The following is a 57671-nucleotide window of genomic DNA, read 5'->3' on the forward strand; positions in this document are numbered from 1 at the left end:
GTGATGTCGGTCGCGCCGCCTGGGGGGAAGGGCACGATGATGCGCAGAGGCTTGCCCTCTTGCGCCAGTGACATTCCAGGAACGAAAGATACAGAGGCCAGCGCAGAGAGCATGTGACGGCGTTGCATGGGTTTTTCTCCTATGGGGTGCTTTAAGGTTAAGTGAGGCACAGACAATTTCCAAGCAACGGATACGCCTGATAACATTCCAAAAAGGAATGATCCAACCCTGCAACCATGTCCTCTCTTCGTCGGCTTTCGCCCCCTTTGCACCTGTTGCGCGCGTTTTCCATGGTCACGCGGTTTGGCAGCGTCTCCCGCGCGGCCGAGGCCTTGCACCTGACGCAAAGCGCAGTGAGCAAACAGGTCAAGGAGCTGGAGGGGTGGGTGGGCGTGGCGCTGTTTGAGCGCAGCCGCAAGCGCCTGGCGCTGACACCGGCGGGCGAACGCTACGAAAAGGCCGTGCGCGCGGTACTGGCGCAGCTGGAGGCGGCGACCCTGGAGCTGATCACCAGCGACGACGGTGGTGGCGCACTGCACCTGTCCAGCCTGCCCACGTTTGCAGCCAAGTGGCTGATCCCGCGCCTGCCGCAGTTCCAGCAGCAGCACCCGCAGGTCACATTGCACTTTGTGCCCTACGTGCACAGCTACGACTTCGAGCGGCCCGAGCTGGACTGCTCCATCCTGTTCGGCGAAGGCCACTGGCCCGGCGCGCACGCGCACTACATCACCGGCAACGAGGTGGCGTTGATCGCCCCGCGCACCCGCGTGGCCGACTGGGCCGTCCACACGCCGGGCGACGTGGCGCACCACACGCTGATGCGCCACGTGACAGTGCCCGAGGCCTGGCTGCGCTGGAGCGAGACACACGGGGTGCCCGGCCTTATCGATCCCCTGGCGGGCCCGCAATTCGACCAGTTCCAGACCATGATCCGCGCGGTCATGGCTGGAATGGGCCTGGCACTGGTGCCGCGCTGCCTGGTGCAGGACGAGATCACCGCCGGGCTGGTGCGCGAGCCCCTGGCCGACGCGCCGCTGCGCGGTGGCTACCGGAGCGACATGGGCTACTGGTTTTGTTATCCCGAAGGCCGCACCCAACTGCATGCGTTGCAGTGTTTTCAACAATGGCTGTTGGCCTGCGCTTCGCCCGCCGGCGAAACACCACAACCCCTGCCCGCATCGGACATGGGAGCGAATACGTTCGCCACCGTCTGACTTCGGCTCAAAAACCCCCTCGTCAATGTTTGTTGACGGTCGACCATTCGTCAACTACAGTTGACGAATGCAGCCCCCAACCGCACTCCCCCCGCCCGACAACCCCGAGGCCGCGCTGGCTGCCGTAGTCGCCCTGCGCCTGATGGCCGACCGGCTGGAAACCGCTGCCGTGGCCGCGGCGCTGGAGCAGGGCTGGTCGTGGACGCAGATCGCCCAGGCCCTGGGCGTGAGCAAGCAGGCAGCGCACAAGCGCCTGTCACCCCACATGCCCCAGGCCCCACAGACGTTCCGTTCTTGAGAAGGAGTTCTCGCCATGTTTCGCCAATTGCAACACCGCTTCCAGAGCATGCGCACGCTGAGCTGCCTGTGCACCAGCGCCGAGGCCCATGCCCGCGCAAGCGGCCAGGCCGCACCGGGGGCCGAGCATTTTCTGCTGGCCGCCATCGATCTTCCCGAGGGGTCGGCCCGGCGTGCGCTGGAGAGCGTGGGGGCCGACCCCGCCGCCGTGCGGGATGCGATCGAGCAGCAGTACCGCGATGCGCTCCAGGACATGGGACTGAATGCGACCCTGCCGCAGGCGCCGGCCCTCGCGCCACCGGTTCCAGGCCTCTACCGGGCCCAGCCCTCGGGCCAGGAGGTCATGCAGACGCTCGCGCGCTCCCGCAAGGACCAGGGCGGCCCCCTTCTGGGGGCCCACGTAGTGGCAGTGGTGGCCACCATGCCGCAAGGCGTGGCGGCGCGCACACTGCGTGCCATGGGCATCGACGCAGGCCAGCTGGCGGCTGCAGCACAGTCCCAGGTGCCATTGGCAACGGGCGCAGCCGCCTGACCCGGGTTCAGCGCATCAACGTACCGGCCCCATCGCCGCCCGCATAGGCCTCCAGTCCAATGGCCACCACGGTGGCCACGTCGTGGCCTACTTCGGTCCGGAACTCGGCTTCTGCCTGTGCCACGGCATCCCGGAACGCCTGCAGCCACGCCAGGCCCGTGGTCGTGAAACACACGCGGCGCGCGCGCGCGTCGAGCGGGTCGGCCTCGCGCGTGACCAGACCCCAGGCCTCGCACTGGTCCACCAGGTTGGCCATGGCCTGCTTGGTCATGCCCGCACGCTGGGCCAGGTCAGTCAGCCGGTCGCCCGGCAGCGCCAGGTGGCGCGTGATGTGCACATGGGCTGCACTCACCTGGTCGCGCGCGGCCAGGTTGGACAGCGCCAGCGGCACTTCCACGTTGTGCGCCATGAGCTGCAGCACGCGCGCGTCGAAACGGCGCATGGCGTGGCCGAACAGGCGGCCCAGGTGGGTCTGGCGCCAGCCGTCTTCGGCAGGGGATGGAAGGGACAAATCAGGCATCACCGAATTGTCAGGCAAACTGACTAAATTATCCTTGAATGCCTTCCAATAGCTCGCATAAACTACTGTTCAAGCATCCAGCCTGTGATTAATTGCAGAGCAATGCAAACATCCAACCTGTTGTTTTTCAAGGAGTTTTCTCATGGACGTCGCAGTCAAAGGCACCAACCCCGCATTGCCCGTGAACACCGAAAAGGCCAAGGCCCTGGCCGCCGCGCTCGCCCAGATCGAGAAACAATTCGGCAAGGGCACGATCATGCGCCTGGGTGAAGGCGAGGTGATCGAGGACATTCAGGTGGTCTCCACCGGCTCGCTGGGCCTGGACATTGCCCTGGGCGTAGGTGGCCTGCCGCGCGGCCGGGTGGTCGAAATCTACGGCCCGGAATCCTCGGGCAAGACCACGCTCACGCTGCAGGTGATTGCCGAGATGCAAAAACAGGGCGGCACCTGCGCGTTCGTGGATGCGGAACATGCCCTGGATGTGCAATACGCCCAGAAGCTCGGGGTGCAGCTGTCCGACCTGCTGATCAGCCAGCCCGATACCGGCGAGCAGGCGCTGGAGATCGTGGACAGCCTGGTGCGCTCGGGTGCTGTGGACCTGATCGTCATCGACTCGGTCGCAGCCCTCACGCCCAAGGCCGAAATCGAAGGCGAAATGGGCGACGCCCTGCCCGGCCTGCAGGCCCGCCTGATGAGCCAGGCGCTGCGCAAGCTGACCGCCACCATCAAGAAGACCAACTGCATGGTCATCTTCATCAACCAGATCCGCATGAAGATCGGCGTGATGTTCGGCTCGCCCGAAACCACCACCGGCGGTAACGCGCTCAAGTTCTATGCCTCCGTGCGCCTGGATATCCGCCGCACCGGCACCATCAAGAAGGGCGACGAAGCCATCGGCAACGAAACCAAGGTCAAGGTGGTCAAGAACAAGGTGAGCCCACCCTTCAAGACGGCCGAGTTCGACATCCTGTTCGGCGAGGGCATCAGCCGCGAGGGTGAAATCATCGACATGGGCGTGACCGCCAAGATCGTGGAAAAGAGCGGTGCCTGGTACGCCTACAACGGCGAAAAAATCGGCCAGGGCCGCGACAACGCGCGTGAGTTCCTGCGCGAGAACCCCGACCTCGCCCGCGAGATCGAGAACAAGGTGCGCGAAGGCCTGGGCATTGCGCTGCTGCCTGGCGCACTGCAGGCCCCTGCCGCCGCCGCGAACGAGTGAACTCCGAAACTTCAAACAAAATAGGCCTCCAGCGCTTGATTGACAAGCGCTGACAGCTATCAAATTTGAAGCGCAGAGATTCATGGGATTCACCACGCTCTCGCTCAAGGGCCGGGCCCTGCGCCTTTTGAGCCAGCGGGAACATTCCCGCAGCGAGCTGGCCACCAAGCTGGCGCCCCACGCGGAGAGTCCCGAGGAGCTGGCCGCCCTGCTGGACCTGCTGGTGGAGCAGGACTGGCTGAGCGACCAGCGCGCGGCCCAATCCCTGGTGCATCGCCGGGGCCCCCGCCTGGGTGCCGCCCGCCTGGTCCGGGAACTGCGCACCCGGGGCGTGGCCGATGAGCTGGCGCGCGAAGCCACGGCTCCGCTGCTGGCCACCGAGGTGCAGCGCGCGCGCGAGGTATGGCAGCGCAAGTTTGGCCAGGTGCCTCTGGACATGAAAGAACGCTCGCGCCAAGTCCGCTTCCTGATGGCACGCGGCTTCACCCTGTATGCCATCCAGAAAGCCATTGGGGGCGACACGGAGGACGAAGACCCTGGCGCTGCCTGACCCAGGCCGGCAGCCAACGTGTCCTCTGACCAGGCCCGGTCAGCGCTGCATTGGCAACTCTGCGGCGGTGCCACTGGCTGATGGTGCCGCAAGCACCTCGGGCGGCAAGGGTGCCCACCGGGCATCCAGGCCATTGGGGTCCACCACATACACGATGGCCTGGCCCGAGCCCCGGTCGCTCAGGATGCCCGTGATCCACGGGGCGTGTGCGGACACGCTGCCCGGCACAGGGTGCACGCTGTCCTGCGACACCACCCCCACCAAGCGCTCCACCAACAGCACCACTGGGCGGCCCTGGCTCGTCACCACCACCGCCACGGCCCGCCGCGGGTCGGCCAACGCAGACAGGCCCGCAATGCGGCAGGCGTCATAGGCTGGTGCCATGCGGGTCCCGCCTTCGTGGGCAATCTCGAGCATGCCAGCCAACTGCGCCGGGCCAGGCACCTGCACCAGGCGCGCGGCCGACATGGCCTGCTGCACATGCACGCTGTCGATGGCCAACAACAAGGCGCCACAGGCCACCACGCCATAGCGGCGCACGTTGCCACCGGCCCCGTTCACGGATGACTGCGGCAGGGCCAGCGCACTGCTGCTGGCCACGGCGGGCTGCACGGGCATCAGCAATACGGAGTACACGGGTTCCCGGTACCCGTCGTCGCGCTTGAATTCCCGGTATCCGGTGCTGGCCGCAACACCCGCCAGATAGTCCTGCCCTTGCCAGCGCACGCGCTGCGCGGTGGCGGGCATGGCGGACGCCGTGGCCACAGAGGGAGTTTTTCCGGCGGGCCCGGGCTGCCGCCCTGCAGCACCTGTCGGCACCGCAGCCCGCGCGATATCGGCTACAAAAGGCAGCACAGGTGGCGCGCCGCCCTGGGCGGCATCCAGGCCATCCTCGTCGGCGCTGGCCAGCACGCGCCCCTGCGCATCAGTGAAGAAGCCGCGCATGGCCTGTCCCTGCGGCAACGCATCGCGCAGCATGGCTTTCAGCTCGGTGGCGCAGTTGAAGGCCAGCGCAATGCCACCCACCACCGGGCCACCCGGCGCGGTGCGCAGCGCAGCGCAGTACACATAGGCGGGCAAGCCGTCGGCCAGCGCCTGGGGCAGCATGGGCGACACGGCATAAGCCTGCGCACCCTGCAAGGCCAGGGTGCGCCGCACCAGGTCGGCATCCAGCTGCAGGTCGGCGGGCAGCGTGTTGGCATCGCAAGACACGGCCACCACACGCCCCTGGCGGTCAAACAGCGCCACGCGCCGGTACACCGTATAGAGGCTGTTGAGGTGCGCGAGGATCTGCGCCGCGCGCTGTGCTGCAGCTGCCGATTGCTCCGGCGCGCCCCGGGCCTGTATGTCTGTCAGCGCATGGGCCAGCTCTTCAGACAGGGCCCACCAGCGGCAGTCGTTGGCGCGTTCGTAGAGATTGCGGTCCATGATGCGGACCGCCAGGCCGGCATGGGCCTTCATCTCGGCGCGTCGCCCTGCCAGCAACAGCCCGCGCAGTTCCTGGATGGCACCGTCGAAGACGGCAATGGTGTCCTTGCCCGTGCGCCCGATCTGGTCAAACACGGCATGGATCGACGAACCTGCGCTCACCGCCGATTCGGCCACCTTGCCATTCCAGATCACGCGGGTCAGCCCCTCCTCGATGGCGCGGGCGCGTTCCACAATGGCGCGCAGCATGGGATCGTCCACTTCCATGCCTGCAGTCTCCACCGGTGCCTGCGCGCCACCGGCCCCAGCGCCAATGTGCTGGGCAGCACCCGCTGCAGAGTCCGGCGTAGCTTGCTCGCCCTTGAACGCCGCATCCAGGCGCACCAGCGCCACCGCCCGCCAAGGCAGGCCTTGGTAGCCCTGGTAGCCCCGGGTGGTGCGGGCCTGCGCCAGATAGTCATGGCCACGGTGCGTGCAGGGGCGGGCATCGAGTGACTGCAGAGAGCCGGTGGCCAGGAACTCGCCCACCGAAAATTCAGCCGGCTTGCTGGACGCAATGACACGGTCACTGCCATCCACCAGCAACAACGCCACGCGGTCCTCGGGGTCGCGCAGGTCGGCAAAGATCGACTCCAGCTCGGAATGGAGCCCGAAGCGCAGCACCACGGCACCACAGGCGCGCCCCTGGGCCGACGCGACCCGGTGCACGTAAAGCAACAGATCGCCTTCGCCGGGATACCAGGCCGAGGCACCATAGTGCTCGCCATAGCCGGGGCGGTCCATCGCGCCGCGCCACCAGGCGGGCTCCTGCGCAATCAGGGCCTCGCTCACCTGCCGGTCTTCCAGGCCTAGCAACGGATGGGCGTAGGCATCCAGCAGCAGGATGTCGTCGTAGACGGTGTATTTGGCGCGGTACTCTTGCAGCCGGCGGCGCAGCAGCGTGGCGGTATCAGGGTCACCGTTGTCTCCCGCCGCCTCCACAAAGGCCACCAGCGGTCCATCGGTAGCGATGAAGCCCACATCGGCCGTGCGCTCGAAAAGATTGCGCACCAGGATGTCGATGGCCACCTGGGCCCGCGAGGCCAGGTCGCCCAGGCGATTGCCCAGGTGGGTGGTGGCAATGTGCTCCACCATTTCCTGCGCGAGCGTGGCAAACGCCGTGCGCGTCTGGTCCAGGGTGTGCAGGAAGCCCGCAGCCTCGCCAGGGCACACGATGCGCGCAGTGGTGTCGATGACCTCCCAGCGAAGGTCCAGGCGCTGCAACGCAGCTTCGAGCTTTTGCAGCGACCGCATCTGCGGCGCCACGATGTCGTAAGACAGTGGAAAACCCATCAGCCCTCCCAAAAAACTTACGGCGTACGCCAGCGGGCCTGGCACGGTCAGCAGTCTGGAATCAGCTTAAACGATTCCGATGGAGGCGCCCAAAGAAAAAGCGCGCCAGATCTGGCGCGCTTGAGAATCTACCGGGAAAGCAGGAGGATCGGAAACCCGCTGCGTTTCAAAGGCCCAGCATGAGCTGCAGGTTCTGCACGGCGGCTCCGCTGGCTCCTTTGCCCAGGTTGTCCAGGCGCGCAATCAGCACGGCGTGGCGGTGTTCTTCGTTGGCAAACACGCGCAGCTCCAGCTTGTTGGTGTCGTTGAGCGCCGTGGCATCGAGCTTGCCGTCGGCCGTGGCGGGCAGCACGCTGACCCATTGCTCGGGAGTGTTGCTCTTGGCATAGTGCGAGGCCAGTGCATCATGCAGGTCAGCCGCCTTGGGGGCGCCAGGCAGCAGATCCAGATGCAGGGGCAACTGCACCAGCATACCCTGCCGGAAGTTGCCCACCGAAGGCACGAAAATCGGGCGCCGCGTGATGCCGGTGTAGCGCATGATTTCGGGCAGGTGCTTGTGCTGCAGGGTCAGAGCGTAGGCCTCAAACAGTGGCGCAGTGCCAGCTTCGTAGGCTTCGATCATGGTGCGGCCTCCACCGGAGTAGCCGCTGACCGAAGGCAGTGCCAGAGGGAAGTCCTTGGGCACCAAGCCTGCATCCACCAAGGGGCGCAGCAGCGCAATGGCGCCTGTGGCGTAACAGCCGGGGTTGGCCACACGGTCCGCCTGGGCCACGGCTTCGCGCTGGCCCGGGGCCAGTTCGGGAAAACCAAACACCCAGCCCGGTACCGTGCGGTGGGCCGTGCTGGCATCAATCACCTTGACCTTGCGGCCCGTGCTCTGGGCAATCTCATCCACCATGGCCACGGTGTCGCGCGCGGCGTCGTCGTGCAGGCACAGGATCACCAGATCGACCCCGGCGATCAGATCGCGTTTGGCTGCGGGGTCCTTGCGCAACTCGGGCGCGATACTGACCAACTCGATCTGCGGCATGGCCTGCAGACGCTCGCGGATCTGCAGGCCCGTGGTACCGGCTTCGCCATCGATAAAGACTTTGGACATGGGGGTGCTCCTGCAAAAAAAGGCGGCAGCGTCTGCCAAAACGAACCACAAAAGAGACAAAAACCAGCCACCCGGCGGGGACAGGGGGCCGTCAGCTACGCACAAGAATGGTGCATTGCAACATGATACAGTTGCTGGTTGCCATGTTCCCAGCCCGCGGCCAGACATTTTGTTGTTCATGGTAAACGGGTAACCACCATCCTTCCCTGAGAGAGACCTCATGAAGATTCACGAATACCAAGGCAAGGAAATCTTGCGCAATTTTGGTGTGCCCGTTCCGCGCGGCATTCCCGCATTCACGGTGCAAGAAGCCGTCGAAGCAGCCCAGAAGCTCGGCGGCCCTGTGTGGGTCGTGAAGGCCCAGATCCACGCCGGTGGCCGTGGCAAGGGCGGCGGCGTGAAGGTTGCCAAGACCATTGAAGACGTCAAGCGCATCTCGGGCGAAATCCTGGGCATGCAGCTCAAGACGCACCAGACCGGCCCCGAAGGCCAGAAGGTCCGCCGCCTGTACATCGAAGACGGCGCCGACATCAAGAACGAACTGTATGTATCCCTGGTCACCGACCGCGGCACGCAGAAGGTCGCCCTGATCGCGTCGAGCGAAGGCGGCATGGACATCGAGGAAGTGGCCCACTCCACCCCCGAGAAGATCATCACCGAGATGATCGACCCCATCGTCGGCATCACCACCGAGCAAAGCAAGAAGGTCGCAGCCGCCATCGGCCTGACCGGTGCTTCCGTCGACCAGGCCGTAGACATCTTCGCCAAGATCTACAAGTGCTACATGGAAACCGATGCGTCGCTGGTGGAAATCAACCCACTGAACTGCGACTCCAAGGGCAATCTGATGGCTCTGGACGCGAAGTTCAACTTCGACGCCAACGCGCTGTTCCGCCACCCCGAAATCGTGGCCTTTCGCGATCTGGACGAAGAAGATCCGGCCGAAGTGGAAGCCTCCAAGTTCGACCTGGCCTACATCAGCCTGGATGGCAACATCGGCTGCCTGGTGAACGGCGCTGGCCTGGCCATGGCCACCATGGACACCATCAAGCTGTTCGGCGGCGAGCCGGCCAACTTCCTGGACGTGGGCGGCGGCGCCACCCCCGAGAAGGTCACCGAAGCCTTCAAGATCATGCTCAAGAACCCCAAGGTCGAAGGCATTCTGGTCAACATCTTCGGCGGCATCATGAAGTGCGACACCATCGCCACCGGCGTGATCACCGCCTGCAAGGCCGTGAACCTGAACGTGCCGCTGGTCGTGCGCATGAAGGGCACGAACGAAGAGCTGGGCAAGAAGATGCTGGCCGAGTCCGGCCTGCCCATCATCGCTGCAGACACCATGGCCGAAGCTGCGACCAAGATCGTTGCTGCCGTCAAGTAAGCCCGGAGAACACACATGTCGATCTACATCAACAAAGACACCAAGGTCATCACCCAGGGCATCACGGGCAAGACCGGCCAGTTCCACACTGAAAAGTGCCAGGAATACGCGAACGGCAAGAACGCCTTCGTGGCAGGCGTGAACCCCAAGAAGGCCGGCGAGTCGATCTTCAACATCCCGATCTACGCCTCCGTCAAGGAAGCTGCATCGCAGACCGGCGCCACCGTGTCGGTGATCTACGTGCCGCCCGCAGGCGCTGCCGCCGCCATCTGGGAAGCCGTCGAGGCCGACCTGGATCTGGCGATCTGCATCACCGAAGGCATCCCGGTGCGCGACATGCTGGAAGTGCGCAACAAGATGAAGGCCAAAGAAGCCGCCGGCGGCAAGCGCACGCTGCTGCTGGGCCCCAACTGCCCCGGCCTGATCACGCCTGACGAAATCAAGATCGGCATCATGCCCGGCCACATCCACCGCAAGGGCCGTATCGGCGTGGTGAGCCGTTCCGGCACGCTGACGTACGAAGCCGTGGCCATGCTGACCGAAGTGGGCCTGGGCCAGTCGAGCGCCGTGGGCATTGGTGGCGACCCTATCAACGGCCTCAAGCACATCGATGTGATGAAGGCTTTCAACGACGACCCGGACACCGATGCCGTCATCATGATCGGCGAAATCGGCGGACCTGACGAAGCCGAAGCCGCCCAGTGGTGCAAGGCCAACATGAAGAAGCCTATCGTCGGCTTCATCGCTGGCGTCACAGCCCCTCCCGGCAAGCGCATGGGCCACGCCGGCGCGCTGATCTCCGGTGGTGCCGACACTGCCGATGCCAAGCTCGCCATCATGGAAGAGTCGGGTTTCATCATCACCCGCAATCCGTCGGAACTGGGCAAGCTGCTCAAGGCCCAGCTGAAGTAAATCTCGCCGCGACCGTTCGCGCAACAACGGACGCCTCGGGCCGCGCGGCTTGAGAGGCGAGTCGAGGCGAATCTCCAAAAAAGCGCCCGGTACCAAGGTTCCGGGCGCTTTTTTCGTTTTCAGAAAGCGTGCTGCCGAAGTGGCTCCCGGGACATCACGTCCAACACGCCCCTGGGTGTGACAAAAATGGCATTGCGATTGGCACAACCGGCCTTACGCGACAGGATCGGTCATCGAATTCACCGGGAAACACAGGTTTCACGCAGTAGGACGCCTGACGAGGCACACCTCTAGCCCCGGCTTAGATATTGCTTTCAGTACCATCCAATACAGAGAGTGGAACAATAGCAAGTGGGACGAACAACCTCGGGACGGTGGCTTGGCATGTGGCGTACCGATGGTTTGCGGGGCGCACTGGCTGCGGCGGTGGTCGTGGCGTTGTGCGCGGCCACCGGCGGCTTTCAATGGCTGGAGTACCGCATATATGACGCCGCAACGAGCGTCACCATCCCACCTCCTTTGTCTGAAATTGCCATCATTGGCATTGACGATGCCAGCCTGGCAGCTCTGGGAAACTGGCCCTGGTCTCGCGATGTGTATGCCAAGCTGATTGATCAGCTTTCGGCGGCAGGCGCCAAGGCCATCGTCTTGACCCCCTCTTTTGCCGAGCCGCAGTCCGATCGCGGCTTAACCTACATCCGCAGAATGCGGGACACCATTGCGCGCGCGGGGGACACGTCCTTGCTGGCATCAGAGCTGAACCGTGCCGCCGACGAGGCGGAGAAGGTGCTGGATACCGACGCGCGCCTGGCCGCCAGCATCCAGCGCGCCGGGAATGTATTCCTGGCCTCACGCTACGCACTGGCAGGAGGGGCCCACACACCGCTGCCTGCCTATGTACACCGCAGCGTTTTTCCGGCCCCTGGGAGCTTTGCAATCCCTGCGACGTCGGCGCAGCACCCAATCCCGGGGCTGGGTTCAGTGGCTGCGGGCGTCGGCCACTTGTCTGTGGTCCTGGATGAAGACGGCCGCTTGCGCCGCATTCCACTTCTATTGGGATACGACAACGTCGGCGTGCCCTCGTTGGCACTGTTAGCGGCCAGGCACAGCCTGCATCTGGGCCAGGGCGAGCTCCGAATCCAGACAGAGCCCCATGGTTTCCGGATGGGCGGGCTGCAGGTAGCCACCGATGCCTCCTCGGTGATGTTCCCGCGTTTTCACGCAGCACCGGACGGTGCCTCCGCATTCCCTGTGGTGTCCTTTGCCCAGGTATACGGCGGCAAATTTCTGCCCCAGGCCTTCAAGGACAAAGTCGTGCTGGTGGGAGAAACCAGCAACGCACTGGTTGCCCCATGGGTCCAGTCCAGTACGCGGGCCATATACCCCGTCGAGGTGCTCGCACACACCCTCTCCGCGATCAGGCAAAGTCTCGGTGTGCACCGGCCGGCGTGGGCAACGGCCGCGACTTGGGGTGCTGCATTGGTTGCACTGCTTTTTATCGCACTGGCCCTTCCCCGGCTTTCCCGCCCAGCCGGATGGGCTCTGAGCACTTCGCTGTTGCTCACACTCGCTGCGACCGAGTGGAGCTTGCTGCGTTATGCAGGGCTGTGGATTCCTATGGGACCTGGTGTGCTGGCCTTGTTGTGGGGTCTCGCTGCATTTACCGCACTGCGCGCGTTTGGCAAAAGAGGTCAGCCCCCCTCTGCGGAGACCGCAGAAACCGATCGCATGATGGGCCTCGCCCTGCAAGGACAGGGCCAGTTGGACATGGCATTTGAGCGCCTGCGCAAGGTGCCGCCCAGCGATGCCCTGATGGACAACCTGTACCACCTGGCGCAGGACTTTGAACGCAAGCGCAACTTTGCCAAGGCCAAATCGGTTTACAAACACCTCCTGCAGCACAACAAGGGGTACAAGGATGCACACGCGCGGTACAAGCGCGTGCGGGCTCATCTGCAAAAGGAAACAGGCGCCCCCTCCAGCACGCCCGCATCGATCCCCCCGACCGCCGCCCCACACCTGCCAGGTGATGCGGCGACCGGCATACCCATGCTGGGGCGCTATCAGATAGACAAGGAAATTGGCAAAGGCGCGATGGGTGTCGTCTATTTGGGAAAAGACCCAAAGATTGGACGTGTGGTTGCCATCAAGACCCTGGCGCTCGGAGAAGAATTTGAGGGCGACGCGCTGATCGATGCGAGAGCCCGCTTCTTCCGCGAGGCAGAGACAGCAGGGCGCCTCCAGCATCCCTGCATCGTGACGATCTTCGATGCTGGCGAAGAACATGATCTGGCCTACATCGCCATGGAGTTCCTCAAGGGCGCGGATCTGGCACAGGCCTGCCGGGCCGGGCAGCTCCTGCCGGTGGCCACGGTGATTTCCATCGCCGCGCGCGTTGCCGAGGCACTGGACTACGCCCACGCGCACAACGTGGTGCACCGCGACATCAAGCCTGCCAACATCATGTTCGACAGTGCAACAGACGCTGTGAAAGTGACGGATTTTGGGATCGCGCGCATCACGGACTCCAGCAAGACACGCACCGGATTGGTTCTGGGGACCCCCAGCTTCATGTCACCGGAGCAACTCGCGGGCAAGAAGGTGGATGGCCGATCAGACCTGTACTCACTAGGCGTCACTTTGTTCCAGTTGCTCACCGGACACTTGCCATTGCGAGGCGAGTCGATGACCGAGCTCATGCACAAGATTGCCAGCGTGGACGCGCCCGACATTCGCCAGCTTCGTCCCGATCTCTCCCCCACCGTGGCGAGCGTGGTAGCCCTGGCACTAAAGAAACGCCCCGAGGCCCGGTACCAGACCGGCCGCCAATTCGCCTCCCACCTGCGGCAGGCGGGCTTGACAGCCGGACAGGCGGGATCGCCGGCGCCGGGAGCAGTCGTCTATGATGCGGTCCGCGATGCAACAGGGCATGAAATGGCGGATTTTGAGAAAACCGTGATGGAGCCACCCGCTGGGCGGGGTGCAGCATCTCCGCCGATTTCAGGCGCCCGATGACGCTCGCCCCAACATCCATGACCTATGAATTTTTCGCGCGAACCGACAAAGGCCGCGTGCGCACCAACAACGAAGATGCGGTGGCAGTCGACCGGGATGCGCAGGTCGCCATCCTCGCCGATGGCATGGGCGGGTACAACGCCGGTGAAGTGGCAAGCGGCATGGCCACCACATTCATCCGCACCGAGATGGCCCGCTGGCTGGGGCAGACCGGTACCACACCCCAATCCACTGACGTGCGCCGAGCTCTGGAGATCTGCGTCGAAAACGCCAATCACGCCATTCTGGGAGCCTCACTGTCCAATCCACAATATGCGGGAATGGGCACCACCCTGGTGGTCGGGGTCTTCCATGGCAGCCGCCTCATCCTGGGACATATCGGCGACTCCCGCTGCTATCGACTGAGAGATGGGACTATGCAGCAGATCACGCGCGACCACTCCTGGCTGCAGGAACAGGTTGACGCAGGCCTGCTCACCGCCCAACAAGCCGCGCTTTCGTCCAACCGCAACCTCGTCACCCGTGCGCTGGGAGTGGAGCCCAATGTCATGATGGAAGTCAATGAATTTCAGGTGGCCCCGAATGACTTGTTCCTGATGTGTTCAGACGGCCTCACAGACATGGTCGCGGACGCAGACCTGGCGGAGTTGGTGCGAGCACCGCTGCCATTGGAGGAAAAAGCCACATTGCTCATCGACACCGCCAATGCGAACGGTGGTCGTGATAACGTCAGCGTACTGCTGGTGCAAGCGGCTGCGGGAGGCAAGAAGCGCGGCCTTATGTCCCGATTGCTAGGGGCTGCGTAAGTGGCTCCGACTACAACAATTACTCATCACATCAGGAGTGGATCATGCCCAGAATGATCGTTTCAATCGACGGGGTTGTCATCAAGGAAGTGCAACTGACCAAAGAGCGCACTACGCTTGGCCGCCGCCCCTACAACGACATCGTGATCGATAACCTCGCCGTGAGCGGCGAGCATGCCGTGATCCATATGGCAGGCCAGGATGTGGAGATTGAGGACCTGGGAAGCACCAACGGGACCTACGTCAACGCCAAGGCGGTCAAGCGGCAGGAGTTGCGCAATGGAGATACCGTCGAAGTCGGCAAGTACAAGATCCGCTTCCTTCACGAGGCGGAGGGGCAGAACTTCGAGAAGACCATGATTTTCAAGCCGGGCATGGTGCCTCCTTTGGGCACGGCATCCCGCCCCAGCCCGTTGGGTGCAGGTTCTGCCGCCCCCGTGATTTCTGCGGTGATCCGTGTAGTGTCTGGCGCCGCTGCCGGGCGGGAAGTGTCGCTGCAAAAGGTGGTGACGACCATTGGCAAGCCCGGCGTGGCCGTTGCCTCCATCACCAAGCGACACCAGGGCTTTGTGCTGGCCCATGTCGAGGGCCCCGATATGCCGCTGCTCAATGGCGCATCTATCGGTGCATCGCCCGTGCCTCTCAAAAACGGTGACCGCCTGGAACTGGCCGGCACGGAAATGCAGTTCGAACAGAGCTGACAGCCGCGACCGGGCCGCGGCCCAACCAGGCAATTCATCCGTCTCCATTGCCGCCGGAACCTATGCGACAGCGACTCTTGCATCTGTTCCGGCGCCACGTCAGGCGCACAGCGGTCACATTGATTCCGCTGGCGTTTGCGTTGTTGCACATTTCTGGCGTTCTCCATCTCCAGGTCCTGGAGCGGCTCGAAAACATCATCTATGACACCCGGCTGCGTGCGACCATGCCGCGCACGCTGGACGAGCGCATTGTCATCATCGACATTGACGAAAAGAGCCTGGACAGGGTGGGACACTGGCCTTGGGGACGGGACAAGCTCGCCGCCTTCACGCGAGAGCTGTTTGAACGTCAGCAAGCCTCCGTGGTGGGATTTGACGTCCTTTTCGCGGAAACGGATGGAAGCTCCGGCCTCGCAAGCCTGGAGCGCTTGGCACAAGGGGCTTTACGGGCCCAACCGGGATTCAAGGAACAGCTAGCACGCCTGACTCCCACACTCGACTATGACGCGCGCTTTGCCCGCGCTCTCCAAGGCCGACCAGCAGTTCTGGGCTACTACTTCACCAGTGACCGGGACGGAAGAACGAAAGGTGTTTTGCCCGCGCCCGCGTTGCCCACTGAAAGACTCCGTGGCCTGCCATTGCGAGCAACCTCCTGGGGAGGATACGGCAGCAATATTGCGGAACTGGCACAGTCCGTGCCCGCTGCAGGCTTCTTCAACTCAGTGACCGATGACGATGGTGTCGTCAGATCCCTTCCCTTGCTCGCGGAGTACCAAGGGATTTACTATGAATCCTTGGCTCTGGCGATGTTTCGCACCTTGCTCGATTTGCCCGAGATTTACCCCAGCTTTGTCAGCACCACACCTCAAGGCACCCACGACACATTGCACAGCATCGTGCTGCGCCAGGACGGCCGTGAGCTTGCCCTGCCTGTGGACAACAAGCTAGCGACACTGATCCCTTTCCGCGGCGCTGGAGATGTCAATGGCGGCTCATTTCGCTACATTTCCGCGTCGGATGTTCTGGACGGCAAGCTGCCACCCCACAGTCTTCAGGGCCTATTGGTGCTGGTGGGCTCGACAACCCCCGGTCTGCTCGACCTGCGCGTGACCCCTGTCGGCCGGACCTACCCCGGCGTGGAAACCCATGCCAATATGCTGTCCGCCTTTCTCGATGGGAAGAGCATCGTGCGACCAGACTATGCCGTGGGCTTTGACGCCGCCCAGCTGCTCTGCGCAGGTGTCTTGCTGGCCCTGGCCCTGCCCGCACTTTCCGCCACTTCGGCGGTGCTGCTCAGTCTGGGCGTTGTTACAGCGCTTGCAGGGATGAATCTGTGGCTCTACCTCACCCAGGGCTTGGCGATGCCCCTGGCCACGGTGATCGTGATGGCAGTGCTCGCATTCGCGCTCAACATGGTCTATGGCTACTTTGTAGAAAGTCGATCCAAGCGGGAGTTGGCCGCGCTGTTCGGTACCTACGTGCCACCAGAGCTCGTGGACGAGATGGTCAAGCAGCCTGAGAACTACAGCATGCAGGCAGCGAACCGCGAACTGACCGTGATGTTCTGCGACATGCGGGGCTTCACTGCCATGTCAGAGCAGATGGAGCCCTTGCAATTGCAAGCCCTTCTCAACGATGTGTTCAGCCAGCTGACCCACATCATCCGAAGCCACCGGGGTACCATCGACAAGTACATGGGGGACTGCGTGATGGCGTTCTGGGGCGCGCCAGTTCCGACAGAAGAACACGCGCAACTCGCCGTGCAGGCTGCGCTTGACATGGAACGGGCGGTAGAGCAAATCAACCGCTCACACCAGGAGCGCAAGCTGCCGGAGATTGGTATCGGCATAGGACTCAACACCGGCACCATGTGTGTGGGCGACATGGGCTCGGACATTCGGCGCAGTTACACCGTGATTGGTGATGCCGTGAACCTCGGATCGCGTCTGGAAGGCTTGTCCAAGCACTACGGCGTGCGCACCGTGGTGAGTGAAACCACCCAGGCTCAGGCGCCGCAGTTCACTTGGCAGGAGCTGGACCGCGTGCGCGTCAAAGGCAAGGCACAGGCGGTGGCTATCTATTCGCCGCTGGCAGAACTGAACGCCACCGCGCCGCAAAAAGCCGAAGAAATATCCATCTGGCAACACTTCTTGGAAACCTATCGTGCCCAGGACTGGGCACAATGCAGCAAACTGCTGATGAACTTGAAGCAAACCGCCGCCCCCTCTGCCCTCTACGATCTGTATGCCACCCGCGTGCAAGCCCTGCAGGGGCAGGCCTCTGACCCCGAATGGGACGGCGCCACCAATTTCGACACCAAATAGATAGGTTGGCCCATGAAGGTTCGCGTGCTGGGTTGCTCCGGAGCCATCGCCAAAGATTGCCGAACCACCTCGTTCCTTATCGACGACAACATTCTGGTCGATGCGGGTACGGGGGTCGGCGACCTGACGCTGGACGAAATGCGCCGGATCGACCATGTTTTTCTCACGCACTCGCACCTTGACCATATTGCCGCGTTGCCGCTGATGCTGGATGCCGTTTCATCGTTGCGCAATGCCCCCTTGAAAATCTATGCCTTACAGCCGACGATTGCGGCACTGCAAACTCATGTGTTCAATGGAACGATCTGGCCAGATTTCAGCGCGATCCCGACTGCCGAGCAGCCGCTTCTTCAATACACCCATGTTTCGGTGAGCCAGCAGATAACCATCGGGACTCGCCTCTTGGAAGTTTTACCCGCAGTACATACGGTGCCAGCAGTGGGATATGGGATCCGCGGAGACGCTGGATGGTGGGCATTCAGCGGCGATACAGCAAAAAACCCGGCCTTTTGGGCATGGGTCAACGCTATGCCGGTGTCTCAGTTGGTTGTCGAAACCGCATTTAGCAACCGCGAAAGCGGACTAGCAGCAAAGAGCCTGCACCTCTCCCCCAACAGTCTCGCCCAAGAACTCTCGCAACTTCGCCTAGACCGAGCTTTTCCCATCTACATCACGCATACCAAGCCGTCGGAGACAGCACTCATCATGGACGAGATTAGGCAGTTCGATACAGTGCCGTCACTTGATGGGTGCGGAACGCACGACATACGATGGTTGGAGGCAGGACAGGTCTTTGAATTGTAACAAATTGCTCACAGTGACAATGATGGCAGAACAAAAATGTCGCAAGAAGTGTCTTTGGCGCATTCAGTGCTGCAAGATCAGAAAACAATCTGCGCCCGGGCTAGAGAAGAAAACATTCAAAAAAGTTGGCACGCAAAGTGCTTGTGAATTGCTAACCTGAAGAGTTGTTCGACAGGTGTTCACATGCAAACTGCTCCTAGGAGAATTTTTATGAAGCGTACCCTGCAAAAAGGCTTTACCCTGATCGAATTGATGATCGTGGTGGCGATTATTGGTATTTTGGCTGCTGTGGCTCTGCCTGCTTACCAAGATTACACGGTTCGTGCACGTGTGACGGAAGGTCTCGTTGCCGCTTCTGCGGCCAAAATTAACGTTGCCGACGTTTTGGCTTCTGGCAATCCCAATGCATCTGCGCAGGGCTACAATCTGGGCTTCACTTCGCCCACGGCTTCGCGCAATTTGACCAGTGTTACAATTGCTCCTGCAACTGGATTGATTACCGTTACTACTACTGCTAATGCAGGTAACGGCACATTGACGCTTATGCCTTACACGGGCGCTGCTTTGCCGGGTACCGCCCTGCCCGTTGGTACTGCAACCTTTACACCACCTGCGGACTCCGCAAAGTGGCGTTGCGCAGCGGTGGGTGCTACTCCCCTGGCAATTGCCCAAACTGCTGGTACGCTCCCCGCACGTTTTGCTCCTGCAGAGTGCAAGTAAACTGCTCCAATTTGTAAAAGGGCGCCTCGGCGCCCTTTTTTATATGTTTTCTAGAATCCGACTTAAAACTGCACTCAAAGCCGCCGCGGCTCATCTAATACTAAGCATTGCGATTGCAGTATTTTGTGCGGCTTTGGTTTTTGGTTTTTGGTATCCATCTCCCTTCGATCAACTCGCTAGAGGGCGGGAAATTTTTCTCCTTGTAATGGTCATTGATGCTGTATGCGGGCCACTTTTGACCTTCATAGTGTTTGACCGCAAAAAGCCAAGATCGGAGCTATGGAGGGATTTGGCAATAATCGGCTTAATTCAAATATCTGCACTAGGCTATGGAATATCAAGCCTGATGAATGCCAGACCAGTATGGATAGCCTTTGAGGGTGACAGATTTCGTGTCGTAAGCGTTCCTGACATCAATTTAAATCAACTGCATTTAGCCCCCGAGTCACTACAACATTTGAGCCTCACTGGCCCCAAGTTACTGGGCGTCAGGTTGGCAACGAATTCAGATGCAGAATTCAAAGAAAGCATCTTCCTCGCACTGGATGGGGTGCCACCAGCATTTCGACCTGCGCGTTGGATTCAATATGAAATGCAGGTTCAAGAAATTATTAAAACTGCCCGGCCATTGCGAAATCTATTACAAAAATATCCTATGCAGAAAAGTACATTGGACAAAATTGCAATCCAAAACAATTTGCATCTTGATAGACTAGGCTACATGCCGCTTCTGGCCGAAGGAACGCTTGAATGGACAGTGATCATTGGATTGGAGGATGGCAAACCCAAAGCGTATCTTGCGTTGGATGCCTGGGATTAAGTGCAATGCGGATTTTCTTCAAAATCACCTGATTTTCCACCTCGCTTTTGGATTACCCGCACTCCATGCATTGACATCCCCCGGTCGACAGCCTTGCACATGTCATATATCGTCAACAAGGCAATCTGCACGGCCATCAGCGCTTCCATCTCCACGCCAGTGGGCCCCACGGTCTCTACTGTGGCCGAACACACCAGTCCTGTTGCCTCAGGATATTGCAAGCTGGCCCGCTCGAAGTCTACGGCCACGCGGGTTAATGCAAGGGGGTGGCACAGGGGAATCAGTTCACTGGTCTTCTTGGCGGCCTGAATACCTGCAATCCGAGCAACACCCAGCACATCTCCTTTTTTCGCGGTCCCGGCCTCGATCAGTGCGAGGGTGGCAGGCAGCATCTCAATCCGACCGCAAGCGACTGCAATCCGAAGGGTAGCGGGCTTCGCGCCAACGTCCACCATGTGGGCCTGGCCTTGGGCATCGAAGTGAGTGAGGGGTGAAGTGGGCGTGGACATGGAAAATGAGGCGAAACATTTCAGAGGCGAGGGCATCATACGGCGTTAGTAGTACAGGGCGACGCATGTGCACAGCTCTGAGGGTGGACAAAGGACCTTCGTGCGAGAACTTCATCAAAAATGGCTTCCAGCGCTTATCCAAAAATCAGCAATTGCTATATTTTTTGCAGCATATGGAGCTTTGTACGTGCCGGTGGCGATTGCCCAGACCGCCCTGCCCACCCTCGGCGACCCCAGCGACCTCACCACCAGCGCCGAGCGCCGCCTGGGCGACCGCATCATCCGTGAACTCTACAGAGACCCTGACTATATCGATGATCCCGTCATCGCAGACTATGTGCAAGGCATCTGGCGTCCGCTGTTGGCGGCTGCCAAGGCACGCGGAGAACTCTCCCCGGAGTTGGATGAGCGCTTTGCCTGGGAAATACTGCTGGGGCGCGATCGGACGGTGAACGCGTTTGCGCTGCCCGGCGGTTACCTCGGGGTGCATCTGGGGCTGATCGGAGTTGTCACCACCCGTGACGAACTCGCCTCGGTGCTGGCCCATGAACTCAGCCACGTCACGCAGCGCCACATCTCGCGCCTAATCACGCAGCAGAGCAAGCAAACACCCTTACTGCTGGGGGCGATGATTCTGGGTGCCCTGGCGGCCAGCAAGAACCCCGGTGCCACGCAGGCGCTGGTGGTGGGGGGGCAGGCTCTGGCCATGCAGAATCAGCTCAATTTCTCGCGCGACATGGAACGCGAGGCGGACCGCATTGGCTATGGCCTGATGGCCCCCGCCGGGTTCGCTCCGCAGGGCTTTGTGAGCATGTTCGACAAGCTCCAGCAGGCCAACCGGCTCAACGACAACGGCTCGTGGCCGTACCTGCGCAGCCATCCGTTGACCACCGAGCGCATGGCAGACATGCATTCGCGCATTCCTCCCGGGGAGCTACCCGCTGCAGCAATGCCATCGACGTTAGAACATGCCATGGTCGCAGCACGTGCCAGGGTATTGGCCAATCCTGGGGTGGACACCCTGCGCCAGTGGATTGCCGAGCCGCAAAGCTCCGGCTTTGCGGCCCAACCCGCCCCCAGGCGTGCGGCGGTGCTGTACGCGGCGGCCCTGGGCAGCAATCAGCTGCGGGATGCTGCGGGCGCGCGCACCGCCGCGAAGAAACTGGAGGAGCTGGTTCGCAATGATGCCCCAGCCCAACGGTTGGCAAAGTTGCTGGCAACGGAGATTGAACTGGCCGCAGGCGACGCCGCTGCCGCTGTGAGCATCCTGGCGACGGATACGGGCAGCAGCACCCATCGACGCCCTGAACTGGTTTTACGCTCACAGGCCCTGCTGCGCGCTGGACGTGCTGCTGAGGGCACCGGTGCCTTGCAGACCTGGGTCGCCACACACCCTCGAGACGCCACGGCGTGGCAGCTTTTGGCGTCCACCTGGCAGGCTCAAGGTCAGGCACTGCGCGCAGTGCGCGCCGAGGCAGAGGCCCACGCCGCACGCTATGACTATGCAGCCGCTGTAGACCGCTTCAAGGCAGGCCAGGATCTGGCGCGGCGAGGAGGCCCCCAGGTGGACCACATCGAGGCATCCATCATCGATACCCGGCTGCGCGCAGTGGAGTCACTTCTTCGCGAACAGGCCGCCGAGCGCTGATTCAATCAGCACACCCAGCAGCGAATAGATCAGAGATCCGAGCAGCGCCGCACCAAAGCCATTGACGTGGAACCCCTCCAGCACGCTGGCGGCAGCCCAGAACATCAGCGCGTTGATGACGAAGAGGAAAAGACCGACGGTGACGATGGTGACCGGCAGCGTCAGCACCACCAGCACGGGTCGCAACACCACGTTGAACAGGCCAATGACAAAGGCAGCGATCAGCGCGGAGGTAAAGCTTTGTACTTCCACACCGCTGTAGACATAGGCCACGAACAGCAGCGATGCGGCGCTGAGCAACCATTTCAGGATGAGTTTCATGGGCTGAGAATAGCACTGGCTCGGTGGAGCAAGGAAATTCGCGAGGCTGGTTTTGAATCTCCAGAATCCGACCCCAGCCGAGGGTGACCTATTCGAGAGCCAGCACCCACAGCGCACCAAAACCGGTGAGCAGGCTGCCCAGCAGCGTTCCGGGCGGGGGCGACCACCGCTTGTCCGGACGTGTCGACTCCTCTGCCGCATCCATCTTCGGCCGCCGCGCATCTACCACTTGGGCTGCGGAGGTTCCCGCCGCTTGCAACTGGTCCGTCAGTTCCGCCAGCGGCCCCTTGGCCAGCACGGTGGTCACTCTGTCCGTCGGCACCCGCAGCCCGGGAAGCATCTGGGCAAACAGCTTGTCCGCCCACTTGGCGCGCCAGTTCTCACGCGCGCTGTGGCTCACCCATTTGCTGATGCGGTGGGTCATCCGGGGCGCGCAGGCGACCAGCACCCATTGTGTTCCAGCAGCTGCGCCGCGCGCGAACAAAGGGGCGAGCACCTGCTGCGCATAAGCCGCGTCGTCTACATACACGATGACTCTATCCATACTGCCTCCCGTTGAAGACCAAGGAAAAAAGGGGGCTGAAGGCCCCCTTTTCCCAGTCGATTCAGATTGCCCGCCCTTTAGCCTTGCTGCTCGGCAGGCGCTGCCGCCGCACGCCGCGCAACAATGAACTTGCCAGCCAGCAGAACCAGCAGGGCGCCCGCCACGCTGGCGCCGTACTTGACCACATCGGTCTGTGGCAGCTTGAGCATCCACTGCCACTTGTCGGGGTTGGAGAAAGCGGGGTCCGTCACCAGCATGCCGCCAGCAATCCAGCCCAGCAGCATGCCGCCGAGCGTGATGATCATCGGGAAACGTTCCATGAGCTTGATGACCAGCTGGCTGCCCCAGACGATGATCGGGATGGAGATCAGCAGGCCCAGCACGACCAGCAGGAAGGAATGTTCGCCCGCATTCTGCGCAGCGCCTGCAATGGCAATCACGTTGTCCACGCTCATCACCAGGTCGGCCACGATGATGGTCTTGATGGCCGCCAGCAGCTTGTCGCTGCCCTGCACGTCGCCATGGCCGTCTTCGTCGGGAGCCAGCAACTTGACGCCAATCCACACCAGCAGCAGCGCCCCCACGAACTTGAGGAACGGCAGCGCCAGCAGGGTCATGGCAAAGGCGATGAGGATCACACGCAGAACGATGGCCCCTGCGGTGCCCCAGATAATGCCCTTGGTCCGCTGGGCGGGGGGCAGCTTGCGGCAGGCCAGCGCGATGACCACCGCGTTGTCGCCGCCCAGCAAGATGTCAATGATGATGATCTGGCCGAGTGCGAGCCAAAATTCGGGCGAAGCCAAAAATTCCATAAATTCCTCAGTATCAATACGCGCGAAGGGGGAGCTCGCCGCCACTGTAGCGCCGACTCCGCCCAAGGGATAGAGGACCTGCGGCCGGATGATCAAGGACTGCCCTGGCGGGCATGAATGCGAAAGGACAGCCTTGATCAGCCCCAGCGGGCCCATCAAAGGTCTTGCTCAGCCCGGCGCCCCTTGCGGTATGCGCTGAACCCGGACCGCCGGAAGCGATGCTTCGCTTCGTATTGACGACGGTTCCGATGCCTCGCGCCCCCGCGCGCCAGAGCCTGGCAATGCCGGAATGCAAGTCGGGAGCTACTCCCCTTCGAAGCGTTGATTGGAACATCGCCAGCACGGTCGCGCAAGTGCGGTGCGATTGTGGTTATTGCTTACACAAGGGCACTGGCGGGTACAAAGGACGGCAGCGCTGCTATCTCGCATAACACCTTTGCCAGGGTGCCCTTGCCCGCGCGGCTATGATCCAGCCCCCTGAGAACCGGTTCAAGATCCTCCCCGGGTCGCGCAAGTACCTTGCCCAAAGAGTTTGAGAGATTTTGAACAGGTTCTCCACGCAATCGCCCATGGCCGCCATCCACATCACCGACATCGAAGCCGCCATCAACCACTGGCGCAGCCGGGCGCCTTCGCCCGACGGAATTTCCCTGGCGCCAGAGATCCGTGCGCTGGGAGAGGTCTATGCGCACATGGTGTACCGGCGTGAAGACGAGGTGGACGAGGACCGCCTGCCCCCCGAGGCCATGGCCGCTTGGCAGGGCTGGTATGGCACCACGCCCGACACGCCCTGTATCGCCATCTGCTCCACCAGCCAGGGTGACGACCTGTGCAAGGGGTGTGGGCGCACGTTTGGCGAAGTCCAGTTCTGGCCCGCGATGAGCCCGGTCGAGAAGCGCACGGTGTGGCGGCGCATCACCCTGGAGCACTCCGCGTGGCGGTTCAATCGGTATGCGGAAAGGGCGGCCGAAGGGGTCTCGAAGGCGGCGCCGGTGCCAGCCGACGCGGCATAGCCGGTTTCTTTCGCTCACCTCCTGTACCACACACCCACCTGCGAGCGCGCAAGGGCTGTACGCCGGGCGTTCAAACCGCTATGGTGGGCCCATGCTGCGCCTCACCCAAGCCCCGAACATCGCCATCGCCACGCTGTGGGCGGACCTGTTGTGCGAAGCGGGCATGGCGGCCTCCGTGCAGCGCCAGTATCTGGGCGCTGCAGCGGGGCACCTGCCGCCTGACCAGTGCCTGCCCGAAATCTGGTTGGACTATGACGAACACGCTGCCCGTGCGCGTACTTTGCTGCAGGAGCTCCAGGATTTGCCGCAGCGCCGCTGGGCATGCCAGTGTGGGGAGACGGTCGAAGGCGGATTCGAGCAGTGCTGGCAATGTGGCACGCTCATGCCACGGGATTGAATCAGCGACTACTAAATTAATAGCTGCTAGCGCTTACCTATCAAGCGCCAGAGGCTATTTTTACAAGTATTTCAGTCACTTCCAGCGCACGGGCTCCACATGCACGCTGCCCTGCGTGCTGCTCAGGGTGATCGCCCCCTCCTGCACCGTGGCCTGCAGCTGCATGCTGCGCTCGGCCAACTGTGCCAGCGCCTGGGATGCTTCGGTGGGGATGCGCCACACCTGCAGCTTTTCCAGCCGCGAGAGTTTGGTCTCGATGCCCTTCCACCAGATTTCGGCTGCGTGGTTGAAGCAGTAGACGATCACGGAATCGGCCTTGCTGCAGGCCTTGGTGAGGGGCTTGTCTTCTGGCTGGCCCACCTCGATCCAGACGCGCTTGCGGCCCGTGAAGTCGGTCAGCGAGGCATCGGGGTCATCGGGGTCCGACAAGCCCGCGCCAAACGCCAGCGTGGCGTCGCCATTGCACAGGTCGTTGAGCTGGTGCGCGGCAATGGCCAAGGCGGCCAGCCGGACCATCATGCGCTCGTCGGTCTCGCTGGGGTGGCGCGCAAGCGTGAGCGCATGGTCGGCGTAGTAGCCGTGGTCGATGTCGGCGATCTGGAGGTTCGCCTTGAAAATGGTGGATTTGATGGCCATGCAGCCTCACTACTAAATAGATAGCTGCCTGCGCTTGATAGACAAGCGCAGGAGGCCAAAAAGGCTGGAAAATCTGCGGTCAGACCCGGCGCGCCAGCTCGGCCGCCTTGCCGACGTAGCTGCCCGGCGTCATCGCCAGCAGCCGGTCCTTTTCGGCCTGGGGGATTTCCAGCGAGTAGATCAGGCCGTGCAGGGCCTCGGCCGTCACGGTCTTGCCGCGCGTCACTTCCTTGAGCTTTTCGTAAGCACCCTGCACACCGAAGCGGCGCATCACCGTCTGGATGGGCTCGGCCAGCACTTCCCACGAAGCGTCCAGGTCTTCGGCCAGCGCTTCTTCATTCAACTCCAGCTTGTTCAGGCCGGTCAACAGCGAGGCATAGGCCAGCGCCGCGTACCCCAGCGCCACGCCCATGTTGCGCAGCACGGTGCTGTCGGTCAGGTCACGCTGCCAGCGGCTGATCGGCAGCTTTTCAGACAGGTGCTTGAGCAGCGCGTTGGCCAGCCCCAGGTTGCCTTCGGCGTTTTCAAAGTCGATCGGGTTGACCTTGTGCGGCATGGTGCTGGAACCAATCTCGCCGGCCTTCAGGCGCTGCTTGAAGTAACCCAGGCTCACATAACCCCAGATGTCGCGCGACAGGTCGATGAGGATGGTGTTGGCGCGGGCCACGGCATCGAACAGCTCGGCCATGTAGTCGTGTGGCTCGATCTGGATGGAATACGGCTGAAAGGTCAGGCCCAGGCCCAGCGGCTCGGGGGTTTCGATGACCTTCTTGCTGAAGGCTTCCCAGTCGAAATCGGGCCAGGCGGACAGGTGGGCGTTGTAATTGCCCACAGCGCCATTCATCTTGCCCATGATCTTGACGGCGGCCACGCGCTCGCAGGCCGTCTGCAGGCGCATGACGACGTTGGCCATTTCCTTGCCCACGGTGGTCGGGCTGGCGGTCTGGCCGTGGGTGCGGCTCAACATGGGCACATCGGCATAGGCGTGCGCCATTTCGCGCAGCTTGAGCACGATGCGGTCCAGGCCCGGCAGCACGACCTGGTCGCGGCCCGAGCGCAGCTGCAGCGCGTGGCTGGTGTTGTTGATGTCTTCGCTGGTGCAGGCAAAGTGCACAAATTCGGAGGCTTTTTCCAGCTCGGGGCGCGCTTCGAACTTGCTCTTGATCCAGTACTCCACGGCCTTCACGTCGTGGTTTGTTGTTTTTTCGATCTCTTTGATGGCGGCGGCGTCAGCCTCGGAGAAGTTCTTGATGAGGCCCAGCAGGTAGGCGCGCGCACCGGTGGTCAGGGGCTTGAATTCGGCAAAACCAGCGTCGGACAGCGCGATGAACCAGGCCACTTCCACCTGGACACGGCGGTGCATGTAGCCATGTTCGCTCATGATCGGGCGCAGGGCGGCAAGTTTGCTGGCGTAACGGCCGTCAAGCGGCGACAGGGCGGTAATGGTGGACAGGCTCATGGCGCGCAATTGTAGGCGCCGCGCATCCGTCAGCTTCGTGCGGGCAGCTGCCGATAGAATCAAACTCGAATCGCTCAGCCTATCCCGCGCACTGGAAGACACACCATGAAATTGATCGGAGCCACCGCCAGCCCCTACGTCCGCAAGGTACGTATCGTGATGGCCGAGAAAAAGCTCGACTACCAGTTCGTGCAAGAAAACGTCTGGGCAGACGATACCCACATTGCCACCTCCAACCCATTGGGCAAAGTGCCCTGCCTGGTGATGGAAGGCGGCGAAGCCGTCTTCGACTCCCGCGTGATCGTGGAGTACCTGGACACCCTCTCCCCTGTTGGCAAGCTGATCCCGTCCCAAGGCCGCGAGCGCGCCGAGGTCAAGACCTGGGAGGCCCTGGCCGATGGCGTGATGGACGCCGCCATCCTCGCGCGGCTGGAAGCCACCTGGGCGCACCGTAAGGACAGCGAACGCAGCCAGGCCTGGATCGACCGCCAGTTGCTCAAGGTGAATGACGGCCTCAAGTCGATGAGCCAAGGCCTGGGTGACAAGCCGTTTTGCAGCGGCATCCACCTGAGCCTGTCCGACATCGCCGTGGGCTGCGCTTTGGGCTGGCTGGAATTCCGCTTTCCGGATATTGCCTGGCGCAGCGAATACCCCAACCTGGGCAAGCTGCTCGACAAGCTGATGCTGCGCCCGAGCTTCGCGGACACCAAGCCGTCCTGAACCCCGCAGCGGTGCCAGGGCGGCACCTACAGCCCCTTTCATTGCCGGGGCGGGTTCTCGTGTGCCGTATGCTACGGAGCTTATGAACGAAATGGTTCAAAAACCCTCGAAGGCTGGCGAAGCACGGGCCACCCGGCAGCGCGCTGCGCGCGAGGCGGCGACCACGCCCGGGGCAGACCGGGTCCGCGTGAACGATCCCGACCGCACCATGGCCAACATCCTGCAGGTGGCCACGGCGGAATTTGCCGACAAGGGCCTGGCGGGCGCACGCATCGACGAAATCGCGGCCCTGACCAGCACCAGCAAACGCATGATCTACTACTATTTCGGTAGCAAGGAAGGTCTGTACGTGGCGGTGCTGGAGGAGGCCTACCGGCGCATTCGACGCATCGAGTCGGAGCTGCACCTCGAAGACCTGGCCCCCGAACAGGCGCTGCGCACGCTGGTGGGCTTCACCGTGGACTACCAGCTCGCCAACCCCGATTTCATTCGCCTGGTCATGAATGAAAACATGCACCGGGGCGAGTTCATCAGCCGCTCCACGACCATCCAGGAGCTGAACATTCCTGTCATTCACGCGGTGCACAACGTGTACCAGCGCGGCGTGGCTGCCGGCGTCTTCCGCCCCGACGTGGACCCGGTGGACCTGCACATGTCGATCTCGGCGCTGTGCTTCTTCAATGTGGCCAACCGCCACACCTTTGGCGCCATCTTCAAGCGTTCGCTCGACACGCCTGCCGCCACGGCGCAACGCCGTGAATCGATCATCGAAATGATCGTGCGCTTCCTGCGGCCCTGACCCAACGGCCCTGGCGCGTGCCGCCAGATGGTCGCAAACCCCCCCCCGCTGCTCCGCATCCACGGCAGCACTGCGACCGCCCGCGCCTCCAGCCGCTACCCCCAAACGAAGAGCAGGGTTTGCACCTAGATCAAATACTAACCAGTTCGTACAAAATTATTCCAGGCTTTCAACCACAACGACTGGAGACACCATGTTCGCACTGGCCGACCGCGTACTGCGGGGATACACCCGCGTGCTGGATGCACTGGCAGGCCTGTGCCTGGCGATCATGGTGGTGCTCGTTTTTGGCAATGTGGTGCTGCGCTACACGTTCAATTCCGGCATCACCATCTCCGAGGAACTGTCGCGCTGGCTGTTCGTGTGGCTGACCTTCATGGGCGCCGTGGTGGCCTTGCGCGAACACGGCCATCTGGGGGTGGATGCCCTGGTCTCCCGCCTGCCCACGTTGGGCAAGAAGATTTGCCTCGTGGTGGCACAGGTCGCCATGCTCTACGTGTCCTGGCTGCTGCTCTCGGGCAGCTGGTCGCAGACGGTCATCAACTGGGAGACCGAAGCCCCCGTGACCGGCGCTTCGGTCGGCATCTTCTATGCCAGCGGCGTGCTCATGGGCGCCTCCGCCATCGCCATCCTGCTGCGCGACCTGCTGCGCACGCTATTCGTCCCGCTGGCCGACCACGAACTGATCATGGTGCAGGAGAGCGAAGAAGCTGCCGCGCTGGAGCAGATCCAGCGGGACGCGCAAGCGGCATCCGACACCCCGGGCACGAACAAGCCCTGACGACAACCAGCCCGGAACCACTCCCATGACCGTCGCGATCTTCCTCGGCTCTCTGCTGCTGGCCATGGCCATCGGCATTCCCATCGCCTACGCGCTGCTGCTCAGCGGCGTGGCGCTGATGTGGCACCTTGATTTGTTCGATGCCCAGATCCTGGCCCAGAACGTGATCAACGGTGCCGACAGCTTTCCGTTGCTGGCGGTGCCGTTCTTCATGCTCGCGGGCGAGATCATGAACGTAGGCGGCCTGTCCCGCCGCATCGTGAAGCTCGCCCTGGCACTGGTGGGTCACATTCCCGGTGGCCTGGGCTATGTGGTCATCATGGCGGCGGTGATCCTGTCGGCGGTGTCGGGCTCTGCGGTGGCGGACGCGGCCGCGCTGACCTCACTGCTGCTGCCCATGATGATCGTCGCGGGCCATAGCAAGGAGCGCTCGGCGGGCCTCATCGCCTCGGCAGGCGTCATCGGCCCCATCATCCCGCCTTCCATCGGCTTCGTGATCTTTGGCGTGGCGGCCAATGTGTCCATCAGCAAGCTGTTCCTCGCAGGGATCTTCCCGGGACTGCTGCTGGCAGTCTCGCTGGCAGTCACCTGGTGGTGGCTCGGCCGCCGAGAGAACGTCACCCCCCCACCACGCGCCACCCGCGCCGAGCTGAAGCTGGCCCTGCGCGAAGCCGCCTGGGCGCTGGGACTGCCTATCATCATCCTCGTGGGACTTCGCATGGGGGTCTTCACACCCACCGAAGCTGCCGTGGTGGCCGCGATGTACGCGCTGATCGTCTCCATGGCGGTGTACCGCGAACTCTCCTGGCGCCAGCTGGTCGGTATCTTCCAGGCGGCCGCGCGCACCAGCGCTGTGATCATGTTCCTGGTGGCTGCCGCCATGGTGTCGGCCTGGCTCATCACCGTGGCCGATCTGCCGTCCAAGGTCATCGGCATGCTGGAGCCCTTCATGGGCAACCCCACGCTGCTGCTGGTCGCCATCATGCTGCTGGTCATGGTGGTCGGCACGGCCATGGACATGACGCCCACCATTCTCATCATGACGCCCGTGCTGATGCCGGTGGTCAAGGCCGCCGGCATCGACCCGGTGTACTTCGGCGTGCTGTTCATCATCAACAACTCCATCGGCCTCATCACGCCGCCCGTGGGCACCGTACTGAATGTCGTGGCAGGCGTGGGGCGGATCTCGATGGGGCAGGTCACACGCGGCGTGATGCCCTTCATGCTGGCGCAGTTCGTGGTGATGTTCCTGCTGGTCGTGTTCCCCTCGCTCGTCACCGTGCCCCTGCGCTGGCTGGGCGGCTGACACGGCCCCGTGCACCCGCCCTCGCTTCCCGCTTTTCTGCCCCGCCTAAAACCCAAGGAGACATTTCCATGAAACTGCTCAAAACCCTGCTCGCCACCGCCTTGATCGCAGCGTCGCTGATACCCACGGCGCATGCCCAGGAGCGGACCATCAAGTTCGCCTTCCAGAACCAGAAGGACCACCCGCAGGCCCAGGGCGCGCAGAAGTTCGCCGACCTCGTGGCCGCCAAGACCAATGGCCGCATCGCGGTCAAGCTCTTCCCGGGCGGCACGCTGGGGGGTGACCTGCAGACCGTGTCTGCCCTGCAAGGCGGCACGGTGGAAATGACGGTGCTCAACGCCGGCATCCTGTCCGCCCAGGCCAAGGAATTCGGCATCTACGACTTCCCGTTCCTGTTCGCCTCGCCGCAGGAGGCCGATGCCGTGACCGACGGCCCCTTCGGCAAAAAGCTTCTCGACAAGCTGCAGGCAAAGAACCTGGTGGGCCTGGGCTATTGGGAACTGGGCTTTCGCAATCTCACCAACAGCAAGCGGCCTATTACCAAGGCCGAAGACATCGCGGGCCTGAAGATCCGCGTGATCCAGTCGCCCATCTACATCGACATGTTCAACGCACTGGGCGCCAACGCGGTGCCCATGCCTTTCCCCGAGTTGTACACGGCGCTGGAGCAAAAGGCTGTGGACGGCCAGGAAAACCCGTTTTCGACCATCCTCTCGTCCAAGTTCGCCGAAGTGCAAAAGTACCTGACGGTCACACGCCACATGTACAACCCGCAGGCCGTGATCGTGAGCAAGAAGTTCTGGGACAGCCTGAACCCCGCCGACCAGAAGGCCGTGACCGATGCGATGGCCGAGGCCACCACCTTCCAGCGCGCCGTATCGCGTGTGCAAGCCAACGTGGCCATGGACGACCTCAAGAAGGCCGGGATGCAGATCAACGAGTTCTCGCCGGCCGAAGTGGACAAGCTGCGCGCCAAGGTCAAGCCCGTGGTCGAAAAGCACAGCGACAAGGTGGGCGCCGAGACCGTGCAAGAGGTCTACGCCACGCTGGCCAAGCTGCGCGGCGGCAAATAACCCGAACGCAGCAACCCTCGCGCTGCTGCGCTGTGACCCACACCCCGGCAGCGCGCCCACCCGCATTCCTCCCATGAGCACATCGCTCCTTGATCCTCCGGTGTTATCCACCGCATCCACCATGTCTTCCACAAGCCCCCGCAAGGTGCTCATCGGGCTGATCGGTGCCGGCATCCAGAAGTCGCTGTCGCCGGCCCTGCACGAAGAAGAGGCGCGCCACCACGGCATGCGCCTGCACTACCAGCTGATTGACCTGGACCGCTCGGCTTCCTCAGCGGAGCACCTGCCCACGCTGCTGTCGGCAGCGCGCATCATGGGCTACGCGGGCTGCAACGTGACCTACCCCTGCAAGCAGGCCGTGATCCCCTACCTTGACAGCCTGTCGGAAGAGGCGCGCGCCATGGGCGCCGTGAACACGGTCGTCATCCGCGATGGCCAGCTGGTGGGGCACAACACGGACGGATCGGGCTGGGCCTGGGGCTTTACCCGTGCACTGCCTGGCGCCGACCTCAGCCGCGTGGTGCTGCTGGGCGCGGGCGGTGCGGGCGCCGCCATTGCGCATGCCGTGCTGCGGCGGGGGGCACAGCACCTGACCATCGTCGATGCCCAACCCGAACGCGCCGCACAACTGGCCGCCGACGTGAATGCGCTCTATGGCGCGCGCGCCGAGGCTGGCGAGATCCGATCGGCCATGGCCCACGCCACCGGGCTGATCCACGCTACACCCACGGGCATGGACAAACTGCCCGGGCTCCCCCTCGACGCGGCGCTGCTGCGGCAAGCGATGTGGGTGTCCGAGGTGGTGTATTTCCCACTCGAAACTGCCCTGGTCCAGACCGCACGGGCATTGGGCTGCAAGGTATCGGACGGCGGTGGCATGGCCGTAGGCCAGGCTGTGGGCGCTTTCGAGCTGTTCACCGGCGAAGCCCCTGATGCAGCCCGCATGGACGCGCATTTCCGCCGCCTGGTCAGCGCCCGCTGAACCCTACCGCCTGCAGCAAATCACAAGGAGTCGAATCCATGAGCACCCCGATGATGGCCGCCCGCGAAGCGCTGGGCGAACTGCCCAACCCCCTGGGCCTGCAAGGGGTGGAGTTCATTGAATACGCCACCAGCCGCCCCCAGGCGCTGGGCCAGGCGCTGGAGCGCATGGGCTTTCAGCCCGTGGCGCGGCACCGCTCGCGCGAGGTGCTGCTGTACCGCCAGGGCGACATGAACATCATCGTCAACGCCCACCAGGACAACGAACGCACCGGCGTGCATGCCCCCCCCGCACTCACGGAAACGCCGGTGCTGGCCGCTATCGCCTTCCGCGTGAACAACGCGGCCGCTGCGTACCGCCGCGTGCTGGAGCTGGGCGCCTGGGCCGTGCACACCGAGGTCGAGGTGATGGAACTCAACATCCCCGCCATCCACGGCGTAGGGTCCAGCCGCATCTACTTTGTGGACCGGTACCAGGAGTTCTCGATCTACGACGTGGACTTTGTGCCCATCCCCACCGTCAACCCGCGCCCACCCGCGCTGCAAGGCCTGCACCTCTTTGGCGTGGTGCAATACATCGGGCTGGGCCGCGCGCAGGACTGGACCCATTTTTATGGCGAACTGTTTGGGTTTGCCGAGCTGTCCCCCGAGCAATCGTTTGGCGTGCTCACGCATGGCCGCATACTGGCCAGCCCCTGCGGCACGCTGCACTGGCAGCTGATTGAGCCGCTGGTCGACGCACTCGATGCCGACCCCGAGGAACTGCTGCAGCGCGTGGCCTTTGGCACGCCCGATGTGCTGGCCGCCGTGAACGCACTGCGCGCGCGGGGCGTGGAGTTTGTCGAATCGCCCACGGGCGTGCACACCGGCACGCGCGGCGCCCTCACGCGCGCCGACGCTGGCTCGCCCAGCTTCGAGCTGGTGCTGGACGCCCGCTGACCCCCCGCCCACGGAGCCCGCCATGCGCACATCCACCATGCAACGCAACGTCGCCGACTTCGGCATGGACACCATCAGCCTGGCCGGCCCACTGGAGGCCAAGCTCGCCGCCGTCCAGGCCGCAGGATTTGGCCAGATCATGCTGGCCGCCCGCGACATCGTGGGCCATCCGCAAGGCATCAAGGCGGCCGTGCACGCCGTGCGCAGCAGCGGCCTGCGCGTGACGGGCTTTCAGGTGCTGCGCGACTTTGAAGGCCTGTCGGGCCACCTGCACAGTTACAAGGTGGACATTGCCAAGCAGATGATCCTGATGGCGCGCGACCTGGGGGCGCCCGTGCTGCTGGCCTGCAGCTCCACGTCATCGCACGCCACCGCCGATGCCGATGCCATCGCGCGCGACCTGCGCAAGCTGGCCCTGCTGGCGCTGCCGCACGGCATCCGCGTGGCGTTTGAAGGCCTCTCGTGGGGACGGCACATCAACGAGGTGCACCAGGCGTGGGCGGCGGTCGAGCAGGCCGATTGCCCCAACCTCGGCCTGGCCATCGACTCTTACCACCAGTTCGCCACCAGCACCCCGCTCTCGGCGCTCACGGATGTGGACCCCGAGAAGATCTATCTGGTGCAGCTTTCGGACTTCATGTGGCAGGAGACCCGCACCGTGCAGGAGCGCATCGACACGGCGCGGCACTTTCGCGTGTTCCCTGGCGAAGGCGTGCACAGCCAGGCCCTGGCCGAGCTGGTGCGCACGCTCGATGGCATGGGCTACCAGGGCGACTACAGCTTTGAGGTCTTCAACGACGACTACCAGCAGCTGCCGCTGCCTTATGTGGCACAACGCGCATGGAACAGTGCGCTGTGGCTGGCCGAGGGCGTGCTGCAGCGCGCAGTGCCGCTGCCCGGGCACCCGCGCATCAAAACGCTGGCGTGATCAATGCGTCAACGGCCAACAATCAACGGTTGGCGCGTTTCTTGAGCCAGCGCATCAGCGCGCCCACCACCGGCAGCTTTTCGTACAGCTCTTCGGCGGCGTCCCAGTAGTCGCGGTGTAGCGTCACCAGGCCTTGTTCGTCCAGCACCAGGTGCGACGCGCCGCGCACCGTCTGCGTCACGCCCTTGTCAAAGCCCTTGAAGGCGAACAGAAAATCCCAGGTCAGGAAACACTGCGTGCCCTGCACCACGCGGCCGGTGACCACAAAACGCGGCTGCTCCAGTGCCTCGAACATGTGGGCAAAGATGGCCTGGATGGCGGGCACGCCCTGCACCTCGTTGAACGGATCCTTGAAGCGCGCCTGTGGCGCATAGAACTCGCCGATGGTCGCTACATCGGCCGGTGACAGATGCTCGAAAAACGCCACCACGCGGGTGACGGCGTCTTCGGCAGTAAGGGGCGCGCGGGGTGGGTGCATGAAGGATCAGAGGCCTGTGAAGCGGCGAACCGCCGGAAAGTACCACCGATACGGCAACACGCGCAGCAGTTTCATCACGCGCGTGAAGCGCTTGGGGAAGTGGATGTCGAAATGCCCCAGTTCCCAGCCCCGCAGGATGGCCGCAGCCGCCGCCTCGGGCGAGATCAGAGCGGGCATCGCGAAGTCGTTGCCGGCTGTGAGCGGCGTTGCCACAAAGCCGGGGTTGATCACGCTCACGCCCATGCCCAGGTCGTGCAGATCCAGGTACAGCGCCTCGGCCAGGTTGATAAGCGCGGCCTTGGTGGGGCCGTAGGCCAGGCTCTTGGGCAGGCCTCTGAAACCCGCCACGCTGCTGATGACGCTCACATGCCCGGGACGCCCGGACTGCGCCGCCGCCAGCATCGCAGGCAATACGCCGGCCAGCACCTGCAGCACGCCGTTGTAATTGATCTGCTCGTGGCGCAGCATTTCTGCCAGGTCGAAGTCGGTGGCGCGCATGTCGCGGTAGTAGCCTGCGCAGTAGCACACCATGTCGGGTGCACCGCCCGCCAGCACCTGTGCGGCGGCAACCTGCACCTGTTCGGGCTCTGCCGTATCGACGGCCAAGGCCACGCTGCCAGGGTGCTGGGCCACAAACGCATCCAGCGCATCGCCATTGCGCGCCGAGACGATCACCTGCGCACCGCGCGCATGCAGCGCCGCCGCCGTGGCCCGGCCAATACCGCTGCTGGCCCCAATGAGCCAGGCCCGGCGGCCATGCCAGTCGCGCAGGGGAGGATTGAGGCTCATGGTGCGCGTTTGGCGAAGGACAGGGTGATCTCGCCCAGGCGCACGCCGAACTTGCTCATGGTGGCACGGTTGAGCATCACGCGGTCGTCAATGAGGTACATCCAGTCGTCCAGGTTCACGTTGTAGACCTTGCCATCCACGGGCAGCGCCAGCGTGTAGTTCCAGCGGAAGGCGTTGCCACGCGTCTGGCCGTTGGCCGTGCCCACCACATCGTCGGCGGTGCCGGTGTAGCGGCCGTCGGCGTGTTTGGTCAGGCGCCAGATGCGGCGCTGGGTGGTACCGTCCGAATAGGTGAAGGCTTCGTCGAGCACGCCCTCATTGCCTTTCCATGAGCAGTCCATGACCACGGTGAAGCGCTTGACGATCTGGCCGCTGCGGTCCTGAAAGATGCCGTGGGCGTCGATCTTGCCGTTGAAATACTGGGCCAGGTCCAGCACCGGTTTTTCGCTGGCGTAACCGTCAATGCTCTGATTGGCGCAGCCGGACAGCACCAAGGGTGCAGTCAGTGCGGCGGAAAGGAGAAGGCGTCGTTGCATCATGGGGGTGCACCTTGGTCGGTCGAATTCAAACAATCTCCGCGCTGCGAGGGCGCCGCAGGAGGAGAAGATAGAGCGCTGCCGCCGCCATCAGCTTGAGCATGCAGGGCAACACCGCATAGGCCAGGCCCAGGGTCTGCAAGCCGTCTTCGCTGCGCGTGCCGGGGGTGTAGCCCAGCCAGCCCAGCAGGGGCAGCGCCAGGCCTGCGGCCAGCGCCAGGTTGAGCTTGGTGGCAAAGTTCCACCAGCCAAAGTACGCGCCTTCGTGCTGCCCGCTGTCGCCCTCGGCCTCAATCACGCCGGCCAGCAGGGCGCTGGGCAATGCCAGGTCGGTGCCCAGTGCCACGCCCGAAAGCGCGCAGACCACCATGAACGGCATCACATCACCCGCGCCCAGAAACGCAGTCCACACAAACACGGCGATCGCCAGCAGCATGCCTGCCAGCCAGGTGCGCACCAGGCCCCATCGCGCCACGGCCCGCAGCCACAGCGGGATCGAGAGCGCAGCGCAGACGAAATACGCCGCCAGGAACATCGGCTCCTGTGCGGGCGGCGCCTGCAGGCGGTCCTGGATGAAAAACAGCACCAGCGTGGCCGGGATGGCACTGGCAATGCCGTTGAGCATGAACACCGCCAGCAGGCGACGGAAGGCGGGACGCCCCCAGGGTCGCCACAGGCTGGCGCGCTGCGGTGGGCGGTACACCCCCGCCACGGTGCCAGCATGGGCTGAAGGACGGGGTGACCGCGCCCAGGCGCACCAGCCCAGCAGCAAGGCAATGGCAAACACACCGAGCATGACCGGCAGCCCCAGCAGCGCGGGCAGCACCGATGCCAGCACCACGCCCACCAGCGCCGCCCCTTCGCGCCACGCCACGATGCGGCCACGCTGCAGTTCATCGCCGCCCAGCCGCGCGCCCCAGGATTGGTGCGCAATGCTGAGCTGGCTGTAGGCGGTGTAGGTGATGAGCAGCGCCACCAGCGCCCAGGCGATCAGCGCATCGGCCCCGCGCACCCACGGAAAGAACAGGCTGGTCAGCCCCAGTGCCAGCACCACCGCCGACACCGCGCCCACCGCCAGCACGGCGCGCACCGAGCGGCCAAACAGGTGGTCGGCCAAGCGACCCAACAGCGGGTCGATGAACGCATCGAACAACCGCGCCGCCAGCAGCACCGCGCCCAGCGTGGCCAGTGGCATGCCAGATTCGCGCGCATAGTGGTTGGGCAGCAGCACATAGAGCGGCAGCGCCACAAACGCCAGGGGCAGGCCCAGCAGCCCATAGGCCAGGCCTGCGCTGGCGCGGATGGGCTGCCCATTGCTCATGGTTGGCCCGCAGTGCGGGTGGCGGCCAGCAGCTCTTGGCGCAGACCGGGTTCGGAGGTTTGGGACGAGAGCCAGATGCCAAAGAAGAGGCGTGAGAACTCGGCGTCAGGCACCTCCCCCACCACACGCCCGGCCATCTTGAACACCGCACCCACGCCGGGCTGGTGAATGCCCAGCAGGCGGTCGCCCGATTTCACGTCGGGCAACGCGGCCTGCAGCGCCTGCTGCCAACGCGTGGCCTGTTGGGGCGTGAAGCTGCCGATGCGGCGCATCTCCTCCAGGGAGCGCCTGGCGATGGCCTCCGCCGTGAAGTCGCGGTGGTAGGTCAGCTCCAGCGCCAAAGGTAGTGCGCCGTAGTTGTCGGCATCAAAGCCGGGCGGCACCCACAGGCGGGCGCGGTAGATCTCGAAACCCAGGAACCGGAGCACCCCCTGGCCCGAGAGGCGCACGCCCGACAGGGGCATGGCGGTGGCTGGCTCTGCCGCCTGGGCCATCGGCACGGCCTGTGCGAGAACAGAATTTGAATAAAAATAGGCCCCAGAGCTTATCCACAAAGCGGTAATAGCTATGTTTTTCATAGCAATCAGTCTTTCACCAGCGTGTACTGCACCAGGTCGATGTTGCTCATCGCAAACGCCGCTTCGCAGTAGGCGAGGTAGAACTCCCAGATGTGCATGAAGCGCTGATCGAAGCCCAGCTGCAGAATCTGTGCGCGCTGGGCCAGGAAGCGCTCGCGCCACCGCTTGAGGGTTTCGGCGTAGTCCTGGCCAAACGCAAACTCGTCGACCACTCGCAGGCCTGCCGCCTCGGCTTCGCGGCGGAACTCGCGCGGACACGGCAGGCAGCCACCCGGGAAGATGTACTGCTGGATGAAGTCGGTGGAGCTGATGTAGCGGTCGAACAGGCTGTCGTCGATAACGATGCTCTGGATGCACGCCTTGCCGCCGGGCTTGAGCAGGCGGTTCACCGACTGGAAATAGGTGGGCCAGTATTCGCGGCCCACGGCCTCGACCATTTCGATGGAGCAGATCGCATCGTAGGGGCCGTCGTGGATGTCACGGTAGTCCTGCAAGCGCAAGTCGGCCTTGGCTTGCACCCCATGCGCCGCCATGCGCTTTTGCGCAAACGCCAGCTGCTCGGTGGACAGCGTGACGCCGGTGAGGGATGCGCCGAATTCAGTGGTCGCCATCTCGGCCAAGGCGCCCCAGCCGCAGCCAATCTCCAGCACCCGGTCACCGGCCTGCACACCCGCCATGCGCAGCGCACGGCGCACCTTGGCATGTTGCGCGGTGCGCATGTCGCCGCCCGCATCGCCCTCGAACCAGGCGGACGAGTAGTTCATCGTGTCGTCCAGCCACAGCTCGTAGAACGCGTTGCCCAGGTCGTAATGGGCGTGGATGTTCTTCTGGCTGTTGCTGCGCGTGTTGCGGTTGAGCAGGTGCTTGATGCGGTACAGCAGGCGCCCGGCCCAGGTGCCGTAGATCACGCCTTCGACCTGCTGGCGGTTGGCGACAAAGAGCTTGAGCAGGTCGGTCAGGTGCGGCGTGGTCCAGTCGCCTGCGATGTAGCTCTCGGCAAAACCGATGTCGCCGGACTTGAGCGCGGCGCTGCACACGTTCCAGTTCTTGAGCGTGATCGCGGCCGAGGGGCCGTTGCCATGCCCGAAATGCTGCAAGGTGCCGTCGGGCAGCTGCACCGTGAGGTGGCCATGCTGCAGGCGCTGCAGCAGCTTGAGCGCCGTGCAGGCGGCAGCCGGGGTGCCAGCGGGCAGGGCCAGGGCGGTGCGGGGGGCGGTGGTGGAGTTCATGGCGGCGTTCTCGTTCGTCATGGAATTCAGCGGGTCACGATGGAGGCAGGCGCCTCGGGCTTGCGGTGGAAACGCACACGCTTGAGCCACAGCCGCAGCGCATGCCAGTGGATGCGGGCAATGATGGCCAGCGTCATGGCGGGGTAGCCCCAGAGCGCCTGGCGCAGGGTTTGTGCGGTGATGGCCTGCAAGGTGCCGCTCACGCTGGTCTGGATGAGCGGGCCGGTGTCGTCGTCGTGGTCGATGCGCACCACGGTGCGGCCCGCGTCCTGTGCCCCGGCCTCGGTGCGCATGAAGCGAAAGCGGTAGCCGCCGCTCACCGCGCAGAACGGCGATACATGGAACACCTTGCGCGCCTGCTGTTCCACGCCGTACTGCGGCGCATCCAGCAGGTAGCAATGGCGTTCGCCAAAGGTGTTGTTCACCTCGACCACGATGGCGCGCAGGTGGCCGTCCGCACGGTGGCAATACCAGAAGCTCACGGGCTTGAAGGTGTAGCCCAGCACACGCGGATAGCAGTGCAGCCAGACCTCGCCCGTGGCGTCGGTGACGCCTTCGGTGCGCAGCAGCTCGTCCAGCCAGGCCAGCGCACCGCCCTGCGCGGCGCTGCGGCCGTCGCCGTGGTCCACGTCATGGAAGCTGATGGCACCGCTGCGGTTGACGGCCAGCGGAGTTTGGGCACCCGACAAGCTGCGCATGGGCAGCATCAGAAAAAACGTGGGGTAGGAAAATGCATGCCGCCGGGGCCGCAGCCGCGTGTGGCGCACCTGGCCGAAGCCGATGAGGGGCGCTGCGGGGGGGGCCGGGGCGTGGCTCACGCAGCCTCCGCCAAAGGCGCTGGTAGGGCGGCCAGCAGTTGCTCGGCCACGGCCAGACCGGATTTGAGGCCGTCTTCGTGGAAGCCATAGCCCGTCCAGGCGCCGCAGAACCAGGTGTGCTGCTGCCCTTGCAGCTTGCCCACCTGCTGCTGCGCGCGGATGGCGGCCATGTCGAACACCGGGTGCGCGTACTCGTAGCTGCCGATCACGTGTTCGGGTGCAATGTCGCGCACCGGGTTGAGCGACACCACCACGGGCTGGGTAAACGGCACGGGCTGCAGCTGGTTGATGAGGTAGTGCAGGCACACGCGGGCCGACTCGCGGCTGCGCTGCGGCGCACGTTCGTAGTTCCACGCGGCCCAGGCGGCGCGGCGCGCGGGCAGCACCGAGATGTCGGTATGCAGCACGGCGCGGTTGGCCTGGTAGCGGATGGCGCCGAGCACGGCGCGCTCCTGCGTCGTCGGCTGGGCCAGCAGCGCAAGCGACTGGTCCGAATGCGTGGCCAGCACCACCTTGTCAAAGTGTTCTGTGTGGTCAGCAGTCACCACCCGCACTCCAGCCACGTCACGCTCGATGCGGTGCACGGGGGTGTTCAGGCGCTTGTCGGCAATGCCCGCCACGATCTTGTCCACGTAGTGGCGCGCACCACCGGACACCGTCCACCACTGCGGGCGGTTGCTCACCTGGATGAGCCCATGGTTGTGACAGAACCGGATCATGGTGGCCACGGGGAACTTGAGCATCTGGTCGGTGGGGCAGCTCCAGATGCAGCCCAGCATGGGCAAGAAATACCAGTCGCGGAACGCGTCGCCAAAGCGGTGCTCGCGCAAGAAGTCGCCCAGCGGCTGCATCAGCGCGGCCTCGGCCTGCTTTTGGGCGATGCGCGTGCACAGCTTGTTGAAGCGCAGCAGGTCGCGCAGCATGCCCAGGAAGCGCGGATTGACCAGGTTGGAACGCTGGGCAAACACCGTGCTGAGGTTGGTGCCGCTCCATTCCAGCGCGCGGCCACCGCCAGGGCCACCCAGGGCACTCGGCACCTGCACCGAGAACGACATGTCGGACTTGGCGGTTTCTACGCCCAGTTCGGCCAGCAGACGGATCAGGTGGGGGTAGGTGCGCTCGTTGAACACCAGGAAGCCGGTGTCCACGCCATGCGTGACGGGCGTGCCCGACGCGTCGGGCAACGTCACGTCCACCGTATGGGTGTGGCCGCCAAAGTAGTCGCTGGCTTCAAACAGCGTGATGTCCGCCTGGCCGCGCAGCTGGTGCGCGACCGCCAGCCCAGAGATGCCGGAACCGATGATGGCGATTTTCATGGCCGGCTCCCTCTCGCCGGTGCATGGAATAAAAAGGTTGCGAAGCTTCCCGAAACGAATAAGAGAGGGAGGGAGGAGAAGCGCTCCAGGAGGTCAGTCGGAACCCGGGGGCCCGAAAGGCTTCGCAACACTAAAACTGTACGTCGCGCAATCGTCTTGCGCAATAGATAGAGTGGGGTTGCGCTGGCGAAGTTCCAGAGCATGCCCTGGTTTTTTTTAAAGAAACGTAAAGAAAACATTGCAATTACCTCGTAGCGGCAACAGCAAGTTGCTGTTCGATGGCGCGCACGAGGCCCTTGTTGTCAGGGGCAGTGAGGCTGGAGTAGTTGTCCACCAGCTTGCCGTCGCGGCCCAGCAGGTATTTGTGGAAGTTCCAGCGCGGCGCCGTGCCGGACAGTTGTGCCAGCTGGCGAAACAGCGGCGAGGCTTCTGCCCCTTTGACGCTGCTCTTTGCAAACATGGGAAATTTCACGCCAAAAGTGTTTTCGCAGAAATCTGCGATCTGCTGGTTGCTGCCGGTCTCCTGCGAAAAGTCGTTGGACGGAAAGCCCAGCACGACCAGCCCCTTGTCCTTGTAGCGGGCATACAGCTCTTCCAGCCCTTTGTACTGGCCGGTGAAGCCACAAAAACTCGCGGTATTGACCACCAGCACCACCCGGCCAGCGTACTGGCACAGCGACTGGGGTTTTTCATCCTGCAGCCTGGCAAACGTGTGCTGCAGCGTGGCCGGACAGCTTTCGGCATCCGCCGCGTGGGCCAAGGGCACATGGCCGACCGTTGCCAGGAGGAAAAGGCTGGCGACCGAAAGAAGGCGTCTGAAAGAGGTTTTCATAGGGCTTGGGGCGCAGTGGTATGGGCAATTTAACCATTCCATCATTTTTTGTCCACATGAGTTTTTATTTGGACTGATTGGTATACGAATGCCCGCACCCAATGGATTCAAAGCTCTGCGGCTTCAATGGTTATTGCCGGCGCAGGCGAAGGCAGGGCGGCACGGGCCGCACAGGTGCTACCGTCGCGGCAGGGGATGGGGGAAAGAAAGACGGGCAGAAGCTGCTCGTGGATGGCGCCGGGCGTCAAGCCCGTCCACCCGTTGCAGGCAGAATGCCGCGCCTGCGGCTCAGAGGCTGTTCAGCCCAGGTTGAGCAAACGGTCCAGCGAGAGCTTGACCCGCACGTCCTTGAAAGCCACCACACCCGTGACTTTCCAGGGGGGCATGCCGGTGTCGCGGGGAATGGGCTCCCCTGTCGGCATGCCGTCGCGGTTGGTCACCACCGCCACCTTGGGCGTGGTGGCCGTCGTACCCCGGCGGATGACGACACCCACCTCCTGGCTGGCCAACCGCACAAAGGCCCCTGGCGGATACACGCCCAGCGTCTTGACGAGCGCGGCACCGGCCTCGTCCACCTGGTGCTCTTCATCGTAGTAGCTCGCCTGCATGGCCGCCGTGACCGGCATGGGCCAGCGGGCCGCGCGGGGGGCCATCCGCGCACCAAATATGTCGGCGCGCTGCAAAAGGCGGGCCATTTGCTGGGGTTCCGTCTTCTTGGCCAGCGGGCCAGGGGTGCGGTGGTGGTGGCAGCGCACCGCCTCCAGCCACACAGGGTCGGCCACGCCGAGCGTGCGCAGCAACGCCTCGGAACGCTCTGCATGGCTCTCCACCGCGGCAATCTGCACAGCCGTGAGCGGATGGGTCTGCTGGGCCAGTTGGTCCTGCAGCTCGGTCATGGCAATGTTCATGGAGAGCGCCGCGTGGCCCAACTGCTGCACGCGGGCCTCGGGCCAGCGCAGCATTTCGCGCGCCACCACCATGCACACGCAGCACACCAGCATCGAATGCGTGGCGCTGTACATGCGGGTTTCCTGCACCGACAGGTAGATCAGGGCCAGCAGCGTGGCGTCGGGAGTTTGCTCGCAGTGGCGGGCCAGCTCGTCGTGCAGCATCTGGAAGCGCCCGCCAAAATCATGGGGCGAGGGCGCGCGCAGCAGTTGTGTGGCACGCAGCTGCAGCTCGGGCCAGTCAGGCAGGGTCTTGCCACCGCGTCCCCGCCCACCCGCGTCGTCGGCCGCCGTCATCTTCATCGCCGCAATTTCACCCAGATTGGTGTCTGCGATCAGCATGCGCTGCAACTGCGCCAGGTAGGCCCGGTGGCTGTCGCCGGACTCATCGGTGTCCACGCACAGTTGCCGGCCTCGGCCTACCATCTTGGCCAGCTCTTCCCGGGTGCGGATGACATACCCCTTTTGCGCCAGCAACACGCCATCGGCACCCCGCAGCACAAAAGGCAGAGGATGGCCGAGCTGGATGGATTCGATGTTCAGGCTGACGAGGTTCATGGCGCTCGTTACATTATCTAACGGCCACACGCTTGGCTAAGCCGGGGCAACCCTGGGGATTGCCCGCTTTTTCAGACGAATAGGGGAGCCCGGGCGCAGCGGATGCTGCTTTCTGCCACGCCGGCGCCCCGTCCACGTCATCCCGCTGGCGGCGGTGTCGCAGGCAACTCGGCTGCCGGAGCATGGTGCGCCCCACGCAGCCGCCGGAGGGTCCGGCCGAACCACTGCCCCAAGTCGTCCACCCCGGTGAACACGGCCGGGATGACCAGCAGGCTCAGCAGCGTCGAGGTGATCAGGCCACCGATCACGGCCACCGCCATCGGCGAACGGAAGCTCGCGTCCGCAGCGCCGATGCCCAGCGCAATGGGCAGCATGCCCGCGCCCATGGCCAGCGTGGTCATGATGATGGGGCGCGCACGCTTGTGGCACGCGTCGATCAGCGCCTCAAAGCGCGTCATGCCGTGCTCGCGCCGCGCGAGGATGGCGTACTCGACCAGCAGGATGGAGTTCTTGGTGGCGATGCCCATGAGCATGATCAGCCCGATGAGCGAGGGCATCGAGAAGCTCTTTTGCGCGATCAAGAGGCCCACGAACGCGCCGCCCAGCGACAGCGGCAGCGCCGCCAGAATTGTCACCGGGTGCAGGAAGTCCTTGAACAGCAGCACCAGCACAATGTAGATGCACAGCACGCCGGTGAGCATGGCCAGGCCGAAGCTGGCGAACAGCTCGCCCATCATCTCGGCGTCGCCGATGGTGATCTGGCGCACGCCGGGCGGCAGGTTCTTGATGGAGGGAAGCGCCTCCACGGCCTTGGTCACGTCGCCCAGCGGCTGGCCCGACAGCTCGATCTCGAAGTTCACGTTGCGCGCGCGGTCGTAGCGGTCCACCACGGCCGGGCCGCCGCTGAACTCCAGCGTGGCCACCTGGCCGAGCATCACCGGGCCCTTGCTGCCGGGCACGGCCAGGCGCTCGAGCAGCGACAGGTCCTGGCGCGCGTCGTCCCGCAGCTTGACCACGATGGGCACCTGGCGCGATGCCAGGTTGAGCTTGGGCAGCGACACGTCGTAGTCGCCCACGGTGGCGATGCGCAGGGTCTCGGCGATGGCGCTGCTGGTCACGCCCAGGTCGGCGGCGCGCGCGAAGTCGGGGCGCACCGCGATCTCGGAGCGCACTAGGCTGGCCGTGGACGAGATGCTGCCCAGGCCCGGAATGGTGCGCAGGTCCTTCTCGACCGCCAGGGCCGCCGTGGTCAGCGCCTGCGGGTCGTCGCCCGAGAGCACCAGCACGTACTTCTCGCCCGAGCCGCCCAGGCCCACTTTGCTGCGCACGCCCGGCAGGGTCTCCAGCGCGGCGCGGATGTGGTTCTCGATGCCCTGCTTGCGCGGCCGGTCGCCGCGCTCGGCCAGCAGGATGGTGAGCGTGGCCTTGCGCGTCTCGGCCCCGGCGCCGCCCATGAAGGGGTCGGCCCCCGCCGAGCCGCCGCCGATGGTGGTGTAGACGCTTTTGACATGCTCGACCTTGGCGATGCGCTCGCGCGCGTCTTCGGACACGGCGCGGGTCTGCGCCAGCGTGGCGCCGGGCGGCAGCTCCAGGTACACCTGGGTCTGCGAGTTGTCATCCGGCGGGATGAAGCCCGTGGGCAGCAGCGGGATCAGCGCCAGCGAGCCGATGAAGAACGCGCCGGTGGCGATGAAGGTGATCCAGCGGTGTTTGACGCACCATGCCGCCCAGCGCAGGTACACCGTCATCCAGCGCGGGTCTTTGTGATCGTCCACGATGGGTTTGAGGATGTAAGCAGCCATCATGGGCGTGAGCACGCGCGCCACCACCAGGCTGGCAAACACCGCCAGTGATGCCGTCCAGCCGAACTGCTTGAAAAACTTGCCCGCAATGCCGCTCATGAACGCGGTGGGCAGGAACACCGCGATCAGCGTGAAAGTGGTGGCCACCACGGCCAGGCCAATTTCGTCGGCCGCTTCCATGGCCGCCTGGTAAGGCGTCTTCCCCATGCGCAGGTGGCGCACGATGTTCTCGACCTCCACGATGGCGTCGTCCACCAGGATGCCTACCACCAGCGACATCGCCAGCAGCGTGATCACGTTGATGGAAAAGCCCAGCAGGTGCATGCCGATGAACGCCGGAATCACCGACAGGGGCAGCGCCACCGCCGACACGAACGTGGCACGCCAGTCGCGCAAAAAGAGCCATACCACCAGCACGGCCAGCAGCGCGCCTTCATACAGCAGGTGCATGGAGCCGTCGTATTCCTCCTGCACCGGCTGCACGAAATTGAAGGCCTCGGTGATTTCCAGGTCCGGATGCTGCGCACGCATCTCCTTGAGCGCCGCCTGCACGGCACCGCCCACCTCGATCTCGCTCGCACCCTTGCTGCGCGCCACCTCGAAGCCCACCACGGGCTTGCCGTTGAGCAGGGCCAGCGCGCGCGGCTCGGCAATCGTGTCCGACACCGTGGCCATTTGATCGAGCCGCACATGGCGGCCGTCCGACAGCGACAGCGTGAGGTTGGCCAGCTCCTGCGCCGACTGCACCGTGGCCAGCGTGCGCACGGGCTGTTCGCTCCCGCCCAGGTCGGTACGACCGCCCGCGCTCTCGGTCTGCACCAGGCGCAGCTGGCGCGACACATCGGCCGCCGAGGCGTTGAGGGCCTGCAGTTTGACCGGGTCCAGCGACACATGCACCTGCCGGTCCACGCCGCCCACGCGGTTGACCGCGCCCACACCCCGCACCGTGAGTAACTTCTTGGCCACGGCGTCGTCCACAAACCAGGACAACGCCTCGTTGTCCATGCGGGTCGAGGCGATCGTGAAGGCCAGCACAGGCTGCGCAGCCAGGTCCATCTTGGTCACGATGGGGTCGCGCACGTCGCCCGGCAGGTCGCCGCGCACGCGTGCCACGGCGGAGCGCACGTCATCGAGCGCCTCCTGCGTGGGTTTTTCGAGCCGGAACTCGGCCGTGATGGTGGCGCCGCCGTCCTGCACCTTGGTGTAGATGTGCTTCAAGTCCTGCAGCGTGGCGATGCTGTTTTCGATCTTGCGCGCCACATCGTTTTCAAGCTGCGCGGGCGAGGCGCCCGGCAGCGCCACGGTCACGGAGATCGTGGGCAGGTCGATGTCCGGGAAGTTCTGCACCTTCATGGCGTTGAAGGACAGCAGGCCGCCGAAGGTCAGCAGCACAAACAGCATCAAGGCCGGTATCGGGTTCTTGATGGACCAGGTGGATACATTCATGTGGAATGCTCCTTAATTGATAGCTGCAAAAGATTTACCAACAAACGCTAGAGCCATTTTTTGCTTGAAAACTGGCGCCTCGGACGTGCTGCTGGGCGCTGGAACTGGCGCCGGCGTGTTCGCCACCCGCACCAGATCGCCATCGTTCAAAAAGCCCGCGCCGCGCACCGCCACCGAAGCATTGGCGTCCAGGCCCGACAGCACCTCCACCCGGTCGGCCACACGCCGGCCGGTCTGCACCTTGCGCTGCTGCACGCGCTGCTCGGCACCCACCACAAACACGTACGAGAAACCATCGCGCACCACCAGTGCCTCTTGCGGCACGGTAAGCGCCTCGCTGGCACCCAACGCAAAGTCACCCCGCGCGAACATGCCCGCACGGAAATCACCGTTGAGTGGCAGATCGACATACACCAGCACATTGCGCGTCTGCGGGTCCACCGTGGGTGCCACCATGCGCACCGTACCTTCGGCCGTGGCGCCGCTGGCCGCCGTCACGCTGACCTTGGCGCCCGGCGCAATGCGGCGCAGCTCGGTGGACGTGACTTCGGCGCGCCATTCGAGGCGCCCTTTGCGCACCATGCGGAAGAGCTCGGTGCCTGCACCCACCACCGCGCCCACGGTGGCCGTGCGGGCCGAGATCACGCCACTGTCGGGCGCCACCACCTGCGTGTATTTCAGGCGCAGCTGCTGTGCGTTCAGCGTGGCCTTGGCCGCTTCCACGCGGGCCTGGGCGGTTTTCTCGGCCGTCGTGTACTGCTGGATCTGCTGCTGGCTCAACGCGCCCGTGGCCTGCAACGAGCGGGCCCGGTCGGCATTGGCGGCGGCTTCGGCCGCATTGGCCTGGGCTTCGAGCAGGCTGGCGCGCATCTGCGCCACGTCGGCCTGCACCGTTTCGGCCGAGAAGGTGGCGAGCACCTGGCCCGCCTGGACCACGTCACCCACATTCACCCGCACATCGGTCAGGCGCAGTCCATTGCTTTCGGCGCCGATGCTGGCTTCCTGCCAGGCAGCGACGTTGCCGTTGGCCGCCAGGCGCAGGGGCACGGAGGTGCGCTGCGGCTGGGCCGTGCTTACCGTGAGTGCGGGGCGCGATTGGTTCGCCTTGGGTTCATCGGCCGCGCGCGACGCGCCCGAGAAAACCAGGGCACCTCCCGCGGCCAGCACACAGGCGGCGATCACGGCGAAGGCCGTGGGAGAGAACTTGAAGGAAGAGAAATTTTGCATTTGCTTTCGTCCTGAAGAATTCATATCAGCTTTCCACAGCGCTACGCGCCACCCGCACGGGATGAAACTGGCGCGGCCCAGGCCCGTGCCCCCGTGCAAGGGCCGCCCCGCCGCACCGGGGGCGTCCCCCTCCCGACTCGCGCAGCGGGTCGAGAGAGGGGGAAGGCGCGAAGCGACTCAGGGGGTGTTTCACTCTTTCCAGCCACCGCCTGCAGCGCGGTACAGCGAAACCCAGGCGGCCTGGCGTTCGTGCTGCAGCGCGATCAGCGCGTTCTCGGCCGCCAGGGACGTGCGCCGGGCGTCTTCCAGCTCCACCAGGCTCGCCAGCCCGCCGCGCCAGCGCGCCTCCGTGGCATCGAACGAGGTGCGGTAGCCTGCCGCCGCCACCCGCGCACTGGTATTGCGTTCGGCCGTGCTCTGCAGCCGCACCAGCGCCTGCTCGACCTCGCTCACGGCCTGACGCACCTTGGCGCGGTAGAGCGCAGCGGCCTCGTCGTAGCGCGCCTGGGCCGCATCCACCTGCGCGCCGCGCCGGCCGCCGTCGAACAGCGGCACACTCAACGCCAGCGGACCGATGGTCCAGGTGTTCAGGTCGGTCGTCACGCCACCGCTGCGCACCCAGGCCGTGCCCACCGAGCCGCTGAGCGACAGGCGTGGGTAACGCTGGGCCTGTGCACTGCCCACTTCGGCGCTGGCTGCAGCGACTTCGCGCTCGGCGTTATACACATCGGGGCGCTGGGCCAGCACTTGGGCAGGCAGGGCGGCAATGGTGAACAGGGTGTCGGGCGCGGCGGATGCCGGTGTGGACAGGCGTGCGCGCAACGCAGGCTCTTCCCACCCGGTCAGCGCTACCATGGTCTTGACTTCGACATCGCATTGCATGCGCTGCTGCGATGCGCGCGCCTGCGCTTCGGCGGCGCTGGCGCGCGCCAGGGCGGCGGTGGCGGGCGCCGTGAAACCGGCACGTTCGCTGAGGTCGGACAGCCGCGAGGTTTCTCCGCGCGACTGCGCATCGCGCTCGGCCACCTGCAGCTGCGCCAGACAGGTGCGCAGGCTGCTCGTCTGCTGCGCCACCTCGGCGGCCACGCTCACGCGGGCCTCATGCCACAGCGCCTGGGCGCCCGCCAGGCGCTGGTCGGCCGCCGTCTTGGTGGCCCGGTTGGCGCCGAAGAGGTCGATCTCCCAGCTCGCTTGCAGCCCGGCCTGCGCAGTGGTGGCGATGCCCGCGAGCTGCTCGTTGAAACCCCGGCTGGCGCTGGCCTGTGCATCGAGCGACGGCAGCAGCGCGGCACGGCTGGCCACTTGCGTGGCACGCGCCTGCGCAATGCGGGACTGGGCCTGCGCCACGCCGGGGCTGATGGCTTGCGCGGCATCGATGAGCTCGACGAGCAGTGGATCGCCCAGCTGCGTCCACCACCGGGTCAGATCCCCCAGCGAACCCTGGTGCGGCAAGGGCGCCTGCCACGCCACAGGCGGCGTTGTGGGCACCTGGGCGGGGGGCGCCGTGACGGCACAGGCGCCCAGGGCCAGGGGCAGGCAGGCGGCCCAGAAGAATCGGGTCTTGCTCAAAGTCATGCGTTGGATTCCTTGTGCGAATTCCGTGAAGTGCGGCGCGAGGGCTGTTGTGCAGCCTGCCGCCGGGCGATCTCACCCTGCACCATGCTCAGGGCGTAACCCGTCAGTCGGTCCACCCACGCATCCACAGCCCCAGACCCCGCCAGCTGCGGTGCAATAACTTGCAGCGGGTCGCGCTGGGTCCACATCTGCATGACCAGCCCGGCCAGTGAGAAGGCGAGGCGGTGCATGTCGTCGTCCGCTGCGGCCACGCCCATGTGGCGGCACAGCACCTGGACCAGCGCCAGATGGGGGGCCCGGCACTCGCGCTCAATGAGCTCGGGCCACACATGGGTCGGGTCCAGCAGCTCGCGCACATGCAGGCGCAGCGACTGGGTCACGAGGTCATCGTGCTTGAGCGGCTCCAGAAACCCACCGAAGTAGGAGGCCAGCGCCTGCTGCAGGGTCAGCGCAGGGTCAGCAAACACCGGGATGAGATCGCTGCCGCTGCCAAAAGGCTCGTAGAACGTGGCCGTGTAGAGGCGTGCCTTGTCGCCAAAGTGGTAGGCGATCGCCGCCACGTTGGTGCCTGCCGCTTCCGCAATGGCACGCACCGAGGTCTGCGCAAAGCCCCGCTCGGAAAACAGCTGCAGTGCGGCGTGCAGCAAACGCACACGCGTATCCTCGCCATCACTGCGGGCGGTGCGCTGGGCTGCGGGAATGAAATGGGCGCCAAAACTCATGGCACCGGATTAAACACCAGAATTCAAACAGTTGTTTGAATTAGCGAAGCAATGCCGAAAAATCAGCCCGCAAAAATGCAACGAAACGTCACGCCCGGATGCAGATCAAACGAATACGGACCTCCACAAGGCCAGCACCGCATCGCGCTCGGCCTGCAGGGCCGGGGGCGTGACCTGGGTGGGCGCCTCGTCCAGGCGCGCCACGTGCTGCACGCGCCGCAGCTCGCGGTAGGCATCCGCAGCGGCTACGCCCACACCCTGTGGCAACAGCCCCACCTGCTCGGCACGCTGCAGCAGCGCGATGTTGCCCACATTGCCCACCAGCTCCGGGTGGTTCGCTGACTCCGAGAGCACCAGGTATTGCACGGCAAACTCCGCATCCACCATGCCGCCCGGGCTGTGTTTCACATCGAACTGCCCGGCGCGCGTAGGGTGCGCTGCGCGCACACGCTCACGCATGGCCACGATCTCCTCGCGCAGGGCGGCCGGATCGCGCTCAGAGGTGATCACGGCCTCGCGCACGGCATCAAAGCGCGCCTGCAAGGCTTCGCTGCCCATCACGAAACGCGCGCGTGTCATGGCCTGGTGTTCCCAGGTCCAGGCCGTGTTGCTGCCCCGGCGCTGCTGGTAGTTGGCGTAGGCCTCAAAGCTCGTGACCAGCAGGCCCGAACTGCCATTGGGCCGCAGCGCAGTGTCGATTTCGTACAGGTCGCCCTCGCCCGTCTTCACGGTGAGCCAGTTGATGAGCTTGCGCACAAAAGCGGCGTAGACCTCGGGGGCGCGCTCATCGTCGTCGTCGAACACAAAGACGATGTCCAGGTCGCTGCCGTAGCCCAGCTCCTTGCCGCCCAGCTTGCCGTAGCCAATGATGGCGAACTGCGGACTCTCGCGGTGGCGCGTCTTGAGCCGGCTCCAGCACCACTGGGCCGTGATGCGCAGCACGCTGTCGGCCAGGGCGGACAGGTCATCCGCCACCTGCTCGACGGTGATGCGCCGCTCCACGTCGCGCGCGAGGGTGCGGAAGGTTTCCGCGTGCTGGGCGCGGCGCAGCAGGTTGAGCAAGGTTTCGTCATCGTCCTCGCCCGTGGACTGCAGCGACGCGAGCCGCACGGCCAATTCGCGCTCAAAGTCCGCCACCACAAAGCGCTCGGCGAGCAGCGAATCTCCCACCAGTTCATCGATGACACCGGGGTGCTGCAGCAGGTAGCGGGCGGGCCATTTGGCCGCACCCAGCAGGTGCAGCAATTGCTCATGCACAGAGGGGCGCTCCAGCAGCAGTGCCAGATAGCTCTCGCGGCGCAGCAGCGGCTCCAGCCAGTTGGCCAGGCGCAGGGCGGCCTCTTCGGTGACGCGGCCTTCCTTGAGCCACTGCGCGGTGCGTTGCACCAACCGGAACAAGCGGGCGCGGGCTTCATCGCGCAGCCCCGCCACGCGCGGGTGGTTGCGCCATTCGGCCACGCGTTCGCGGAATCCGGGGGGCAACAGCTCCAGCAGGGTGTCGAATTCAGGGGGCGCGGCAGCCGCAGCGCGCGGGCCGCCACAGCCTCCGCCATTGCACTGCTTTTTGCCCGCGCCGCCCAGCAGCGTGTCAAATTCCTGGGCTACCAATTCGCGGTGCGCGTCCAGCTCGTGCAGAAAGGCGCAGCAGTCGGGATAGCCCAGGGTGTAGGCGATCCAGGCGAGGTCGTCGTCGCGTGTGGGGAGCACGTGGGTCTGCTGGTCGTCCAGGTACTGGATGCGGTGCTCCACCCGGCGCAAAAAGACATAGGCGCGCGCAAGGGCATCTGCCGTTTCCTGCGGCATGAGGCCTGCCTGGGCCAGGCGCGTGAGCGCGTCCAGCGTGGGCCGGCGACGCAGCTCGGGGAACTGACCGCCCCGCACCACCTGCAGCAGCTGCACCGTGAATTCGATCTCGCGAATGCCGCCGCGCGATAGCTTGACGTCGTTGGCGCGCTCGGGGTGGCCCGCGCTGCGCTTGGCGGCATGGTCCCGGATCTGGCGGTGCAGGGAACGCAGCGCATCAAACACGCTGTAGTCCAGGTAGCGGCGGAACACAAAGGGCAGCACGACGCCCCGCAGTGCCTGCACCTCGGGGCTGGCAATGCAATCACGCGGTGCCACCACCCGGCTCTTGAGCCAGGCAAAACGTTCCCACTCGCGGCCATGCAACTGCAGGTATTCCTCCAGCGCCGACAACGAGACGGAAGGCGGGCCAGAGTTGCCATTGGGGCGCAGCGCCAGGTCCACACGGAACACAAATCCGTGCTCGGTGGTGTCCCCCACCAGGCTGTAAATGGATTTGACCGCCCGCGCGAAGTATTCGTGGTTGGAAATGCGACCGCGGCCATCGGCTGTGCCGACAGTCTCGCCATCGTGTTCATACACGTAGATCAAATCGATGTCGCTGGAGACATTGAGCTCACGCGCGCCCAGCTTGCCCATGCCAATGATCCACAGCTGCACGGGCTGGCCATCGGGCCCGCGCGGCGCGCCGTGGCGTTCGTCCAGCTCCTGCCGCGCCTGGCGGCTGGCGCGGTCCAGCGCCAGCTCGGCCAGTTCGGTGACGGCGCGGGTGATGTCGGCGAGCGGCGCCTGCGCGTCGCAGTCCATCTGGATGAGCCGTTCCATGACAAGCTGGCGCAGCACACGCAAGGCCGTACCCGTGTCGCAACCGCGCGTGCGCAGCGCGTCATAGGCCTGTTCCATGGTGGCCATCACGGGAGCCCCGGGCGGCAACAGGGCCAGATCGCCGGCATAGCGGCGGTGCAGGCGCTGGTAGAAACGCGAATGCTCCGCCAGCGGGCCCTCGGGCCGGGGCTGGTGACAACGGGGATCAACGGGGGACGAAGACATGGCAGACATGGCAAGGGGCCACATACATAAGGACACTGGTTTGTAGTGAACCCGCGCTAAGCCTGCGGGTCATAATTCCTGCCACATTCAATCCCAACATGATCGATCCCACCACGCACCCCACCCGCCTGCTGAAAATTGTGGCAGGTCTCGCGCGGTGGTCGCTGGGTTTGCTGCTGGCATTCTGGCTGCTGCTGACCATCGCGTGGGGGGCCCTTCATGGCTGGATTGTGCCGCGAATCGGTGATTTCCGCCCGCAGCTGGAGGCGCATGCCGCACGGGCTCTGGGGGTTCCGGTCCAGATTGGCGCCATCGCGGCACACACCGAAGGCCTGATCCCTTCTATCGAACTCTCCGATGTCACCCTGCTGGACGCTGCTGGCCGCTCTGCGCTGCGCCTTCCTCGGGTGGTGGTGGCGTTGTCGCCGCGCTCACTGCTCAAGGGCGGTTTCGAACAGCTCTACATCGAAGAGCCTGAGCTGGATGTACGCCGCACTGCAGACGGCCGCATCCAGGTGGCGGGACTGGATTTTTCCCAACAGCAGGGCGAAGACAACGCCGCAGCCGACTGGCTGTTTTCCCAGGGCGAGGTCTTCATCCGGGGCGGCACGGTGCGCTGGACCGACGAGCAGCGGGGCGCCCCGGAGCTTGCGCTGGAGAAGGTGGACCTTCTCCTGCGCAACGGCAACTGGCACCATCACATGCGCCTGGATGCCACGCCGCCTGCGGCTTGGGGAGACCGCTTCACGGTGGTCGGGCTGTTCCGCGCGCCCCTGCTGCGCGCACGCGATGGCAACTGGAAGCGCTGGAACGGGCAGGTCTTCGCCGACTTTTCCCGGGTGGACGTCTCCCGGCTTCGCCACCACGCCGATGTGGGCATGGAGATCGCCCAGGGCCGGGGCGCATTGCGCGCCTGGGCCGATGTGCAGCGCGGACAGATCGTGGGCGGCACGGCCGACCTGGCGCTCGCCGATGTCAATGCCACGCTGGGCGCGGATCTGCAGGCGCTGGTGCTGCCGTCCATCCAGGGGCGGCTGGGTGGGCGCCGGCTGAACGGGGGGTTTGAATTCTCGACCCAGGCGCTGCAATTCAAGACCGACGACGGGATCACCTGGCCAGGCGGCAACGTACGGCTTGTGCACACGGCGGCGGCCGGCAAGGCACCCGCCCAAGGCGAATTCCGCGCCGACCGCCTGGACCTGGCCACCCTGGCCCAGGTCGCCAGCCGCCTGCCCCTGGGTGCGACGGCACACGAAGCCGTGCGCACCTATTCACCCCATGGGCTCGTGGACGAGATCCAGGCGACCTGGAAAGGACCGCTCGAAAACCTGCAGCAATACCAGGTGCGCGGACGCATCCGGGGCTTGGCCCTGGCGGGGGACGCGCCGGGCAGCGCCTCCACCCAACTGGGCCTGCGCGGTGCCACGGTGGACATCGACATGACGCAGGCGGGTGGCAAGGCGGCACTGACCATTGTCTCCGGCGCCCTGGTACTGCCCGGCGTGTTCGAAGATCCTGTGCTGCCGCTGGACCGGCTCAGCGCCGACGTGCGCTGGCAACTCGATGGCGACCGCATCGCCGTGCAGGCCAACGACGTGCAGTTCGCCAATGCCGATGCCCAGGGCGAAGCCCGGGCCACCTGGCATACCAGCGATGCGGGCAAGGTGGCGCACCGCTCGCGCTTTCCGGGAGTGCTGGACCTCACGGGCACGCTGAACCGGGCGGACGGGACGCGCGTGCACCGCTACCTGCCCCTGTCCATCCCTGCCGAGTCGCGCCATTACGTGCGCGACGCCGTGGTGGCGGGCAGCGCGAGCAACGTCCAGTTCCGGGTCAAGGGGGATCTGCACCACCTGCCGTTCAACGACCCGAAGCTGGGTGAATTCCGCATTGCAGCCCGCGTGAAGGATGTCACCTACGCCTATGTGCCCACGCAGTTGCAGCCGGCCAACACATTGCCGTGGCCAGCGCTGACCGAGCTTGCGGGCGAGCTGATCTTCGAGCGCTCCTCCATGCAGGTCCGGGGTGCCAGCGGCGGCTTTGCGGGACGCCCAGGCCTGCGCCTGTCAAAGGTAGATGCCAAGATTCCGGACCTCGCCCACACCGTGGTGGGTGTCAGTGCCGATGCCCGGGGGCCGCTGACCGAACTGCTCACGCTCATGAACACATCGCCACTGGGCCGGATGACAGGCAACGCGCTGGAGCAGGCCACCGGCAACGGCAACGCGGATTTTCAGCTGCGCCTGGCCCTGCCCATCAGCGATATCAACAAGTCCAAGGTCCAGGGCAGTGTCACGCTGGCGGGCAACGAACTGCGCATCACGCCCGACACCCCTACGCTGAGCCGGGTGCGGGGTGTGGTGCAGTTCACCGAAGCCGGTTTTTCACTCAACGCCATGCAAGCCCAGGCGCTGGGAGGGCCGGTGCGACTGGAGGGCGGGATGCGTGCGCTGCCAGCCAATGCTCCGGCCACGGAATCGGCCGTGCAGCTTCGCGCACAGGGCACCGCCACGGCCGAGGGGCTGCAGCAGGCAACGCAGCTGGGCATGCTCTCGCAGCTGGCGCGCCGCGCCACGGGCAGCACCGCGTATTCCATGGCGCTCGCTTTTCGCCGTGGGGTGCCGGAAATACAAGTCACCACCAGCCTGCAGGGGCTGGCGCTGGCGCTGCCGGCTCCGCTGGGCAAGACGGCCGAGAGCAGCCTGCCCCTGCGTTTTGAAACCCAGGTGGCCCGCGAATCGCTGGTCGGCCTCACACACACAGGAAACGGCGGGGAAGCCCCGCCACTGCGCGATCAGATCACGCTGGACCTGGGAGCGCTGGGCTCAGCCACCTACCTGCGGGACCTGAGCGGGCCCCAGGCCCGCGTGCTGCGCGGCGCCATCGGCATCGGTCTCTCGGGCGGTGAATCGGCCCCGGTGCCCGCACAGGGGGTGGCAGCCAACATCAGCCAAGGCAAGCTGGATGTGGATGCCTGGGAAGATGTGCTGACGCAAGCGACGGGCAGCGAGCCCGTAGCACGCCCCGCCACGGCGCCGGCATCGCCGGGAACCCACAGCGTGGCACAGGATTACCTGCCGACCACGCTGGCCTTGCGCGCCCGCGAACTCACCCTGCAGGGCCGCACCCTCCACAACATCGTGGCCGGCGCGCTGCGTGAAGGCGCCACCTGGCGCGCCAACCTCGACGCCACGGAACTCAATGGCTACCTGGAATACCGCCAGCCAGGTGGCGCCGACCACCCCAATGGGCGCCTGTTTGCAAGGCTCTCGCGCGTGAACATGCCCCAGAGCGATGTGAATCAGGTCGAGGCGCTGCTGGACGAACAGCCCGGCGCCCTGCCCGCGCTGGACATCGTCGTGGACGACTTTGAATTGCGCGGCAAGCGCCTCGGGCGTGTGGAGATGGAGGCCCAGAACCGGGGTGGCGAAGGCGCACAGCGCGAATGGCGCCTCTCCAAGTTCAACATCACGGCGCCCGAAGCGAACTTCACGGCCAACGGCAACTGGGCAGTGCTGAACACCGCGGGGGTGGGTCCCCGCACACCCGACCGGCGTACCGTGCTCAACTTCAAGCTGGACATCCGCGACTCGGGCGATCTGCTGGGCCGCATGGGCATGGCCAATGTGGTCCGGCGTGGCAAGGGCCGCATGGAAGGGCAGGTGGCCTGGATCGGTGCTCCGTTCAGCCCCGATTACCGGACCATGACCGGTCAGATCAACCTGAACATCGAGTCGGGCCAGTTTCTCAAGGCCGACCCGGGCCTGGCCAAGCTGCTGGGCGTGCTGAGCCTGCAATCGCTGCCGCGCCGCCTGACGCTCGACTTCCGCGACGTGTTCAGCGAGGGCTTCGCCTTCGACTTCGTGCGCGGCGACGTGCGCATCGAGCAGGGCGTGGCCACCACGAACAACCTGCAGATGAAGGGCGTCAATGCCGCTGTGCTGATGGAGGGCAGCGCCAACATCGACCACGAAACCCAGGACCTGCGCGTGGTGGTGGTGCCCGAGATCAACGCGATGACCGCGTCCCTGGTGGCCACGGCCATCAACCCGGTCATTGGACTGGGCAGCTTCCTGGCCCAGGTGTTCCTGCGCGGCCCGCTGA

General features: G+C 64.5%; 51 protein-coding genes (2 of these 51 running past the window's edge). 26 read left to right on the forward strand and 25 right to left on the reverse strand.

The features are described from left to right. A protein-coding gene (locus ARADN35_RS0117815) for a Bug family tripartite tricarboxylate transporter substrate binding protein (protein ID WP_029414145.1) crosses the window boundary here: on the reverse strand, nt 1-128 show its 5' end (the start). It extends 838 nt beyond the left edge of the window; 128 of the gene's 966 nt are visible here — the first part of the coding sequence; its start codon is at nt 126-128; its stop codon lies beyond the left edge, outside the window. Between the two features lie 108 nt (nt 129-236). On the opposite strand from ARADN35_RS0117815, the gene ARADN35_RS26555 reads away from it, so the two are divergent. The 3 genes from ARADN35_RS26555 (at nt 237) to ARADN35_RS0117830 (ending at nt 2043) form a co-directional block, all read left to right on the forward strand. Continuing rightward, nucleotides 237-1214, forward strand: a complete 978-nt coding sequence (locus ARADN35_RS26555) for a LysR substrate-binding domain-containing protein (RefSeq protein ID WP_035197544.1) — start codon at nt 237-239, stop codon at nt 1212-1214. Nucleotides 1215-1281: 67 nt separating this feature from the next. Beyond that, nucleotides 1282-1512 carry a helix-turn-helix domain-containing protein gene (locus ARADN35_RS0117825; protein ID WP_010464506.1) on the forward strand — a complete coding sequence of 77 codons (231 nt, stop codon included), beginning with the start codon at nt 1282-1284 and terminating at the stop codon, nt 1510-1512. A gap of 15 nt (nt 1513-1527) precedes the next feature. Further along, entirely contained in the window at nt 1528-2043 is a 516-nt protein-coding gene (locus ARADN35_RS0117830; protein ID WP_010464508.1) for a Clp protease N-terminal domain-containing protein, read from the forward strand. A 7-nt stretch (nt 2044-2050) separates the two neighbouring features. Here ARADN35_RS0117830 and ARADN35_RS0117835 read toward each other — a convergent pair whose 3' ends face one another. Continuing rightward, nucleotides 2051-2563, reverse strand: coding sequence for a MarR family winged helix-turn-helix transcriptional regulator (locus ARADN35_RS0117835; protein ID WP_029414146.1), 513 nt, complete (start codon nt 2561-2563; stop codon nt 2051-2053). 142 nt (nt 2564-2705) lie between these two features. Here ARADN35_RS0117835 and recA point away from each other — a divergent pair, with 142 nt between their 5' ends. Both recA and recX read left to right on the forward strand, forming a co-directional pair. Then, the gene (gene recA / locus ARADN35_RS0117840) at nt 2706-3782 is read left to right on the forward strand and encodes a recombinase RecA (protein WP_010464512.1); all 1077 of its coding nucleotides are present in this window, start codon (nt 2706-2708) and stop codon (nt 3780-3782) included. 82 nt (nt 3783-3864) lie between these two features. Next, complete coding sequence (gene recX, locus ARADN35_RS0117845) at nt 3865-4332, forward strand: recombination regulator RecX (RefSeq protein ID WP_010464513.1); 468 nt, start codon at nt 3865-3867, stop codon at nt 4330-4332. Between the two features lie 39 nt (nt 4333-4371). Here the strand turns inward: recX and ARADN35_RS0117850 are convergent, their stop codons facing one another. Together ARADN35_RS0117850 and argC are read right to left on the reverse strand one after the other, a co-directional pair. Next, entirely contained in the window at nt 4372-7092 is a 2721-nt protein-coding gene (locus tag ARADN35_RS0117850; protein WP_010464515.1) for a chemotaxis protein CheW, read from the reverse strand. Nucleotides 7093-7258: 166 nt separating this feature from the next. After that, nucleotides 7259-8191, reverse strand: a complete 933-nt coding sequence (argC, locus tag ARADN35_RS0117855; RefSeq protein ID WP_010464517.1) for an N-acetyl-gamma-glutamyl-phosphate reductase — start codon at nt 8189-8191, stop codon at nt 7259-7261. Between the two features lie 220 nt (nt 8192-8411). On the opposite strand from argC, the gene sucC reads away from it, so the two are divergent. The 9 genes from sucC to tfpZ all read left to right on the forward strand — a co-directional run bounded on the left by sucC (nt 8412) and on the right by tfpZ (nt 19674). Further along, nucleotides 8412-9572, forward strand: coding sequence for an ADP-forming succinate--CoA ligase subunit beta (gene sucC, locus ARADN35_RS0117860; protein ID WP_010464519.1), 1161 nt, complete (start codon nt 8412-8414; stop codon nt 9570-9572). A 15-nt stretch (nt 9573-9587) separates the two neighbouring features. After that, nucleotides 9588-10484, forward strand: a complete 897-nt coding sequence (gene sucD, locus ARADN35_RS0117865; RefSeq protein ID WP_010464520.1) for a succinate--CoA ligase subunit alpha — start codon at nt 9588-9590, stop codon at nt 10482-10484. 384 nt (nt 10485-10868) lie between these two features. Next, complete coding sequence (locus tag ARADN35_RS0117870) at nt 10869-13499, forward strand: CHASE2 domain-containing serine/threonine-protein kinase (RefSeq protein WP_010464522.1); 2631 nt, start codon at nt 10869-10871, stop codon at nt 13497-13499. 17 nt (nt 13500-13516) lie between these two features. After that, nucleotides 13517-14305 carry a Stp1/IreP family PP2C-type Ser/Thr phosphatase gene (locus ARADN35_RS0117875; protein ID WP_010464524.1) on the forward strand — a complete coding sequence of 263 codons (789 nt, stop codon included), beginning with the start codon at nt 13517-13519 and terminating at the stop codon, nt 14303-14305. Between the two features lie 44 nt (nt 14306-14349). After that, nucleotides 14350-15006 (forward strand): FHA domain-containing protein, encoded by a 657-nt coding sequence (locus ARADN35_RS0117880; protein WP_010464526.1) that lies wholly within the window; start codon nt 14350-14352, stop codon nt 15004-15006. Between the two features lie 62 nt (nt 15007-15068). Next, nucleotides 15069-17330, forward strand: a complete 2262-nt coding sequence (locus ARADN35_RS0117885; RefSeq protein WP_029414147.1) for a CHASE2 domain-containing protein — start codon at nt 15069-15071, stop codon at nt 17328-17330. 12 nt (nt 17331-17342) lie between these two features. Further along, nucleotides 17343-18134: a 3',5'-cyclic-nucleotide phosphodiesterase gene (locus tag ARADN35_RS0117890; protein ID WP_010464530.1), complete on the forward strand. Its 792-nt coding sequence runs from the start codon at nt 17343-17345 to the stop codon at nt 18132-18134. A 210-nt stretch (nt 18135-18344) separates the two neighbouring features. Continuing rightward, nucleotides 18345-18854, forward strand: coding sequence for a pilin (locus tag ARADN35_RS27455; protein ID WP_010464532.1), 510 nt, complete (start codon nt 18345-18347; stop codon nt 18852-18854). Next, nucleotides 18799-19674 carry a TfpX/TfpZ family type IV pilin accessory protein gene (tfpZ, locus tag ARADN35_RS28025; RefSeq protein ID WP_139019208.1) on the forward strand — a complete coding sequence of 292 codons (876 nt, stop codon included), beginning with the start codon at nt 18799-18801 and terminating at the stop codon, nt 19672-19674. The genes ARADN35_RS27455 and tfpZ overlap by 56 nt, the downstream gene beginning before the upstream one ends. On the opposite strand, the gene moaC is transcribed toward tfpZ, so the two are convergent. Beyond that, a complete protein-coding gene (gene moaC / locus ARADN35_RS0117900; protein WP_029414148.1) occupies nt 19671-20183 on the reverse strand; it encodes a cyclic pyranopterin monophosphate synthase MoaC in 513 nt (170 codons plus the stop codon). The genes tfpZ and moaC overlap by 4 nt on opposite strands. 136 nt (nt 20184-20319) lie before the next feature. On the opposite strand from moaC, the gene ARADN35_RS0117905 reads away from it, so the two are divergent. Further along, nucleotides 20320-21831 (forward strand): M48 family metalloprotease, encoded by a 1512-nt coding sequence (locus ARADN35_RS0117905; protein WP_482746712.1) that lies wholly within the window; start codon nt 20320-20322, stop codon nt 21829-21831. On the opposite strand, the gene ARADN35_RS0117910 is transcribed toward ARADN35_RS0117905, so the two are convergent. The 3 genes from ARADN35_RS0117910 to ARADN35_RS0117920 all read right to left on the reverse strand — a co-directional run bounded on the left by ARADN35_RS0117910 (nt 21799) and on the right by ARADN35_RS0117920 (nt 23508). Beyond that, nucleotides 21799-22152: a phage holin family protein gene (locus tag ARADN35_RS0117910; RefSeq protein ID WP_010464537.1), complete on the reverse strand. Its 354-nt coding sequence runs from the start codon at nt 22150-22152 to the stop codon at nt 21799-21801. The two genes, ARADN35_RS0117905 and ARADN35_RS0117910, sit on opposite strands and share 33 nt — an antisense overlap. 88 nt (nt 22153-22240) lie before the next feature. Further along, nucleotides 22241-22696, reverse strand: coding sequence for a hypothetical protein (locus ARADN35_RS0117915; protein WP_029414150.1), 456 nt, complete (start codon nt 22694-22696; stop codon nt 22241-22243). 77 nt (nt 22697-22773) lie between these two features. Then, nucleotides 22774-23508 (reverse strand): TerC family protein, encoded by a 735-nt coding sequence (locus ARADN35_RS0117920; protein ID WP_010464541.1) that lies wholly within the window; start codon nt 23506-23508, stop codon nt 22774-22776. Nucleotides 23509-24077: 569 nt separating this feature from the next. Here ARADN35_RS0117920 and ARADN35_RS0117925 point away from each other — a divergent pair. Then, on the forward strand, nt 24078-24521 hold the full coding sequence (locus ARADN35_RS0117925; RefSeq protein ID WP_010464543.1) for a DUF3717 domain-containing protein: 444 nt from the start codon (nt 24078-24080) through the stop codon (nt 24519-24521). 91 nt (nt 24522-24612) lie between these two features. Continuing rightward, entirely contained in the window at nt 24613-24918 is a 306-nt protein-coding gene (locus ARADN35_RS0117930) for a putative signal transducing protein (RefSeq protein ID WP_010464546.1), read from the forward strand. A gap of 75 nt (nt 24919-24993) precedes the next feature. On the opposite strand, the gene ARADN35_RS0117935 is transcribed toward ARADN35_RS0117930, so the two are convergent. Beyond that, nucleotides 24994-25554, reverse strand: a complete 561-nt coding sequence (locus tag ARADN35_RS0117935) for a YaeQ family protein (RefSeq protein ID WP_010464548.1) — start codon at nt 25552-25554, stop codon at nt 24994-24996. A 79-nt stretch (nt 25555-25633) separates the two neighbouring features. Beyond that, nucleotides 25634-27013, reverse strand: coding sequence for an adenylosuccinate lyase (gene purB, locus ARADN35_RS0117940; protein WP_010464550.1), 1380 nt, complete (start codon nt 27011-27013; stop codon nt 25634-25636). A 105-nt stretch (nt 27014-27118) separates the two neighbouring features. On the opposite strand from purB, the gene ARADN35_RS0117945 reads away from it, so the two are divergent. The 8 genes from ARADN35_RS0117945 (at nt 27119) to ARADN35_RS0117980 (ending at nt 34540) form a co-directional block, all read left to right on the forward strand. Next, nucleotides 27119-27733: a glutathione S-transferase N-terminal domain-containing protein gene (locus ARADN35_RS0117945; protein WP_010464552.1), complete on the forward strand. Its 615-nt coding sequence runs from the start codon at nt 27119-27121 to the stop codon at nt 27731-27733. Nucleotides 27734-27815: 82 nt separating this feature from the next. Then, nucleotides 27816-28532 (forward strand): TetR/AcrR family transcriptional regulator, encoded by a 717-nt coding sequence (locus tag ARADN35_RS0117950; RefSeq protein WP_010464554.1) that lies wholly within the window; start codon nt 27816-27818, stop codon nt 28530-28532. A 193-nt stretch (nt 28533-28725) separates the two neighbouring features. After that, nucleotides 28726-29313, forward strand: coding sequence for a TRAP transporter small permease (locus ARADN35_RS0117955; protein ID WP_010464556.1), 588 nt, complete (start codon nt 28726-28728; stop codon nt 29311-29313). A 25-nt stretch (nt 29314-29338) separates the two neighbouring features. Then, on the forward strand, nt 29339-30619 hold the full coding sequence (locus tag ARADN35_RS0117960; protein WP_010464558.1) for a TRAP transporter large permease: 1281 nt from the start codon (nt 29339-29341) through the stop codon (nt 30617-30619). A 68-nt stretch (nt 30620-30687) separates the two neighbouring features. After that, a complete protein-coding gene (locus tag ARADN35_RS0117965; RefSeq protein WP_010464560.1) occupies nt 30688-31692 on the forward strand; it encodes a TRAP transporter substrate-binding protein in 1005 nt (334 codons plus the stop codon). A 121-nt stretch (nt 31693-31813) separates the two neighbouring features. Further along, a complete protein-coding gene (locus ARADN35_RS0117970) occupies nt 31814-32674 on the forward strand; it encodes a shikimate dehydrogenase (RefSeq protein ID WP_010464562.1) in 861 nt (286 codons plus the stop codon). Nucleotides 32675-32712: 38 nt separating this feature from the next. Beyond that, entirely contained in the window at nt 32713-33612 is a 900-nt protein-coding gene (locus tag ARADN35_RS0117975; RefSeq protein ID WP_010464564.1) for a VOC family protein, read from the forward strand. Between the two features lie 22 nt (nt 33613-33634). Continuing rightward, entirely contained in the window at nt 33635-34540 is a 906-nt protein-coding gene (locus tag ARADN35_RS0117980; RefSeq protein WP_010464566.1) for a sugar phosphate isomerase/epimerase family protein, read from the forward strand. Between the two features lie 22 nt (nt 34541-34562). Here ARADN35_RS0117980 and ARADN35_RS0117985 read toward each other — a convergent pair whose 3' ends face one another. From ARADN35_RS0117985 to glnE, 15 genes are all read right to left on the reverse strand, one after another. Beyond that, complete coding sequence (locus tag ARADN35_RS0117985; protein WP_010464567.1) at nt 34563-35018, reverse strand: nuclear transport factor 2 family protein; 456 nt, start codon at nt 35016-35018, stop codon at nt 34563-34565. A 6-nt stretch (nt 35019-35024) separates the two neighbouring features. Beyond that, entirely contained in the window at nt 35025-35807 is a 783-nt protein-coding gene (locus ARADN35_RS0117990; protein ID WP_010464568.1) for an SDR family NAD(P)-dependent oxidoreductase, read from the reverse strand. Continuing rightward, the gene (locus ARADN35_RS0117995) at nt 35804-36346 is read right to left on the reverse strand and encodes a DUF3833 domain-containing protein (RefSeq protein WP_029414151.1); all 543 of its coding nucleotides are present in this window, start codon (nt 36344-36346) and stop codon (nt 35804-35806) included. Before ARADN35_RS0117995 ends, ARADN35_RS0117990 begins: the two co-directional genes overlap by 4 nt. Nucleotides 36347-36371: 25 nt before the next feature. After that, nucleotides 36372-37664, reverse strand: coding sequence for an MFS transporter (locus ARADN35_RS0118000; RefSeq protein WP_010464573.1), 1293 nt, complete (start codon nt 37662-37664; stop codon nt 36372-36374). After that, complete coding sequence (locus ARADN35_RS0118005; protein ID WP_010464575.1) at nt 37661-38158, reverse strand: chalcone isomerase family protein; 498 nt, start codon at nt 38156-38158, stop codon at nt 37661-37663. Before ARADN35_RS0118005 ends, ARADN35_RS0118000 begins: the two co-directional genes overlap by 4 nt. An 89-nt stretch (nt 38159-38247) precedes the next feature. Then, entirely contained in the window at nt 38248-39471 is a 1224-nt protein-coding gene (locus ARADN35_RS0118010) for an SAM-dependent methyltransferase (protein WP_029414153.1), read from the reverse strand. Nucleotides 39472-39497: 26 nt separating this feature from the next. Next, nucleotides 39498-40289 carry a DUF1365 domain-containing protein gene (locus ARADN35_RS0118015; RefSeq protein ID WP_010464578.1) on the reverse strand — a complete coding sequence of 264 codons (792 nt, stop codon included), beginning with the start codon at nt 40287-40289 and terminating at the stop codon, nt 39498-39500. Beyond that, nucleotides 40286-41605 (reverse strand): NAD(P)/FAD-dependent oxidoreductase, encoded by a 1320-nt coding sequence (locus tag ARADN35_RS0118020; RefSeq protein ID WP_010464580.1) that lies wholly within the window; start codon nt 41603-41605, stop codon nt 40286-40288. Before ARADN35_RS0118020 ends, ARADN35_RS0118015 begins: the two co-directional genes overlap by 4 nt. A gap of 244 nt (nt 41606-41849) precedes the next feature. After that, nucleotides 41850-42437, reverse strand: a complete 588-nt coding sequence (locus tag ARADN35_RS0118025; RefSeq protein WP_029414154.1) for a glutathione peroxidase — start codon at nt 42435-42437, stop codon at nt 41850-41852. A 299-nt stretch (nt 42438-42736) separates the two neighbouring features. After that, on the reverse strand, nt 42737-43942 hold the full coding sequence (locus tag ARADN35_RS0118030; RefSeq protein ID WP_010464583.1) for an HD-GYP domain-containing protein: 1206 nt from the start codon (nt 43940-43942) through the stop codon (nt 42737-42739). A gap of 137 nt (nt 43943-44079) precedes the next feature. Next, the gene (locus ARADN35_RS0118035; protein WP_010464584.1) at nt 44080-47190 is read right to left on the reverse strand and encodes an efflux RND transporter permease subunit; all 3111 of its coding nucleotides are present in this window, start codon (nt 47188-47190) and stop codon (nt 44080-44082) included. A gap of 12 nt (nt 47191-47202) precedes the next feature. Continuing rightward, the gene (locus tag ARADN35_RS0118040; protein ID WP_010464585.1) at nt 47203-48417 is read right to left on the reverse strand and encodes an efflux RND transporter periplasmic adaptor subunit; all 1215 of its coding nucleotides are present in this window, start codon (nt 48415-48417) and stop codon (nt 47203-47205) included. A gap of 189 nt (nt 48418-48606) precedes the next feature. Further along, complete coding sequence (locus tag ARADN35_RS0118045; protein ID WP_010464586.1) at nt 48607-49992, reverse strand: efflux transporter outer membrane subunit; 1386 nt, start codon at nt 49990-49992, stop codon at nt 48607-48609. Next, nucleotides 49989-50714 carry a TetR/AcrR family transcriptional regulator gene (locus tag ARADN35_RS0118050; RefSeq protein ID WP_010464587.1) on the reverse strand — a complete coding sequence of 242 codons (726 nt, stop codon included), beginning with the start codon at nt 50712-50714 and terminating at the stop codon, nt 49989-49991. The genes ARADN35_RS0118045 and ARADN35_RS0118050 overlap by 4 nt, the downstream gene beginning before the upstream one ends. 105 nt (nt 50715-50819) lie before the next feature. Then, nucleotides 50820-53567, reverse strand: a complete 2748-nt coding sequence (gene glnE, locus ARADN35_RS0118055) for a bifunctional [glutamate--ammonia ligase]-adenylyl-L-tyrosine phosphorylase/[glutamate--ammonia-ligase] adenylyltransferase (protein WP_029414155.1) — start codon at nt 53565-53567, stop codon at nt 50820-50822. A 98-nt stretch (nt 53568-53665) separates the two neighbouring features. Here glnE and ARADN35_RS0118060 point away from each other — a divergent pair, with 98 nt between their 5' ends. Next, nucleotides 53666-57671, forward strand: partial view of a YhdP family protein gene (locus ARADN35_RS0118060; protein ID WP_010464591.1) — the 5' portion only. It continues 146 nt past the right edge of the window; only the first 4006 of its 4152 coding nucleotides appear in the window; its start codon is at nt 53666-53668; the stop codon falls past the right edge of the window.

This window comes from Acidovorax radicis N35 (assembly GCF_000204195.1).
Classification (GTDB): domain Bacteria; phylum Pseudomonadota; class Gammaproteobacteria; order Burkholderiales; family Burkholderiaceae_C; genus Acidovorax; species Acidovorax radicis.

Bases quoted from the DNA above. Each gene is read 5' to 3' on its own strand.
- ARADN35_RS26555 (WP_035197544.1), top strand. From the start codon at position 237: ATGTCCTCTCTTCGTCGGCTTTCGCCCCCTTTGCACCTGTTGCGCGCG.
- ARADN35_RS0117825 (WP_010464506.1), top strand. From the start codon at position 1,282: ATGCAGCCCCCAACCGCACTCCCCCCGCCCGACAACCCCGAGGCCGCG.
- ARADN35_RS0117830 (WP_010464508.1), top strand. From the start codon at position 1,528: ATGTTTCGCCAATTGCAACACCGCTTCCAGAGCATGCGCACGCTGAGC.
- ARADN35_RS0117835 (WP_029414146.1), bottom strand. From the start codon at position 2,563: ATGCCTGATTTGTCCCTTCCATCCCCTGCCGAAGACGGCTGGCGCCAG.
- recA (WP_010464512.1), top strand. From the start codon at position 2,706: ATGGACGTCGCAGTCAAAGGCACCAACCCCGCATTGCCCGTGAACACC.
- recX (WP_010464513.1), top strand. From the start codon at position 3,865: ATGGGATTCACCACGCTCTCGCTCAAGGGCCGGGCCCTGCGCCTTTTG.
- ARADN35_RS0117850 (WP_010464515.1), bottom strand. From the start codon at position 7,092: ATGGGTTTTCCACTGTCTTACGACATCGTGGCGCCGCAGATGCGGTCG.
- argC (WP_010464517.1), bottom strand. From the start codon at position 8,191: ATGTCCAAAGTCTTTATCGATGGCGAAGCCGGTACCACGGGCCTGCAG.
- sucC (WP_010464519.1), top strand. From the start codon at position 8,412: ATGAAGATTCACGAATACCAAGGCAAGGAAATCTTGCGCAATTTTGGT.
- sucD (WP_010464520.1), top strand. From the start codon at position 9,588: ATGTCGATCTACATCAACAAAGACACCAAGGTCATCACCCAGGGCATC.
- ARADN35_RS0117870 (WP_010464522.1), top strand. From the start codon at position 10,869: ATGTGGCGTACCGATGGTTTGCGGGGCGCACTGGCTGCGGCGGTGGTC.
- ARADN35_RS0117875 (WP_010464524.1), top strand. From the start codon at position 13,517: ATGACCTATGAATTTTTCGCGCGAACCGACAAAGGCCGCGTGCGCACC.
- ARADN35_RS0117880 (WP_010464526.1), top strand. From the start codon at position 14,350: ATGCCCAGAATGATCGTTTCAATCGACGGGGTTGTCATCAAGGAAGTG.
- ARADN35_RS0117885 (WP_029414147.1), top strand. From the start codon at position 15,069: ATGCGACAGCGACTCTTGCATCTGTTCCGGCGCCACGTCAGGCGCACA.
- ARADN35_RS0117890 (WP_010464530.1), top strand. From the start codon at position 17,343: ATGAAGGTTCGCGTGCTGGGTTGCTCCGGAGCCATCGCCAAAGATTGC.
- ARADN35_RS27455 (WP_010464532.1), top strand. From the start codon at position 18,345: ATGAAGCGTACCCTGCAAAAAGGCTTTACCCTGATCGAATTGATGATC.
- moaC (WP_029414148.1), bottom strand. From the start codon at position 20,183: ATGTCCACGCCCACTTCACCCCTCACTCACTTCGATGCCCAAGGCCAG.
- ARADN35_RS0117910 (WP_010464537.1), bottom strand. From the start codon at position 22,152: ATGAAACTCATCCTGAAATGGTTGCTCAGCGCCGCATCGCTGCTGTTC.
- ARADN35_RS0117915 (WP_029414150.1), bottom strand. From the start codon at position 22,696: ATGGATAGAGTCATCGTGTATGTAGACGACGCGGCTTATGCGCAGCAG.
- ARADN35_RS0117920 (WP_010464541.1), bottom strand. From the start codon at position 23,508: ATGGAATTTTTGGCTTCGCCCGAATTTTGGCTCGCACTCGGCCAGATC.
- ARADN35_RS0117925 (WP_010464543.1), top strand. From the start codon at position 24,078: ATGGCCGCCATCCACATCACCGACATCGAAGCCGCCATCAACCACTGG.
- ARADN35_RS0117930 (WP_010464546.1), top strand. From the start codon at position 24,613: ATGCTGCGCCTCACCCAAGCCCCGAACATCGCCATCGCCACGCTGTGG.
- ARADN35_RS0117935 (WP_010464548.1), bottom strand. From the start codon at position 25,554: ATGGCCATCAAATCCACCATTTTCAAGGCGAACCTCCAGATCGCCGAC.
- purB (WP_010464550.1), bottom strand. From the start codon at position 27,013: ATGAGCCTGTCCACCATTACCGCCCTGTCGCCGCTTGACGGCCGTTAC.
- ARADN35_RS0117945 (WP_010464552.1), top strand. From the start codon at position 27,119: ATGAAATTGATCGGAGCCACCGCCAGCCCCTACGTCCGCAAGGTACGT.
- ARADN35_RS0117950 (WP_010464554.1), top strand. From the start codon at position 27,816: ATGAACGAAATGGTTCAAAAACCCTCGAAGGCTGGCGAAGCACGGGCC.
- ARADN35_RS0117955 (WP_010464556.1), top strand. From the start codon at position 28,726: ATGTTCGCACTGGCCGACCGCGTACTGCGGGGATACACCCGCGTGCTG.
- ARADN35_RS0117960 (WP_010464558.1), top strand. From the start codon at position 29,339: ATGACCGTCGCGATCTTCCTCGGCTCTCTGCTGCTGGCCATGGCCATC.
- ARADN35_RS0117965 (WP_010464560.1), top strand. From the start codon at position 30,688: ATGAAACTGCTCAAAACCCTGCTCGCCACCGCCTTGATCGCAGCGTCG.
- ARADN35_RS0117970 (WP_010464562.1), top strand. From the start codon at position 31,814: ATGTCTTCCACAAGCCCCCGCAAGGTGCTCATCGGGCTGATCGGTGCC.
- ARADN35_RS0117975 (WP_010464564.1), top strand. From the start codon at position 32,713: ATGAGCACCCCGATGATGGCCGCCCGCGAAGCGCTGGGCGAACTGCCC.
- ARADN35_RS0117980 (WP_010464566.1), top strand. From the start codon at position 33,635: ATGCGCACATCCACCATGCAACGCAACGTCGCCGACTTCGGCATGGAC.
- ARADN35_RS0117985 (WP_010464567.1), bottom strand. From the start codon at position 35,018: ATGCACCCACCCCGCGCGCCCCTTACTGCCGAAGACGCCGTCACCCGC.
- ARADN35_RS0117990 (WP_010464568.1), bottom strand. From the start codon at position 35,807: ATGAGCCTCAATCCTCCCCTGCGCGACTGGCATGGCCGCCGGGCCTGG.
- ARADN35_RS0117995 (WP_029414151.1), bottom strand. From the start codon at position 36,346: ATGATGCAACGACGCCTTCTCCTTTCCGCCGCACTGACTGCACCCTTG.
- ARADN35_RS0118000 (WP_010464573.1), bottom strand. From the start codon at position 37,664: ATGAGCAATGGGCAGCCCATCCGCGCCAGCGCAGGCCTGGCCTATGGG.
- ARADN35_RS0118005 (WP_010464575.1), bottom strand. From the start codon at position 38,158: ATGGCCCAGGCGGCAGAGCCAGCCACCGCCATGCCCCTGTCGGGCGTG.
- ARADN35_RS0118010 (WP_029414153.1), bottom strand. From the start codon at position 39,471: ATGAACTCCACCACCGCCCCCCGCACCGCCCTGGCCCTGCCCGCTGGC.
- ARADN35_RS0118020 (WP_010464580.1), bottom strand. From the start codon at position 41,605: ATGAAAATCGCCATCATCGGTTCCGGCATCTCTGGGCTGGCGGTCGCG.
- ARADN35_RS0118025 (WP_029414154.1), bottom strand. From the start codon at position 42,437: ATGAAAACCTCTTTCAGACGCCTTCTTTCGGTCGCCAGCCTTTTCCTC.
- ARADN35_RS0118030 (WP_010464583.1), bottom strand. From the start codon at position 43,942: ATGAACCTCGTCAGCCTGAACATCGAATCCATCCAGCTCGGCCATCCT.
- ARADN35_RS0118035 (WP_010464584.1), bottom strand. From the start codon at position 47,190: ATGAATGTATCCACCTGGTCCATCAAGAACCCGATACCGGCCTTGATG.
- ARADN35_RS0118040 (WP_010464585.1), bottom strand. From the start codon at position 48,417: ATGCAAAATTTCTCTTCCTTCAAGTTCTCTCCCACGGCCTTCGCCGTG.
- ARADN35_RS0118045 (WP_010464586.1), bottom strand. From the start codon at position 49,992: ATGACTTTGAGCAAGACCCGATTCTTCTGGGCCGCCTGCCTGCCCCTG.
- ARADN35_RS0118050 (WP_010464587.1), bottom strand. From the start codon at position 50,714: ATGAGTTTTGGCGCCCATTTCATTCCCGCAGCCCAGCGCACCGCCCGC.
- glnE (WP_029414155.1), bottom strand. From the start codon at position 53,567: ATGTCTTCGTCCCCCGTTGATCCCCGTTGTCACCAGCCCCGGCCCGAG.